The sequence below is a fragment of the Bacteroides sp. OM05-10AA genome, from assembly GCF_003439055.1.
In the GTDB taxonomy this organism is placed as follows: Bacteria; Bacteroidota; Bacteroidia; order Bacteroidales; family Bacteroidaceae; genus Bacteroides; species Bacteroides intestinigallinarum.
The window spans coordinates 1-57,671 of the sequence record NZ_QSUR01000002.1 but is presented as its reverse complement, the minus strand read 5'-3'; the positions used below and the strand labels follow the sequence as shown (position 1 = coordinate 57,671).

32 protein-coding genes and 2 pseudogenes (1 of these 34 running past the window's edge) are annotated in these 57,671 nt (G+C 43.1%); 19 read left to right on the top strand and 15 right to left on the bottom strand.

Going from position 1 to position 57,671, the window contains the following annotated elements; all coding sequences use genetic code 11:
• From DXB58_RS01660 to DXB58_RS01585, 16 genes are all read left to right on the top strand, one after another.
• On the top strand, positions 1–2,704 hold the 3' portion of the coding sequence (locus DXB58_RS01660; protein WP_122135726.1) for a TonB-dependent receptor. The gene continues 548 nt to the left of window position 1, outside the view; the window shows 2,704 of its 3,252 coding nt (coding positions 549–3,252); the start codon falls outside the window, past its left edge; the stop codon is at positions 2,702–2,704.
• Between the two features lie 12 nt (positions 2,705–2,716).
• Entirely contained in the window at positions 2,717–4,480 is a 1,764-nt protein-coding gene (locus DXB58_RS01655; RefSeq protein WP_009001133.1) for a RagB/SusD family nutrient uptake outer membrane protein, read from the top strand.
• A 29-nt stretch (positions 4,481–4,509) separates the two neighbouring features.
• Complete coding sequence (locus tag DXB58_RS01650) at positions 4,510–5,682, top strand: glycan-binding surface protein (RefSeq protein ID WP_122135823.1); 1,173 nt, start codon at positions 4,510–4,512, stop codon at positions 5,680–5,682.
• A 59-nt stretch (positions 5,683–5,741) separates the two neighbouring features.
• A complete protein-coding gene (locus tag DXB58_RS01645; RefSeq protein ID WP_122135725.1) occupies positions 5,742–6,827 on the top strand; it encodes a glycoside hydrolase family 5 protein in 1,086 nt (361 codons plus the stop codon).
• 19 nt (positions 6,828–6,846) lie between these two features.
• The gene (locus DXB58_RS01640; RefSeq protein ID WP_117932722.1) at positions 6,847–9,408 is read left to right on the top strand and encodes a glycoside hydrolase family 2 TIM barrel-domain containing protein; all 2,562 of its coding nucleotides are present in this window, start codon (positions 6,847–6,849) and stop codon (positions 9,406–9,408) included.
• A gap of 19 nt (positions 9,409–9,427) precedes the next feature.
• Positions 9,428–10,468, top strand: coding sequence for a glycoside hydrolase family 5 protein (locus tag DXB58_RS01635; RefSeq protein ID WP_122135724.1), 1,041 nt, complete (start codon positions 9,428–9,430; stop codon positions 10,466–10,468).
• Positions 10,469–10,472: 4 nt separating this feature from the next.
• Positions 10,473–11,834: a DUF4038 domain-containing protein gene (locus DXB58_RS01630; protein WP_009001138.1), complete on the top strand. Its 1,362-nt coding sequence runs from the start codon at positions 10,473–10,475 to the stop codon at positions 11,832–11,834.
• Positions 11,835–11,861: 27 nt separating this feature from the next.
• On the top strand, positions 11,862–13,031 hold the full coding sequence (locus tag DXB58_RS01625) for a glycosidase (RefSeq protein WP_009001139.1): 1,170 nt from the start codon (positions 11,862–11,864) through the stop codon (positions 13,029–13,031).
• A gap of 10 nt (positions 13,032–13,041) precedes the next feature.
• Positions 13,042–14,436 (top strand): MFS transporter, encoded by a 1,395-nt coding sequence (locus DXB58_RS01620; RefSeq protein ID WP_122135723.1) that lies wholly within the window; start codon positions 13,042–13,044, stop codon positions 14,434–14,436.
• Complete coding sequence (locus DXB58_RS01615; RefSeq protein ID WP_122135722.1) at positions 14,396–17,128, top strand: alpha-L-rhamnosidase; 2,733 nt, start codon at positions 14,396–14,398, stop codon at positions 17,126–17,128. The genes DXB58_RS01620 and DXB58_RS01615 overlap by 41 nt, the downstream gene beginning before the upstream one ends.
• A 2-nt stretch (positions 17,129–17,130) precedes the next feature.
• Positions 17,131–17,910 (top strand): DUF5040 domain-containing protein, encoded by a 780-nt coding sequence (locus DXB58_RS01610; RefSeq protein ID WP_122135721.1) that lies wholly within the window; start codon positions 17,131–17,133, stop codon positions 17,908–17,910.
• An 18-nt stretch (positions 17,911–17,928) separates the two neighbouring features.
• Positions 17,929–19,848: a sialate O-acetylesterase gene (locus DXB58_RS01605; RefSeq protein WP_122135822.1), complete on the top strand. Its 1,920-nt coding sequence runs from the start codon at positions 17,929–17,931 to the stop codon at positions 19,846–19,848.
• Between the two features lie 178 nt (positions 19,849–20,026).
• On the top strand, positions 20,027–21,163 hold the full coding sequence (locus DXB58_RS01600; protein WP_008646659.1) for a GNAT family N-acetyltransferase: 1,137 nt from the start codon (positions 20,027–20,029) through the stop codon (positions 21,161–21,163).
• 9 nt (positions 21,164–21,172) lie between these two features.
• Complete coding sequence (locus DXB58_RS01595; protein ID WP_009001144.1) at positions 21,173–23,050, top strand: DNA topoisomerase IV subunit B; 1,878 nt, start codon at positions 21,173–21,175, stop codon at positions 23,048–23,050.
• Entirely contained in the window at positions 23,047–23,505 is a 459-nt protein-coding gene (coaD, locus tag DXB58_RS01590; protein ID WP_122135720.1) for a pantetheine-phosphate adenylyltransferase, read from the top strand. The genes DXB58_RS01595 and coaD overlap by 4 nt, the downstream gene beginning before the upstream one ends.
• 37 nt (positions 23,506–23,542) lie before the next feature.
• Complete coding sequence (locus DXB58_RS01585) at positions 23,543–25,120, top strand: S41 family peptidase (protein ID WP_122135821.1); 1,578 nt, start codon at positions 23,543–23,545, stop codon at positions 25,118–25,120.
• Between the two features lie 155 nt (positions 25,121–25,275).
• On the opposite strand, the gene DXB58_RS01580 is transcribed toward DXB58_RS01585, so the two are convergent.
• From DXB58_RS01580 to DXB58_RS28050, 13 genes and pseudogenes are all read right to left on the bottom strand, one after another.
• Positions 25,276–27,504 (bottom strand): glycoside hydrolase family 3 C-terminal domain-containing protein, encoded by a 2,229-nt coding sequence (locus tag DXB58_RS01580; protein WP_122135820.1) that lies wholly within the window; start codon positions 27,502–27,504, stop codon positions 25,276–25,278.
• Positions 27,505–27,519: 15 nt separating this feature from the next.
• Positions 27,520–30,045: a glycoside hydrolase family 2 TIM barrel-domain containing protein gene (locus tag DXB58_RS01575; RefSeq protein WP_032854033.1), complete on the bottom strand. Its 2,526-nt coding sequence runs from the start codon at positions 30,043–30,045 to the stop codon at positions 27,520–27,522.
• 18 nt (positions 30,046–30,063) lie between these two features.
• Complete coding sequence (locus DXB58_RS01570) at positions 30,064–32,928, bottom strand: alpha-xylosidase BoGH31A (protein WP_198286899.1); 2,865 nt, start codon at positions 32,926–32,928, stop codon at positions 30,064–30,066.
• A 143-nt stretch (positions 32,929–33,071) separates the two neighbouring features.
• Positions 33,072–37,100 (bottom strand): two-component regulator propeller domain-containing protein, encoded by a 4,029-nt coding sequence (locus DXB58_RS01565; RefSeq protein WP_122135719.1) that lies wholly within the window; start codon positions 37,098–37,100, stop codon positions 33,072–33,074.
• A gap of 64 nt (positions 37,101–37,164) precedes the next feature.
• Positions 37,165–38,928 carry a glycoside hydrolase family 9 protein gene (locus tag DXB58_RS01560; RefSeq protein WP_032854036.1) on the bottom strand — a complete coding sequence of 588 codons (1,764 nt, stop codon included), beginning with the start codon at positions 38,926–38,928 and terminating at the stop codon, positions 37,165–37,167.
• Between the two features lie 53 nt (positions 38,929–38,981).
• Entirely contained in the window at positions 38,982–40,475 is a 1,494-nt protein-coding gene (locus tag DXB58_RS01555; protein WP_122135718.1) for a glycoside hydrolase family 43 protein, read from the bottom strand.
• A 65-nt stretch (positions 40,476–40,540) separates the two neighbouring features.
• Positions 40,541–42,007 carry a glycan-binding surface protein gene (locus DXB58_RS01550; RefSeq protein WP_009001153.1) on the bottom strand — a complete coding sequence of 489 codons (1,467 nt, stop codon included), beginning with the start codon at positions 42,005–42,007 and terminating at the stop codon, positions 40,541–40,543.
• A gap of 13 nt (positions 42,008–42,020) precedes the next feature.
• The gene (locus DXB58_RS01545; RefSeq protein ID WP_009001154.1) at positions 42,021–43,649 is read right to left on the bottom strand and encodes a RagB/SusD family nutrient uptake outer membrane protein; all 1,629 of its coding nucleotides are present in this window, start codon (positions 43,647–43,649) and stop codon (positions 42,021–42,023) included.
• Between the two features lie 23 nt (positions 43,650–43,672).
• On the bottom strand, positions 43,673–46,846 hold the full coding sequence (locus DXB58_RS01540) for a TonB-dependent receptor (protein WP_009001155.1): 3,174 nt from the start codon (positions 46,844–46,846) through the stop codon (positions 43,673–43,675).
• A gap of 25 nt (positions 46,847–46,871) precedes the next feature.
• Positions 46,872–48,380, bottom strand: a complete 1,509-nt coding sequence (locus DXB58_RS01535) for a cellulase family glycosylhydrolase (RefSeq protein ID WP_009001156.1) — start codon at positions 48,378–48,380, stop codon at positions 46,872–46,874.
• A gap of 187 nt (positions 48,381–48,567) precedes the next feature.
• Positions 48,568–50,133 carry a glycoside hydrolase family 43 protein gene (locus tag DXB58_RS01530; protein ID WP_122135717.1) on the bottom strand — a complete coding sequence of 522 codons (1,566 nt, stop codon included), beginning with the start codon at positions 50,131–50,133 and terminating at the stop codon, positions 48,568–48,570.
• 168 nt (positions 50,134–50,301) lie between these two features.
• On the bottom strand, positions 50,302–50,973 hold the full coding sequence (locus tag DXB58_RS28055; RefSeq protein WP_233527220.1) for a hypothetical protein: 672 nt from the start codon (positions 50,971–50,973) through the stop codon (positions 50,302–50,304).
• A 15-nt stretch (positions 50,974–50,988) separates the two neighbouring features.
• A pseudogene (locus DXB58_RS28050) lies at positions 50,989–51,846 on the bottom strand (glycoside hydrolase family 43 protein); the annotation flags it as partial.
• A gap of 247 nt (positions 51,847–52,093) precedes the next feature.
• Here DXB58_RS28050 and DXB58_RS01520 point away from each other — a divergent pair.
• On the top strand, positions 52,094–54,451 hold the full coding sequence (locus DXB58_RS01520) for a glycoside hydrolase family 3 N-terminal domain-containing protein (RefSeq protein ID WP_122135716.1): 2,358 nt from the start codon (positions 52,094–52,096) through the stop codon (positions 54,449–54,451).
• A gap of 185 nt (positions 54,452–54,636) precedes the next feature.
• On the opposite strand, the gene DXB58_RS01515 is transcribed toward DXB58_RS01520, so the two are convergent.
• A complete protein-coding gene (locus DXB58_RS01515; protein ID WP_122135715.1) occupies positions 54,637–54,981 on the bottom strand; it encodes a hypothetical protein in 345 nt (114 codons plus the stop codon).
• Between the two features lie 763 nt (positions 54,982–55,744).
• Here DXB58_RS01515 and DXB58_RS01510 point away from each other — a divergent pair.
• Together DXB58_RS01510 and dinD are read left to right on the top strand one after the other, a co-directional pair.
• Positions 55,745–56,383, top strand: a complete 639-nt coding sequence (locus tag DXB58_RS01510; protein ID WP_122135714.1) for an HU family DNA-binding protein — start codon at positions 55,745–55,747, stop codon at positions 56,381–56,383.
• Positions 56,384–56,410: 27 nt separating this feature from the next.
• On the top strand, positions 56,411–57,247 hold the full coding sequence (dinD, locus tag DXB58_RS01505) for a DNA damage-inducible protein D (protein WP_122135713.1): 837 nt from the start codon (positions 56,411–56,413) through the stop codon (positions 57,245–57,247).
• A gap of 128 nt (positions 57,248–57,375) precedes the next feature.
• On the opposite strand, the pseudogene DXB58_RS28045 reads toward dinD, so the two are convergent.
• A pseudogene (locus tag DXB58_RS28045) lies at positions 57,376–57,601 on the bottom strand (cytochrome C biogenesis protein CycH); the annotation flags it as partial.
• Positions 57,602–57,671 lie beyond the last annotated feature (70 nt).

Genomic DNA, 57,671 nt, shown 5'->3' with positions numbered 1-57,671 from the left:
CACTATCCGTGGCGCAAACTCGTTCTCTACAAATTCACAGCCACTTTACATCGTTGACGGCATTCCGTTCGAAGTGGGAGATACTCCGAGCAGTAAAGCAAATGAAGGCAATAATTCCACCACCAATCCGCTTTCATTAATCAACCCTAACGACATCGAATCAATCGATATATTGAAGGATGCTTCTGCAACAGCTATTTATGGTTCCCGCGGAGCCAATGGTGTTGTATTGATCACCACTAAAAGAGGTCGTGCCGGAGACGCTAAGGTTGAGTTCTCTGCCAACTTCGGCCTTTCTAAAATAGCCAAAATGGTAAAAATGCTGGATGCTTACACCTACGCTAATTATGTAAATGAAGGTGTAATCAACGGAGCTGCTTATGACAATCTTCCCTATTCATACCTTCCTTATCGTGGAAAATGGAACTACCGTCGCGATGAGAACGACAAAATCGTTCCTAACTCCGGTAAATACTATGCTTCACCGGAAGATTATCTCAACCCTGGCTATCGTGAAGATGAATATGGCAATAAAGAGTGGGTAGAGGGTACAAACTGGATGGATGAAATCTTACAGGATGCATTAACACAGGAATACAACCTTAGTGTATCGGGAGGAAATGAGAAAAGCAATTATGCATTCTCCGGTAATTACACAGATCAATCGGGTATCATCAAGAATTCCGGTTATGAACGTTTTGCTGTTCGTGCCAACATCGGGAGCCACATCAAACCTTGGCTGAACACAGGATTGAATATCAACTTCACCCGTTCGTTGACTAAGTTTGCCAAATCAAACTCTTATGATTATAGTATTATCCGTTCTGCCATGCTCTATTTACCAACACTATATGTAGGAGACAAGACGGAGGATGATTCTTACGCATGGTTATCTGCAAATCCTCGCACATACGTTAATACGGCTAAGGACGAACTGAAATCAATCAATGTATTTACTTCCGCTTTTGCTGAAATCTCCATTCTCGATTGTTTGAAGTTCCGTCAGAATTTAGGTATCAGCTATTCGGTAAACGACCGTGCAAGTTACTATAATCGCGAAACGGGAGAAGGCAAAGCATCCAATGGGCGAGCCGGTAAGAGCGATAACTTCTGGCAGAATCTAACTGCAGAATCATTGATCACCTTTGATAAGACATTCAATAAGCTACACCATCTTAATGTAGTAGCAGGTTTTACTTACGAAAAATCAGACTGGGGTGGCAAAACAATGAATGCATCTAATTTCCCGACTGATATCACACAAGACTTCGATATGAGCCAGGCATTAAATATTGAAACTCCGGCCAGTTACCGAGGACAGGCAGTTCTTGTCTCTTTATTAGGACGTGCCAACTACACATTCAAAGACCGTTATATCTTCACAGCGTCATTCCGTCGCGATGGTTCAAGCCGTTTCGCTCCCGGAAACAAATTTGCCAACTTCGCTTCAGGAGCAGTAGCATGGACTCTATCCGAAGAAGAATTCATCAAGAATCTGAATATATTCAGCAATTTAAAGTTGCGCCTCAGCTACGGTCAAACAGGTAACCAGGCCATCAGCAGTTATCAAACTATGGCATCACTTGCACCTTCCAATTATCCTCTGGACGGAACATTGAGCAGTGGATTTGCCGGACAAACTTATAAAGGTCCCCTGAATGACAAACTCAAATGGGAAACAACCGACCAATACAATGTCGGACTCGACATGGGATTCTGGAACAACAGAATCAGCTTATCCGCCAACTATTACTACAAGAAAACCAAAGACCTGTTACAAAATGTATCTATACCTAATAGTACAGGATATACTACCATGTGGACGAATTTCGGCCATGTCAAAAACAAAGGACTTGAGCTAACCGGTAAAATCGTTGCATTGGATAAAAAAGACTGGACTTTAGAATTCGACGGTAACATCTCCTTTAATAAAAACGAAATTGGAGGTTTAACAGCAGATCAATATGCCAACCAATTATGGTATAGCGCCAAAGAAGTATTTTTGCAAAGAAACGGATTGCCTATCGGAACAATTTTCGGCTATATAGAAGACGGCTTCTACGATAATATAGCAGAAGTCCGTGCAGATCCGATATATGCCAAAGCTTCTGATGACGAAGCCCGCAGAATGATCGGTGAGATCAAATATCTGGATAAAAACAATGACGGAAAGATAACATCAGAAGACCGTGCTATCATCGGTGATACCAATCCGGACTTTATTTACGGTTTGAATGCCAACCTACGATGGAAAAACTTGTCTCTCGGACTATTCTTCCAAGGAACTCACGGTAATGATATTTTCAACGGTAACCTGACAAATATCGGAATGAGCAGTATTGCCAATATCACCCAAGATGCTTATGACTCCCGCTGGACACCGGAAAACGCAGCTGGCGCCAAATGGCCCCGCGTCACTACTGCCATGACTCGTGACATGAAACTCTCTGACCGTTATGTAGAAGACGGCTCTTACTTCAGACTAAAAACGATCAACTTAAACTATAATTTCGGTTCAGTCATAAAAGGTATCAGCAACCTGTCTGTTTTCGGAACAGTAACAAACGTATTCACGATTACAGGTTATAGCTGGTTTGATCCGGATGTAAACGCCTTTGGTTCTGACGCTTCCAGAAGAGGAGTCGATATCTTCTCATACCCGAGCAGCAGAACATATTCAATAGGTTTTAAATTAACGTTATAATCTCAAGAAATGATGAAAAAGAAAAATATATTCATATATCTGATGGCATCCACTCTCCTATTATCCGGAGCAGTAATGACATCATGCGAAAGTATGATCGAAGAAAAGCCTTTCGACTTCATTGTACCTGAAGATGTTGAGGATTCCGATAATGGTGCCGACATGTGGGTAACCGGAGTCTATAATACATTGCACGAAGCCATGTTCAGATATGGTAGTTTTCCACGTCCGCTGGATTATGACTGTGACTATATCTCCGGCGCTGTATGGCAGTTCAGCCAGTTCGGAAGCGGAAACTTCCAGGGAGGTGACGGACAGGCCGATGTACTTTGGACCGGAATGTACTCTTTGATTAACCGGGCCAATATAGCGGTCTCTGAAATCAATAAGATGCAAAATGTATCAGAAGCATTTAAAAAGAATGCATTAGGAGAATGCTATTTTCTTAAAGCATGGGCATATTTCTATCTGGTACGCGCTTATGGAGCTATCCCTATTTATTCTGTCAGTGTAAACGAATCCGGACAATACACCAACAATCCGCGTATTCCGATTGCACAAGTATACACGGAAACAATCATACCTTTGCTTAAAGACGCTAAAGATATGATTTATAAAAACACAGATAATGGTTTTAAACCCGGAAGGGTCTGTGCTGCAACTGCAGCAGGTTTGTTAGCCAAAGTATATGCAACTATCGGCTCTGCTTCTATGGCTACCGGAGAACAAATAACAGTAAAAACCGGTGCACCGTTTGTCATGCAGAATGTAAATGGTACTATGACTAAAGTGTACACAGAACCTGTCCCAACCACATTCTCTAAAGATCAGGTTGCCGGATATGAAAGTTTCTCTTCCGGAGAATACTATAGACTGGCTTATGAAATTGCTGAAGATGTAATAGGAGGAGAATACGGAACGCACCAACTTGAAAACTATGATTTGATCTGGTCTCCTTCCGGTAAGACTTGCAGCGAGCATTTATTCAGCTTGCAAACTAAATCCGGAGACGAACTATATGGTACATTATTCAGCTCTCACTACTGTGGCAGACTCAATGCAGCAGGCAACATAGACAACAGCTTGACAGTAGGATGCAGAAAACACTGGTATCTATTATTTGAAGAAAAAGACTACCGTGTAGACAAAGGAGTGTTACATTGCTGGATACGCCAGAACTCCGATACCAGCTGGGGAGGCGGCTCATATTATCCGAATTTCGGAAAATGGCAACGTATGGTTGAAGCTAAAGAACCTCCATTCGATAATCCTAAAGTAACTTCCGGATGGAGATGTGACGAGGGAGGATCAGAACAGTTCTTTGCTTTCACGACTAAATACTCGCAACAGATAGCTGATCAGACACAGCCCCGTACGGATGCTAATTACCCATTCCTCCGTTATGCCGATGTTGTTTTAATCTTTGCAGAAGCAGCCAATGAATTAAACGGTCCGACAAAAGAATCAGTAGATGCTTTGAACGATGTCCGCACACGCAGTAACGCAACAGGCAAAGAATTAGCAAATTTCACCGACAAAGCCAGCCTGCGTTCCGCTATCCTTGAAGAACGTGCAATGGAATTAGCCTTAGAAGGTGATCGTCGTTGGGATTTAATACGCTGGGGAATTTATTTGCAAGCCATGAATGCTTTAGGCGGAATGGATGAGGCAAACAACGTAAAACAACGTTCCAGCAAGCATTTACTGTTCCCGATTCCGACTCTCGAAATCCTGACCAACCAAGGAATTAATGAAAATAATCCAGGATGGGATTAATCACTTATAACCATGTAAAAAAACAGATTATGAAGAAAATAAAATATTTTGCAATAATCGCAGCATCCATATTCGCTTTAACATCCTGTACGGATATTGTTGAAGTGGACGATCTGAAGGCCAAAGAAAACAAACCGTCAACAGGTGCTCCAACCGTAGACAAAGTCGTTTTGGCAACAGATGCCGAATTTCCTATTGACGGGGCAAATTTCGAACAAGTAGTACGAATTGAAGGAACAAATCTCGGAGACATCACTTCACTGAAATTCAATGACATTGAAGTGGATAACAAGGAGATCTATTCTACCTACGATATGCTTCTTGCACCTATTCCCCGTGCACTTCCTAAAGAAGTGTCAAACACGATTTATATCACAACCAAACATGGAGAACTTAGTATTCCTTTTGTTGTTTCCATCCCTGATTTAACCATCAACGGACTCAAGAATGAATTCACCCAACCGGGAGATACGACAGTTATTACAGGCGACAATTTCGACCTTTACGGCATTACCATCGAAGAAGCGATTGTCAATCTGGGTAACCTACCGGTTAATGTAATCGATGCAACCCGTACAGAACTGACAATAGAAATCCCGGCAAATGCCACTCCCAAATCAACCCTTACCATAAAAGGAGCAAACATGGATGAAGCATACAAACTCACATACATGGATCCGGGAGTATCTCAGCTTTTCGACTTCAACAATTGGCCGGGAGCCGGTGCTTTTACGCATTCCAGTCAATTCCCTGATGCCCCGAAAGATTTCCTATGCGACGGCACATTAGAAGGACAACCGGAACCATTAGTAGAAGGAGGAAAATATATCCGCTTCAATAATTCCGTGAAAGCTTGGGGATGGATGGTTATGTGGGCCGGATATATCACCGTACCGGCAGAAGTAGCCGCAGATCCTTCCTCTTACGATTTAAGATTTGAGATTTGTACTGGAGCTAAATTCCCGATTTCAACCCAAGCACGTATCATTTTAGGAGATTATGGATGGTATCCTTCCAAAGGCGGACTTCCAGTCAACACCTATGGCGGATGGCAAACAGTACGAATCAGTGCCGATACGGAAGCATTATTACCTAACCCTATCGATCCTAGTACCAATACTGCTTTCAAAATCATATTTTCACCCGAATCTGCTCAAGATTTCGACTTAAGTATGTGTAATTTCAGATTTGTTCATAAGTAAAAATAAAAAGGGAACGCCTTTGTTTCAGCGTTCCCTCACCAACAAAAATGATTCGATTTATGCTAAAAGATTTATTTTCATTAGTTACAATTGTAGCACTTCTATTTTCATCCTGTTCTAAATCAGAAGAAGAAGAAAATGGTGATGACCCCCAACCCACCAAACAGACGGCTTATTTCGGAGTGAATCTGTCAGGAGCTGAATTTGGAAATGTATATCCGGGGGTAGATGGTACACACTATGGTTATCCAACAGAAAAAGACCTGGACTATTTCAAAGCCAAAGGCCTCTATCTGGTACGTCTTCCATTCCGTTGGGAACGCATACAACCCACAATGAATGGAGAACTAAATGCAACAGAGTTGGCAAAAATGAAAAAATTCGTCAAAGCTGCTGAAGATAGAAACATGCAGATACTCTTGGATATGCATAACTTTGGAAGATATTGCGTATATTGCGACGGACAAAGTTCGCAAAACAATCAGTATGCAATCATTGGTAATGCACGGTGCACTGTTGATAATTTCTGCGACGTATGGAAAAAACTGGCAAAAGAGTTTAAGGATTACAAGAATATCTGGGGATATGATATAATGAATGAACCTTATGAGATGCTCGCATCAACTCCATGGGTGAACATAGCCCAAGCCTGCATTAACGCTATCCGTACAGTAGATACTAAAACAACCATCATTGTCAGTGGAGATGAATTCAGCTCCGCCAGACGATGGAAGGAATGTAGCGACAACCTGAAAACTCTGACAGACCCAAGTAACAACCTGATATTCCAGGCTCATATCTATTTCGATTCGGATTCTTCCGGAAACTATGATAAAGGATATGATGAAGATGGAGCAACCATTCAAACAGGAGTAGCACGTTTGAAACCTTTCGTTGACTGGTTGAAAGAAAACAACAAACGCGGATTTGTCGGAGAATATGGGGTACCTGATACCGATGGCCGATGGTTAGATATTCTTGACTCAGCCCTCAAATATCTACAAGAAAATGGAGTGAACGGAACTTATTGGTCCGCCGGTCCGCGATGGGGCGATTATCCCTTATCTGTCCAACCGACCAACAATTACACTCAGGATCGTCCGCAACTGAATACGCTCCTGAAATATAAAAGTACGCAACAATAACCAGATTTAAATACTGTCCATGAGAACCCGATTCATCACTATCATCACTTTACTTCTATCTACACCAATGGTTATCGCACAGAAATCCATGGATGAGATAGACAGGAAAAGCTTTGCAGCAAAGCCTTCTCCCATAGAGGTAAAAGGTACACAGATGACCGAAACAGGTAATATTCCTCCAATTGGAAATATACCTTCGGAGTTCTCTTTGGACGGAATCTGGCAACTGGCGGAAGGAGGAACAGAAAAAGAACGCCTGCATACCTCCTGGACAGATCAAATACCTGCCCGTGTACCGGGAAGTATTCATACCGCACTAGTAGAAAATAAAATCATACCCGATCCATACATCGGTCAAAATGATTCTATAGCGGAAAAACAATCTTATAAAACATGGTGGATGAAGCGGGAGTTCGAACTAAACTCCCCTTTATCTCACAGCATACTATCTTTTGGCGGAATTGCCAATAAATGTACTGTATGGCTCAACGGAAAGCTCCTAGGAACACACGAAGGAATGTTCGGAGGACCTGATTTCTCAATAGGTAAATATTTAAAGAACAAAAATACGCTCATAGTAAAACTTGAAGCCATTCCTCAAATGTTTTTAGGGAACTGGCCGCCCAACGCAAATGAAAGTTGGAAATATACAGTCGTGTTCAATTGCGTTTACGGATGGCATTATGCACAAATTCCGTCATTGGGAATCTGGCGAAGTGTCCAACTAAAAGAACAAGCCGCCGTAGATATAGACTCACCTTTCGTCGCCACTCGTTCACTCGATGGTCAAATGCGTCTGACGTTTGATTTACACGAACAATCATCTCCATTAAAAGGAGTATTATATGCTGAAGTATCTCCCAAAAACTTCAAAGGAATAAAACAATATTATCGTTTTGACATTAACAGCCGACGTAAACAAGAAACCTTGTCTTTGGACTTTCAAATCAAGGATCCACACCTTTGGTGGCCTAATGACAGAGGAGAACAAGCTCTATATGATCTTAATCTCCGTTTCATTCCACAAAAAGGAAAAACAGCTCATGTAAAAACATCATTCGGCATCCGGACGATTGAGATGAGGCCATTAACCGATGGTGCTAAAGAAGATTATTATAACTGGACATTTGTCATCAACGGGAAACCGATGTTTATAAAAGGAACAGGTTGGTGTACCATGGATGCATTAATGGACTTTTCAAGAAATAAATATGAGCATTTACTTCAGATAGCCAAAAGCCAGCACATACAAATGCTAAGAGCTTGGGGAGGAGGAATGCCCGAGACGGATGACTTCTACGAATTATGCGACAGATACGGAATACTGGTTATGCAAGAATGGCCAACAGCCTGGAATAGCCATAACACGCAGCCGTACTCTCTTTTAAAAGAGACGGTAGAAAGAAATACCAAACGACTCAGAAACCACCCTTCTCTTGTGATGTGGGGAGCAGGAAATGAATCGGACAAGCCATTCGGCCCTGCCATTGACATGATGGGACGACTAAGCATCGAACTCGACGGAACTCGTCCTTTCCATCGCGGGGAAGCTTGGGGAGGCAGCCAACACAATTATAACTGCTGGTGGGATAATGCCCACCTTAATCATAATTTGAATATGACCGCTCCTTTTTGGGGAGAATTTGGGATAGCATCATTGCCTCACATTGAGACAGTACACAAATATTTAGATGGGGAAAAAGAGGTGTGGCCTCCCCGAAGGAGCGGTAACTTCACGCACCACACTCCTATCTTCGGAACAATGGGAGAAATGGGAAAGCTGGTTCAATACTCCGGTTATTTTATGCCGAAAGATTCGCTGGCTTCTTTCATTCTCGGATCACAATTAGCACAAGTAGTGGGAGTGAGACATACACTAGAACGGGCACGTACATTATGGCCTCATACTACGGGAGCACTTTATTATAAGATGAACGACAATTATCCCGGCGTCTCGTGGTCGTGCGTAGATTATTACGGCATCATTAAACCCATTCATTATTTTGTGCAAAAATCTTTTGCTCCGCTAGCGGCAGTTATGTTATTTGACCGTAGCAATCTCTCCAGCCAGGAAGTCAGTCTTCCTGTTTATCTGCTCGATGATTGCCAAGAACTGGACAAAAAACCTTATCAAGTGAAGGTATCTATATACAATGATCAACTAGACACTGTCGCCAACCATACGTTTAATGGCACCGGAGATGAGAATGTTGTAAAAAAACTAGGAGAAATCTATTTAAACAGAGAGCAAACCAAATCTACCATGTTGTTCTTTGTATTGGATATAGTGAAAAATAACCGGAGTATCTACCGGAATTACTACTTCACCAATTATGAAGTGCGCCCGGGCTCCATCTTATCAATGCCCCAGACAACCATAAAGACGGAACGTAGGGGCAATGCAGTGATTCTGACAAATACAGGAAAATATCCTGCCATCGGAGTACACATAGAAGTACCGGAGAAAATGGATCAACTCATCGTTTCAGAGAACTATATATGGCTTAATCCACAGGAATCAAAAAAACTAAAAATAAACTTGGAATCTCCAGTGATTGTAAAAGGCTGGAACCTCCAATAACCCTATTAAACAGAACATTATGAAAAAAGTTTTTATTTCGGCTTTTCTACTACTAAGCTTACTTACTCTAAATGGATGTAAAAGCAATCAACCTCCAGTAAAAGAGACAGGTGAACCTTACGGTGTCAACCTCGCATGTGCCGACTTCGGTTCATCTTTTCCCGGAGAATATAATAAAGACTATACTTATCCGACAGATCAGGACCTCGAATATTGGCACAAAAAAGGTCTGAAACTTATCAGGTTGCCATTTAAATGGGAACGGTTGCAACTGGATCTGAAAGGCCCGCTGAACCAACATGACCTCAATAAAATGAAAGAACTGGTCAGAGCTGCAGAAAAGCGGGATATGGTCGTACTTCTTGATTTGCATAATTATTGTCGCCGTTACATGAATAACGAACACACCCTTATCGGAAGTAACGGATTAACAATAGAAGATCTGGCCTCTTTCTGGCAAGCTATCGCTAAAGAATTCTCGACTTTCAAAAATATATACGGCTACGGGCTGATGAATGAACCACACGATCTGGCTCCCGGAACTAATTGGTTCGACATGGCGCAAGCATCCATCAATGCCATTCGACAGGTCGATACCAACACCCTTATCATGGTAGGCGGCAATGACTGGTCATCGGCAGAACGCTGGATTGAGCAAAGCGATACACTCAAATTCTTAAAAGACCCTGCTAATAATCTCGCTTTTGAAGCGCATGTATATTTTGACAAAGATGCATCCGGTACTTATAAATATTCCTATGAAGAAGAGGGATGTTATCCGGAAAAAGGTATCGACCGGGTAAAACCTTTTGTCGAATGGATCAAACAAAATAATTTCCATGGCTTTATCGGAGAATATGGAATTCCCGACAATGATCCCCGTTGGAATGAAACTCTTGATTTGTTCCTGCACTATTTACAAGAGAGCGGAATCAACGGCACCTATTGGGCAGCAGGTCCGTGGTGGGATACCTATTTCATGGCAATCACCCCTAAAGAGGGAAAAGACAGGCCGCAAATGCCCATAGTTGAGAAATATACGCATACTTTAAAGAAATAGAATCATGCTCAAACGACTCTCCATCTGCTACGTTTTATTCATTCTTTGTACAACCTGTGTTTCTGCTCAAGAAGACCGGTGGACAGGAAGTGCCACGAATCTATCAAAAGGCAACTTACGGGTAAATTCGTCCGGTCGCTACCTGGAATACACGGATGGAACTCCTTTTCTTTATCTGGGAGATACAGCTTGGGAACTCATCAGCCGTTTAAACGACAAAGAGACAGAACGATATCTGGAGAATCGCAGAGAAAAGGGATTTACCGTCATACAAACTGTAATTCTGGATGAATTAGACGGCATTAACACCTCCTCCAACGGAGTCCCCCAATTAATCGACGGTAATATCGACCAACCTTCCCCCGAGTATTTCGCCCGTGTAGACAAAGTAATTTCTCTGGCTGCGGCCAAAGGTTTATATATAGCATTGCTACCAACCTGGGGCGATAAAGTAGACAAACAATGGGGAAAAGGACCGGAAATCTTCACCCCGGAGAATGCGTATAGATACGGCAAGTGGTTAGGAGAACGCTATATGAATATGCCCAACCTGATATGGGTAATAGGAGGTGACCGGAGTGGAGGCGGAAAAAACCTATCCATCTGGAACGCATTGGCAACCGGCATTAAAAGTATAGACCAAAATCATTTGATGACCTATCATCCGCAGGGTGAACACTCATCCTCATACTGGTTTCACGACGCTCCATGGTTGGACTTCAATATGTGTCAGTCCGGACATGCTCAACAGGATTTCGCCATCTATCAACGCATACTTCTACCCGACTTAAATAGGAAGCCACACAAACCATGTATGGATGGAGAACCCCGATATGAGAATATTCCGATCAATTTTAAAAAAGAGAACGGAAGATTCGGAGAGGATGACGTCCGCCATACACTCTACCAAAGCATGTTCAGTGGAGCCTGTGGCTATACATATGGTTGTAATGATATATGGCAAATGTTCGACACCGGACGCGAATCTAAATGTGATGCCGATACTCCATGGCATCAGGCTATGGACAAACAAGGAGCATGGGATTTAATTCACTTTCGCAGATTATGGGAGAAATTTGATTTTACTCAAGGGAAGAGCCAACAAAGCATTTTTGGCAATGCCTCTTTAGAAAAGACAAACTACCCCGTAGCCTTCGGCAACAAAGACTATATACTGGTATATCTTCCGCAAGGTGGGAAAAGAACCATCTATCTGCCTCCCATGAGTAGTCCCAAACAGACTTTAAAATGGATGAATCCCCGTAACGGACAAACCACATTCTACCAGTATACGACAACAGATACGATTTCCATATCCTCGCCTACAGAAGGAAAAGGAAATGACTGGGTTCTAATAATCGAATAACCAACTGATAAAAAATAACTATAGAATATGAAAAGTAACAGATTAGAAGAGCTGACACAGCACTATGAAGCTCTTATCACCCGGAAAAATGAGATATGCAATAACAATAACGGTATATACAGACGTTATCACTACCCTGTGTTAACAGCAGAACATGCACCATTAATCTGGAAGTATGATTTTGATGAGAAACAGAATCCATTCATGGAAGAGCGGATTGGCATCAACGCGGTAATGAATACAGGAGCAATCAAAATCAATCATAAATATTACCTTGTGGCACGTGTCGAGGGAGCAGACCGAAAGTCATTCTTCGCAGTAGCGGAAAGCGACAGCCCGGTAGACGGGTTCCGCTTTTGGGATTATCCGATAGAAATGCCGGAAACAGATGTTCCCGACACCAATATGTACGACATGCGCCTGACCGCACATGAAGACGGATGGATCTACGGCATTTTCTGTGCGGAACGTAAAGATACAAACGCTCCGGCAGGTGATTTATCGTCAGCAGTGGCCGTAGCAGGTATTGCACGAACAAAGGACCTGAAAACATGGCAACGTTTACCGGACCTGAAATCTCCAAGCCAGCAACGAAACGTTGTGCTTCATCCGGAATTCGTTAACGGGAAATACGCTTTATATACCCGCCCCCAAGATGGCTTTATCGACGCTGGTAATGGAGGAGGCATTGGCTGGGCACTCATAGACGACATCTGTCATGCCGAAATAAAAGAAGAAAAGATCATCAATAAACGGTTTTATCATACGATCAAGGAGGTAAAAAACGGAGAAGGGCCACACCCCATAAAAACCCCACAAGGATGGTTACATTTGGCACATGGAGTAAGAGGATGCGCAGCCGGACTACGCTATGTATTATACCTATATATGACTTCCTTAGAAGATCCGACACAGATTATAGCCGAACCTGCAGGTTATTTCATGGCTCCCATAGGAGAAGAAAGAATCGGTGATGTATCGAATGTATTATTCTCAAATGGATGGATTGAAGATGACAACGGAAAAGTTTATATCTATTATGCGTCTTCCGACACCCGTCTTCATGTAGCCGAATCAACAGTAAGTCAGCTTGTAGATTATTGTCTGCACACGCCGGCAGACGGTTTTCGTTCCATAGAATCCGTGAAACAGATCATTACTATGGTAAATCATAATAAGCAATACCTGAAACAATAAACGCACCACCATGGAAAACATAAAACTAAAAGAAAAAATCGGGTATGGATTAGGAGATGCAGCTTCTTCCATGTTCTGGAAGTTATTCACCATGTATCTATTATTCTTCTATACAGACGTGGTAGGTATCTCCTCGGCCGTTGTAGGAACAATGTTTCTCATCACGCGTATCTGGGATACTTTCCTTGACCCGTTTGTCGGAATATTAGGTGACCGGACCAGTTCCCGATGGGGAAAATTCCGTCCTTACCTATTATGGGTGGCAATACCATTCGGTATCTGTGGCATACTAACCTTCTCTTCTTTCGGAGATAACATGACCACCAAAATAATATTTGCCTACGCCACATACACTCTTATGATGATGGTATATTCCTTAATCAATGTGCCATACGCATCTCTATTAGGAGTAATGTCTGCCAATCCTCAAGTACGCACAGAGTTTTCCTCTTACCGTATGACATTTGCGTTTGGGGGAAGTATTCTGGTATTATTCCTCATTGAGCCGCTGGTCGATATATTCAGTAAGATGAAGATAACAGAGAGCCTACCCGACATTGCTTTCGGCTGGCAGATGGCCGCAGTCGTATTCGCCATTATGGCCAGCGGCATGTTCCTGTTAACGTTTCTATGGACCAAAGAAAGAGTGCAGCCTATAAAGGAAGAAAAAGGATCACTCAAAGAAGACCTGAAAGATTTAGGTAAAAACAAACCTTGGTGGATACTTTTATGCGCAGGAATCATGGCATTAGTTTTCAATTCTCTCCGTGACGGTTCCGCTGTATTCTATTTTAAATATTATGTAGATGGTTCCGACACATTCTCCTTCTCATTCATGAACAGTGCCATCACACTTATTACTATTTACCTAGTATTAGGACAAGCAGCCAATATTCTCGGAATCATGTTCGTACCATCCCTCACCAAGAGAATCGGTAAAAAGAAAACGTACTTCATGGCTATGGTTTGCGCCACCATTTTAAGTGTGTTATTCTACTTTCTTCCCAAAGATTTTATTTGGGGAATTTTATGCTTACAGATCTTAATAAGTATCTGTGCCGGTATTATCTCCCCCTTGTTATGGTCTATGTATGCAGATATATCGGACTACTCCGAATGGAAAACCGGAAGACGGGCAACCGGTCTGATATTTTCTTCTTCATCCATGTCTCAAAAGTTCGGATGGACTATCGGAGGTGCTTTGACCGGATGGTTACTGGCTTATTTCGGTTTCAAAGCAAACGTGATTCAATCTGATTTTGCCCAAACCGGCATTTGTATGATGATGAGTATTTTCCCGGCCATTGCTACCATGCTATCAGCATTCTTCATTTCACGTTATCCGCTAAATGAAAAAAGATTATATGAGATATCAACGGAACTCGAAGAAAGAAGAAAAAAATAAATTCATCACTAATCAACGAATCAATATGGCTCATATTCCAATTCGATCCTATTTGTATTTACTACTTGGTACAGCCCTATTCTCATGTACGCCTCAAGAGCTAAAAACGCCATTTGAATTAAAATGTGAGAATATACCCGTTCCTATAGGAGTGGATACTCAAACTCCCAGACTTTCCTGGAAACTTCCGCTGCTAGAGGAAGATAGTATTAACAAAGTTGAAATATGGCTATCAACAGACAGTGCCCAATTATCAGATTGTCAATCCGTTTATTGGAACAAATCCATCATAGGAGCTCCTATAAGAGCCTCCTATGATGGACAACCATTAGATTCATATACGACTTATTATTGGAAAATAGGCTATCAAACCTCCTCCAAACAGAAAACTACATTTTCCCCCATATCCTCCTTCACAACAGGCTGTTTATCAACCAATGACTGGAAAGGGAAATGGATTACTGACGAACATGACATCACATACCGCCCGGCACCCTATTATAGAAAGAGTTTCCAATTAAACAAAACAGTCGAACAGGCCTTACTTACTATTGCATCGGCAGGCCTGCATGAACTTTCTATCAACGGAAAACGGACAGGAAATCATTTCCTAGACCCTATGTATACACATTTCGACAAACGCATATTATCAGTCACTCATGATGTTACATCATCACTGTCTATGGGTGAGAACGTTATGGGAGTACAGCTAGGGAACGGATGGTATAATCATCAATCCACAGCAGTATGGTTTTTCGACAAGGCTTCATGGAGAAACCGTCCTAAATTCACTGCACAACTGCATCTGCGTTACACAGACGGCACAACAGAATATCTGGGTACTGACTCAACCTGGCAAACAACTGACAGCCCAATTATTTTCAACAGCATCTATACAGCCGAACATTATGATGCACAAAAAGAATTAACAGGTTGGGACTCACCCGGATTCAATGCTACCGAATGGCATCATGCACAAGAAACCGAATCACCTACGGAAACAATCAAATCACAAGTTATGCATCCGATTCGTGAAACAGCCCGCTATACAGCAACTCAATGTAAAAAAATAAATGACAGCTGCTACGTCTACCATTTCCCCAAAAACATTGCAGGTGTCACCGAACTAAATGTGAAAGGGAAAAAAGGAACAATATTGCGCCTGAAACATGGAGAACTTTTAGACAAAAACGGCAGGGTAAACATGGCAAATATAGATTATCACTACCGGCCGACAGACGACAGCGATCCTTTTCAGACAGACATCGTCATCCTTAGCGGAAAAGAAGACAGCTTCATGCCCAAGTTCAACTACAAAGGTTTTCAGTTTGTAGAAATCTCGTCATCCGCTCCCATCGAACTATCCGGTGAGAATCTCATTGCTGTCGAAATGCACAGTGATGTTCCGGCAATCGGCTACTGGTCTTCATCATCCGACCTGCTAAATAAAATATGGGAAGCTACCAACAGTTCCTACTTAGCCAACCTGTTCGGTTATCCGACCGACTGCCCTCAACGGGAAAAGAATGGTTGGACGGGAGATGCGCATATCACCATTGAAACAGGATTATACAATTTCGACGGCATCTCCGTATATGAAAAATGGATGAACGATTTCTGCGATGAGCAAAAAGACAACGGAGTGCTCCCGTGTATCATTCCAACTTCTGTATGGGGATATGACTGGGCCAACGGGGTTGACTGGACAAGTGCCGTCGCCATTATCCCTTGGGAGATTTATCGCTTCTACGGAGACACCACACTACTCCGCCGTATGTATGAACCAATCAAGAAATATGTTTCGTATATAGAATCCATATCACCAGAATATCTTACAGATTGGGGATTGGGAGATTGGGTGCCTGTACGCTCAAAAAGCAATATCACCCTGACCTCTTCGATCTATTACTATACGGATGTCCATATTTTGGCAAAAGCAGCACTACTTTTCGGATATCCAGAAGATGCATCCTATTATAACACATTAGCCCAGAACATAAAGAATGCCATCAACACTCGTTTTCTCAATCCGGAAACTGGAATATACGCAGAAGGAACACAAACCGAACTGGCCATGCCGCTATATTGGGGGATCGTTCCGGAAAAAGATAAAAAGAAGGTAGCTGCCAGACTTCATCAGCTAGTGGAAAAAGACAATTATCATCTGGATGTCGGTTTATTGGGCAGTAAGGCACTACTCTCCGCCCTGTCAGATAACGGATATGCAGAAACTGCTTACAAAGTCGCATCACAAGACACCTATCCTTCCTGGGGGTACTGGATCAAACAGGGTGCTACAACTCTACACGAAAACTGGCGGACAGATGTCGTTATCGACAACTCATATAACCATATTATGTTCGGAGAAATAGGAGCATGGCTATACAAAGGACTGGGAGGGATTCAAATCGATGAAAAGCATCCCGGATTCAGACATATCCTGCTAAAACCTTTCTTTCCGGCAGATATGAATGAACTTACCATACGCTATAATACTCCTTATGGGTGGTTAAATATCAACTGGATTCGTCAAACTAATGACTGTATCCGTTATACAATCGATATCCCAGCAGGAACTTCTGCAACATTTGTTCCTTTTACAATGCAGGAATCCCAAAAATCGATAACTTTACAGGCCGGAAAACATTCACTTGAACTTGATTTCACACAACTATTAATCAATCAGCAATAATTATGTACAAAAGAATCATCTTATTTACATTCATTTGCCTGCTTGCTTTAGCAGGAGTAGCTCAAAATAAAGATACTTATACCATTTTATTATCCGGAGCATCTTTTGCCGAACCTAACAATAAGTGGTTTGAAATGGGATGTCGTGCCCTTCACGCCATTCCTATCAATCGTGCCATAAGTGCAGAATCCATAGCCCACACAGCCAATAAAATGCTGGACGGCACCCTCTATACTCCGGAAGAGTTTGACGACATTGATGTCTTCGTCCTAATGCAAGTACATGAAAAAGACGTATATAACGAAGCAAACTTAAAAGAGAACTACAAAGATTATAAAACTCCTTTTGACGCTTCCGACTATGCCGTTTGCTACGATTATGTCATCAAGCGTTACATATCAGACTGCTATAACCAGAAATACAATCCCAAATCCAAATACTACAATACTCCTTACGGAAAACCGGCCTCCATTGTCTTATGTACTCATTGGCATGACAGCCGTCCGATATTCAACACTTCGGTCCGGAAACTGGCAGAGAAATGGGGATTTCCGGTAGTGGAGTTCGACAAATACATCGGATTTTCCAAAAACCGGAAACATCCGGTTACAGGCAAACAATATAGCCTAATCTACACAGGAGACTCACAAACAACTCACGGAGAAGTATTCGGATGGCATCCACCTCACGGAGAGCACTCATTCATCCAGCAACGCATGGCTGCCATTTTTGCAGATACACTCCGCAAAATACTGCTCCCAAAAGAATACATTAATGAATAATCATTAAATACCCGTATGATGAAAAGATTTTTATTATTTACATATTGTTTGCTATTTGCTGTATCACAGATGATTGCACAGCTTTCCATGCCTTCTTTCTTTTCAGATCACATGGTACTGCAACGTGAGAAACCAATTCGTATATGGGGAACGGCCAATTCCGGCGAGAAAATCAGTGTAACATTAGGAGATATCAAGAAGAGTATCCGGGCAGATAAAAACGGAAAATGGTTGGTCAGCCTACCTCCCATGCAAGCAGGCGGACCATATACGCTGACTGTAAAGAGCCCAGAACAATCCTTATCCTTTTCTGATATCCTAATCGGTGAAGTATGGATTTGCAGCGGACAGTCGAATATGGAGTTTCGCTTACGTAGCGCTAACCATGCCGTCGAAGAAATTGCAGCAGCCAATTATCCTCAAATCCGTTCTTTCAATGTCATACAAGAAATGAGACATACTCCCAAAAACAACTTGAAAGGCAAATGGGAAGTATGTTCCCCCACATCCGCTTCTGACTTTTCGGCTGTCGGTTATTTCTTTGCACGTGAATTATACCAGAAACTCAATATTCCTATCGGATTCATTAACTCGTCGTGGGGTGGCACGGATATTGAGACTTGGATTAGCATGGAAGTTATGGATCATTTCCCAAAATATGAGAAGTCATTGTCCCGTATGCGTTCTCCAGAATTTGAAGAATATATCAAACGCAGTGACAAAGTTAAAACAGAGTTTGAACAAGCCATCCTTAATGAGCCGGGAGAAACTGAAAAATGGTATTCAGAAGATACTTCTACAGAAAACTGGAAGAAGCATGCCGTCCCATCTTTATGGTCTAATGAAGAATTATCTGCCATAGACGGTGTTGTATGGTTTACTTATCAGTTCTCCATACCGGCCAACTGCCTGAACCAGGATGCGGAATTAAGTCTTGGCACCATTGACGATGATGACATTACATGGGTTAACGGACATGAAGTTGGACGTACAGTAGGTTATGATTTGAAACGTCTATACAAAATACCTGCAAAGATATTAAAAGAGCAAAATACCATCACTATCAAAATATCCGACTATCGCGGAGGAGGCGGGCTGTATGGTACTAAAGATGAAGTATACTTGAAAATCAACAACCGGATTTTCCCTTTATGTGATGACTGGAAATACAAAGTAGCCGTATCAAACGCCCAATATGATTACGTAGAATATGGTCCCAACTCTTTTCCCTCTTTACTCTTCAACGCAATGATCAATCCGCTGATCGGCTTGGGTATGAGAGGAGTGATCTGGTATCAGGGAGAAAACAATGCCGGTCGTGCCAATGAATATATCGATCTATTCCCTGCTTTAATCAAAGACTGGAGAAACAGATGGGATTGCGAATTCCCATTCTATTGGGTTCAGCTGGCAAACTTTATGGCTCCTGCCAGACAGCCTTCCGAAAGCCATTGGGCAAATCTAAGAGATGCACAGTCAAAGACACTGGCCTTGCCATATACAGGACAAGCTGTCATTATAGATATCGGTGAGGAAAAGGATATACATCCCCGCAATAAGCAGGATGTAGGTAAACGGCTTGCTTTACATGCACTTCGCAATGACTATGGATATGACTCCATCGTCTGTACAGGTCCGGTATTCAAGTCAGTAAAAAGAATCGGGAATACGCTGGAAGTTACTTTTGACTCTTGTGCCGGAGAACTAATAGCCCGTAATAAATACGGTTACTTATCAGGATTCGCCATTGCCGGCACAGATGGTAAATACCAATGGGCACAAGCTAAAATAGAAAATAATAAAGTAATAGTATGGAATACGGAAATACAACAACCGGTTTCCGTACGATATGCCTGGGGGGATAACCCGGATGATGCAAACTTATACAATTCAGTGAATCTGCCGGCTTCCCCGTTCGAAGGACACATCAGCCAATAAACAATATACCAAAAAACAAAAAGAAAATACCGGTAATGAATGTATGACCATCATTTCCGGTATTTTCCTATTTACAACCCACTGCTTAATCCTCCTGACACGATATTTTCTCTTTCAGGCGCGTTGTAATTTAAAGATTATCACGTATCTTTGCCTCCTCAAATCATAAATACGAGATATGGCTATTACAATCAAGAAAGTCTCCACAAAGAGAGAGCTTAAGAAATTTATCCGTTTCAATTACAGAATGTACAAGGGCAACCCTTACTCTGTGCCCGACCTCTATGACGACATGCTCAACACCTTCAACAAGAAGAAAAACGCAGCATTCGAATTCTGTGAAGCAGATTATTTCCTCGCATACCGGGACGATAAAATAGTAGGACGTGTAGCTGCAATTATCAATAATCAAGCGAACGAAAAGTGGGAAAGTAAGAACGTTCGTTTCGGATGGATAGACTTTATCGACGATCCCGAAGTGTCGTCCGCACTCATCAAAGCAGTGGAAGACTGGGGAAAAGAACGGGGCATGACTCATATTGCCGGCCCTCTCGGATTTACCGATTTCGATGCGGAAGGAATGCTGATCGAAGGATTCGATCAACTTAGCACCATGGCCACTATCTACAACTACCCGTACTATCCGGTACACATGGAAAAGTTGGGCTTCGAGAAAGACGCCGACTGGGTGGAATACAAAATCTACATACCGGATGCCATTCCCGACAAACATAAGCGTATCTCCGAACTAATCCAACGAAAATACAACCTCAAGATAAAAAAATACTCCTCCGGAAGAAAAATAGCCAAAGACTACGGACAGAAGATTTTCGAACTGATGAATGAAGCATACAGCCCACTCTACGGCTATTCTCCATTGACACAGCGACAGATCGACCAGTACGTAAAAATGTATCTGCCGATCCTCGACTTACGGATGGTTACCCTTATCACTGACGCCAACGATGAACTGGTCTGCGTAGGCATCTCCATGCCCTCACTGGCCGAGGCTTTACAGAAATCAAACGGACGTTTGTTGCCGCTCGGGTGGTTCTATCTATTAAAGGCACTATTCATGAAACGCCGTGCCAAAATGCTTGATCTACTACTCGTTGCAGTGAAGCCGGAATATCAGAATAAAGGTGTTAACGCTTTGTTATTTTCCGATTTAATTCCAGTTTATCAAAAATTAGGTTTTATATTTGCAGAAAGCAATCCCGAACTGGAATTGAACGGTAAAGTTCAGGCACAATGGGATTACTTTGAGACTCAACAACATAAGCGCCGCCGTGCGTTCATCAAAGAGATAAAATAAAAAACAGCTATGGAAGAGAACGAATTGATACCTGTAGACAACAACAATGCAGTAGAGTACACTGACGACAACATCCGCCACTTGAGTGACATGGAACATGTACGCACACGCCCCGGTATGTATATCGGAAGGCTGGGCGACGGTGCACATGCCGAAGATGGAATCTATGTCCTCCTGAAAGAAGTAATTGACAACAGTATTGACGAGTTCAAAATGCAAGCCGGTAAGAAAATCGAGATTACCGTTGAAGAAAACCTTCGTGTCAGTGTACGCGACTACGGACGAGGCATCCCGCAAGGAAAACTCATCGAGGCCGTCAGCATGCTGAATACCGGTGGTAAATACGACAGCAAGGCATTTAAGAAAAGTGTCGGACTGAATGGTGTCGGTGTGAAAGCCGTCAACGCTTTAAGCTCCCGTTTCGAGGTACGCAGTTACCGCGACGGCAAAGTGCGTATCGCCACTTTCTCAAAAGGTAACCTGCTGACCGATGAGACTCAAAGCACCGAAGAAGAAAACGGAACTTACATCTTCTTCGAACCGGATAATACACTATTCCTGAATTACTGTTTCAAGCCCGAATTTATTGAGACAATGCTACGCAACTACACGTATCTCAATACGGGGCTTGCTATCATCTATAACGGACACCGTATCTTATCGCGCAACGGTCTGGTAGACCTTTTGAACGACAACATGACGGCAACCGGACTTTACCCGATCATCCATCTGAAAGGGGAAGATATCGAAATCGCTTTCACACATACAGGGCAGTACGGAGAAGAATATTATTCTTTCGTCAACGGTCAGCATACTACCCAGGGTGGTACGCATCAAAGTGCTTTCAAAGAACATATTGCCCGCACCATCAAAGAGTTCTTCAACAAGAACATGGACTACACCGATATCCGTAACGGATTGGTTGCTGCCATTGCCGTCAATGTGGAAGAACCGATCTTCGAAAGTCAGACGAAGACCAAACTAGGTTCTACCAATATGGTTCCCGGTGGCGTAACGGTCAACAAGTATGTAGGCGACTTTATCAAACAGGAAGTGGACAACTTCCTGCACAAGAATGCGGACGTAGCCGAAGCAATACAACAAAAGATACAAGAATCCGAGAAGGAGCGTAAAGCCATTGCAGGGGTAACGAAACTTGCCCGTGAACGTGCCAAGAAAGCCAACCTGCACAACCGCAAACTGCGTGACTGCCGCGTCCACCTCAACGACCCGAAAGGCAAAGGACTGGAAGAAGACTCCTGTATCTTTATCACCGAGGGAGACTCTGCAAGCGGTTCCATCACCAAAAGTCGTGATGTCAACACCCAAGCAGTATTCAGTCTCCGTGGTAAACCGTTGAACTCTTTCGGACTGACCAAAAAGGTGGTTTACGAGAACGAGGAATTCAACCTGCTTCAAGCAGCCCTGAATATAGAAGATGGCATTGAAGGATTACGCTACAACAAAGTAATCGTAGCAACCGATGCCGATGTGGACGGTATGCACATCCGCCTGTTGCTGATTACTTTCTTCCTGCAATTCTTCCCTGATCTCATCAAGAAAGGGCACGTATATATCCTGCAAACGCCTTTGTTCCGTGTACGCAACAAGAAAAAGACAAATTACTGCTACAGCGAGGAAGAACGTATCAATGCCATTAATGAACTAGGACCGAATCCGGAGATCACCCGATTTAAAGGTTTGGGAGAAATCTCACCGGATGAGTTCAAACATTTCATCGGTAAAGATATGCGTCTGGAGCAGGTGACACTGCGCAAAACGGACGCGGTAAAAGAACTACTCGAATTCTACATGGGCAAAAATACCATGGAACGACAGAACTTTATTATAGACAATCTGGTTATAGAAGAAGACTTGGCATCATGAGAAAAGCAATATTCCCGGGTACTTTCGACCCTTTCACCATCGGACATTACTCGGTAGTGGAACGTGCACTTACCTTTATGGACGAAATCGTGATAGGAATCGGTATCAATGAGAACAAGAATACCTACTTCCCCATTGAGAAAAGAGAAGAAATGATTCGGGAACTTTATAAAGACGAACCTCGTATCCAAGTGATGTCCTACGATTGTCTGACAATTGATTTTGCACAAGAAGTAGGAGCCAGATTCATTGTTCGCGGTATTCGTACGGTGAAGGATTTCGAGTATGAAGAGACCATTGCAGACATTAACCGCAAACTAGCAGGGATTGAAACCATCCTACTCTTCACAGAACCGGAACTGACTTGCGTCAGTTCGACAATTGTACGCGAGTTATTAACTTATAATAAAGATATCAGCCAGTTTATTCCCAAAGGAATGAAAATGAGTGAATAAAACTCGTTAGGGAATAGGCGGTGAGTCAGAAAAGATGATGAAGAAACTAACGATTATACTATCCGTTTGCTTGTGGGCAGTTGCCGCACAAGCCCAGAACTTCGGTTCCGAAGCCATGCGAAAGCTACAAATGGCAGAGTTTGCAATCTCCAATTTCTATGTGGACAAAGTAGATGAAGACAAGTTAGTAGAAGAAGCCATCATCAAGATGCTGGCACAACTCGACCCACATTCTACTTATTCGGACGCAGAAGAAGTGAAGAAGATGAACGAACCACTTCAAGGTAACTTCGAGGGTATCGGAGTGCAATTCCAGATGATAGAAGACACCCTGTTGGTGGTGCAACCTGTCAGCAACGGTCCTTCCGAGAAAGTCGGTATCCTTGCCGGTGACCGTATCATTGCGGTGAACGACAGCGCTATTGCCGGAGTGAAAATGAGTACGGAAGATATCATGAAGCGTCTTCGTGGCCCGAAAGGTTCGAAAGTCAACTTGACAATTGTTCGTCGTGGCGTAAAGGACCCTCTATTGTTTACAGTGAAAAGAGATAAGATACCTATCCTTAGTCTTGATGCTTCTTATATGATTCAACCTAAAACGGGTTATATCCGCATCAACCGCTTTGGAGCAACAACTGCTGAAGAGTTCAAGAAAGCAATGATAGACCTTCAGAAGCAAGGTATGAAAGATATGATTCTTGACCTGCAAGGAAACGGAGGTGGTTATCTCAATGCAGCCATTGACCTTGCTAACGAATTCCTGGGACAAAAGGAACTGATTGTATATACCGAAGGTCGGACTGCCAAACGTAGTGATTTCTATGCAAAAGGTAATGGAGACTTCCGTAATGGTCGCCTCATTATATTAGTAGACGAGTATACAGCTTCCGCCAGCGAAATTGTCAGCGGTGCAGTACAGGACTGGGACAGAGGAATTATTGTAGGCCGCCGTTCTTTCGGTAAAGGACTGGTGCAACGTCCTATTGACTTGCCGGACGGTTCCATGATTCGTTTGACTATCGCCCGTTATTATACCCCGTCAGGGCGCTCGATCCAGAAACCATACGACAGCACTGTCGATTACAATAAAGACCTGATAGAGCGTTTCAACCACGGTGAACTGATGAATGCCGACAGCATCCATTTCCCGGATTCACTGAAAGTACAAACCAAGAAACTCGGACGTACCGTTTATGGTGGAGGTGGTATCATGCCTGATTATTTCGTGCCTATCGACACGACTCTTTATACGGATTATCACCGTAATCTGGTAGCTAAAGGAGCCGTGATTAAATTCACCATGCAGTTTATTGAAGGACACCGGAAAGAGTTGGCAAACAAATACAAGAAGTTCGAATCATTTGATGAGAAGTTCGTAGTCGATGATGATATGCTCGCCACTTTAAAGGAAATCGGAGAGAAAGAAGGGGTGAAGTTCAATGAAGAACAATATCAGAAATCACTTCCTCTTATCAAAACCCAGCTCAAAGCACTGATAGCCCGTGACCTTTGGGATATGAACGAATATTTCCGGGTAATGAATACCACGAATGAAAGTATACAAAAAGCTTTGGAAATACTGAATTCGGACGAGTATCAGAAGAAACTAAAATAGGGTATTCAATAAACAATCATAAGACATCGTCCTTCAGTTCGGTGGACACATATACTTATCGTAGTGGACATATAGATACACAATGGTGAGTATATATATCCACCGCGCTGTATCTATATGTCCACTAAACACTGTATATTAACCTGTTAATTTCATCATTGGGTATACTCGAATGTCACCGTACCGCGAATATCAGAAGAAGAAGCGGCAATGTATGCCTTAAATTTACCAGGTTCTGCCACCCAAGTATGCTGTTTATCATCAAAGAATTGCAATGCTTCCGGTTTAATCGTAAACTTCACTTCTTTTTCTTCATTCGGAAGAAGCTGTACTTTCCGAAAGTCCTTCAACTCTTTTACCGGGCGAAGAACACTACACTCTTCGTCACCAATATATAACTGAACGATCTCTTTCCCTACCATTTCTCCTGTATTCTTAATTTTTACAGTAAGATCAATACTGCCATCAGCATTCATTGTTTTAGCCGATACTGCAGGCTTACTATATTCGAAAGCGGTATAACTCATACCATAGCCAAAAGGAAAGAGCGGTCGAATCTTCTTCGTATCATACCAACGATAACCAACCAAAATATCTTCTTTATATTCCTGACGGATACTATCACCCGGGTAACTAATCTCACCGAAGAAGTGTGCCGGACAATCTTCCAGTTTCACCGGATAAGAAAAAGGTAACTTACCGCTGGGATTCACATCTCCGCTCAACACATCAGCCAGTGCCTCTCCGCCGACAGAGCCTAAATACCACGACTGAATAATAGAGGGTACCTCCCTCACCCAAGGCATTTCCACTGCATTTCCACTAACAATCACTGCTACCAGATTCTTATTTACTTTCAACAGAGCTTCTATCAATTCATTCTGTCCAAAAGGAAGTCCATACGACAGACGGTCACCACCCTCACAATCCTGAAAATGATTCTTATTCAGTCCTCCGACAAAGATCACCAAGTCCGCATTCATTGCTTTTTTCACCGCGTCATTACGTAAAGAATCTACAGTTGTCTGTGGAATAACATCCGCCCGGCCATACATCGGGCGACCGCTTGTATAGCCTTGTGCATAAACCACATTCTCACCAAACTTCGCTTTTATACCCTCCAATGGTGAAACCACCCTCTGAACCTTCAACTCCGAAGAGCCGCCGCCTAACATCAAATTACGGGTAGCATTATCTCCCACAACCAAAATACGTCTATATTTTCCCTGGGGAATAGGTAATAATGCAGGCTGTTTCTTACCTGTCCCATTTTTCAACAAGACAATGCCCTCTGTTGCAACCTCATAAGCTGTACGATAGTGCTCTTCGCTGGTCAGTGCACCGAACGGTTTCCGGCGATTCATCGCTGTACGGAAAATCAGACGTAACACACGTGCGGCCTTATCATTCACTACCTCCATCGGAATCTTACCTTCGCGAACCATTTTCAGATAAGACTTACCCAAATAATAATCATCAAAACCAAATTCCGATTCCGAAGTCAAACCATTTGTGTAAGATCCCATTTCAATGTCCAATCCGTACATGGCAGCTTCATAAGTATCATGTGCAGCTCCCCAGTCCGTGATGACGCATCCGTCGAAGTTCCATTCCCCCTTCAAGATATCATTATTCAACAATTTGTGATGGGTAGCATGGGTTCCACGCACTTTATTATAAGCTCCCATAACAGACCACGTTTTACCTCTTTCTACAGCAGCCTTGAAAGCAGGCAGATATATTTCATACAATGCACGGTCGCTTAGTTGCACATCGATATGTCCCCGCCATAATTCCTGATTGTTCAGTGCGTAATGTTTCACACAGGCGGCTACTCCATTCTTCTGCACTCCCTGAATATAAGGCACACAAAGCTCCGAGGCTAAATAAGGGTCTTCCCCCATATATTCAAAGTTACGTCCGTTGAGCGGGGTACGATAGATATTCACACCCGGTCCCAACAAAACATCCTTTTCACGATAACGGGCTTCTTCACCGATGGCATATCCATATTTCTCTGCCAATAGCGGATTCCAGCTAGCTGCCAGACAGGTCAGTGCAGGAAAAGCAGTGCAACTATCGTTCGTCCATCCGGCATATCCCCAATCATTCCAGTTAATTTCGGCACGCACGCCGTGGGGTCCGTCACTCACCCAAAGTTCAGGGATACCCAAATGGGGACAGCCAGGGGAGCTAAACTTCCCTTGTGCATAACTAAGACGAGTTTTCTCCTCCACAGTCATACGGTTCAGCGCATCCTGTACCCTAACCTCTATCGGTTGTGCATCATCCAGATACACCAGTGTTTGTTTCTTGTCTTGAGCAATCGCCACCATGCCTGTCTGAACAGACAGGAAACATATAGTCAATAAAAATATCTTCATTATTCCAATAATCATTTACAGTTTACAATCTTTTGCCGAGACCTTTACCACGGCTTGCCGAAGCCCTTCCGAAGTAGCTGTCAGCTCCGTTTTTCCCGGTTTCCCGTCATTCTGAATTACAACAAGGCATTTTCCATAAAATGCTTTCCTCTTTTTATCCTTAAAGCGTTCCAACGATACCGGGTTTCCATTGTCCACTCCTGCGATGAAACCATTACCTTTCACTGTGAAATTCACCAAATTATCTGCATTCGGACAAAGATTCCCTTCTTCATCCAGCACCTCTACAGTGACGAAACACAAATCTTTTCCATCAGCAGCCAGAACTGAACGATCAGGAGTCAGGCGAATTTCTGCAGGCTTTCCGGCTGTACGAATTTCCTTTTCTGCTATCACTTCATCCTTTCTGCGTGCAACGACCTTCACCGTTCCCGGTTCAAACTTTACACGCCAAACAACATGCAGGTTATCAGCATCTTTACATTTCACTCCCTGCGACTTTCCATTCACAAACAATTCCACTTCATCAGCCTGATTATAATAGCACCACATATCGATCTCCTGCCCCGGAGTCCAGTTCCAATGCGGGAAAAGATGCAACACTTGTTTATCTGTCCATTCCGACTGATATAGATAGTAGACATCTTTGGGGAAACCTGCCAGATCGATAATACCAAAGAATGAACTACGTGCAGGCCATCCGTAAGGAGTCGGTTCTCCGATATAATCAAATCCTGTCCACACATATTGCCCGCTGATAAAGTCGTTGTCTCTGACTAACTTCAGACTTTCTTCATGAGTGTTTCCCCAAGGCACATGACAGTTCTCATAAGATGAACAGGCAAAAGTAGAATCAGCAAAGGGTTTATCCCAACGCTCGGGCCAGATAAACATCCGGTCACTGGGCATACGGTAGTATCCACGTGTCATCAATGCCGAATTACTTTCAGTAATGATAAAAGGCTTGTCCGGAAAATTAGCCGGAACATGAGGAATATCTTTATTATGATAATTATAGCCAATCACATCCAGTGCACCGGAACGGAATAAATGATTGCCGGAATTCGGTTCATTGCATCCGGCAGTGACAGGACGGGTAGAATCAAGCCCTTTCACAAAGCTTACCAATTTCTTCGTCAGCAAAGAGTTGACACTCTCCTCTCCTTCTTTTGCCAACATTTCAGAAGAATGCCCAAAATTCAGGATCAAATTGGCCTCTTCCAGACTCAATGTATCCGCTTTAGCATCACTCCACTGTTCGAGGACTTCATTACCGATACTCCACATAAAGACAGAAGGGTGATTGCGGTCACGCAAAATAAAGTCATTCAAATCGCGCTCGTGCCATTCATTGAAGTAACGGGCATAATCATGTGCTGTTTTTTTCTTCCGCCACATATCAAAAGCCTCATCCATCACGATAAATCCCATACGATCACAGAGATCAAGCAGTTCGGGTGCGGGAGGATTATGGGAACAACGTATGCCGTTGCATCCCATTTCTTTCAGAATCTGCAATTGCCGTTCAATGGCACGTGTGTTGACAGCTGCCCCCAGACAACCCAGATCATGGTGCATACATACCCCGTTAATCTTGGTTTGCCTACCGTTCAATGTAAATCCTTTCCGGGCATCAAAACTAAATGTACGGATACCGACAGGAGTCGTATACCTATCCATACATTCCTCGTTTCGCATCACCTCGGTAACCAATGTATACAAATAAGGAGTATCAATATCCCACAACTCCGGTTGTTTTACAGTCAATTGCTGGGCGAAAACAGCTTCTCTGCCAGTTTCCGTTTTTCCTGCCGACCGTGTTCCGGCAACTTCTCTGCCTTCAGCATCCTGCAAGGATGAGCAGACCGTGATATTTTCATTTGTATCACTTTCATTCACAATGGTAGTAACAAGATTCAGTACAGCCTCTCCCTTGTCAACCGATGATGTCGTGACATACGTTCCCCAATCGGCTACGTGTATCGGACCAGTCTTGCTTAGCCATACATTCCGGTAAATGCCACAACCCGAATACCAACGTGAATTGGGTTGTTCGGCATTATCCACACGCACAGCCAGCACATTCGGTTCATCCCATTTCAGATAAGGGGTCAGATTATAGCTGAAACTAATATACCCATAAGGACGCACTCCTAACGAAGCACCGTTGATGAATACTTCCGAATTCATATATACTCCGTCAAACTCAATGCGGAAGATCTTTCCTATATCAGCTTTGTCTACACTAAAAGTTTTGCGATACCATCCAACTCCACCCGGAAGCGCCCCTCCCCCTGTGCCGGAAGGATTTTCACGGCTAAAGTCTCCCTCAATCGCCCAATCATGAGGCAGATTCAATACCCGCCAGTCATTGTCGGCAAAACCGGGTTGTGCAGCTTGTAGTCCGTCTCCCAAGTGGAAACGCCAATCCGCATTAAAGTCAGACCGCTCGCGTGGAGAAATGGGAGAAGAACTGTTACATGCTCCCAACAGCATCAGACAGCTCCCCAGTATCAAATATTTCAGTTTCCCAATCATCATCGAATCCTATCATTCAGCTTACAGTTTCAATGTCTGCTCGCTGCCATTATACTTCACAGTCACTCCTTTCGCATTCAAATCAAACGGTTGTGCTTTCTCCTTATTAACCGTAACTACAGTGAAAGTACGTTCCTTCAACATACCCGGAAATTCTCCCTGGCGTTCACCGATTACTAAAGTCTTAGTAGCCTCATCATACTTCATCGGTATCATGGCGTACATACCCTGTTCATAGTTATAATTCACCCCCTCATCTTCGTATAGCGTAAACTCTCCATCAGCCCCCTGATAAATATATAAACGGATATGATCCGCCGGTTTTTCATCCGTATACTGAATATCATCTCCGAACGGTACGATAGCGCCTGCACGCACATACAGCGGGATACGCTCATAAGGAGCCTCTATTACTTTTCTCTCTCCTCCGGGCTGGAATTTACCGGAATAAAAATCATACCAGCCTTCTGCCTGGGGGAAATAAATCTCACGACTACGGTCACCATATCGATAAACCGGAGATACCATAAATGAAGGACCGAACATATACTGGTCACCAATATTATTCACTTGGGTATCCGCTGTAAAATCCATGACTAATGGACGCATGATTGTATAATCATTAAACCAGGTCATGCCTGCCAACGAATAAATATACGGCATCATATTGTAGCGTAGCTTGGTATAATAAACAACCGATTGATAGGCCGGATGCCCTTCCGGAGCAATCTCCCATATTTCACGGAACGGGTATTGTCCATGTGCACGATACAGAGGAACGAATGCACCGAATTGATACCAACGGGCATTTAATTCACGCCATTCTTTATAATCGGCATTTTCTGTCTTTGTCGCATTCCATTGCTTCTGTCCCGCTACATAACGGTTCTCTACACAAAAGCCGCCAATATCCATTGTCCAGTAAGGTATTCCACTCATGGCAAAATTCAGTCCGGCAGAAATCTGTGCCTTCATATCCTCCCAACGTGTACCGATATCTCCACTCCATGTAGCTGTAGAATAACGCTGTAACCCGGCAAATCCCGAACGGGTCAATAAGAACACACGCTTATTATTATCCACTCCGCGCTGACCGTCATAAATGGCTTCTGCATTCATCAGTGCATAAGCATTGAAAAATTCCGTAGAGGAACCCAACGCCGTAGGTCCGCACAAAGCCTTCCGATATTCCAAGTCGGTACAGTCACGTACATTCGGTTCGCTGGCATCCATCCACCAGGCATCGATACCCAACGGATAATAGTGCTCATACATCTGCTTCCAAAACAGTTTACGTGCATCCGGATCATAAGCGTCATAAAAACCATAATGGTAACCGGGACCTACCCAATCTTTCAAGCTATCCCTGACAGACTGCTGATACATCCACCCATTCTTGTCGAACTCCTTGAAATGTTCGGTAGTAACATAGAACTTAGGCCACACCGAAATCATCATACGCCCATGCATAGCATGAATGGAATCGACCATTGCTTTGGGATCCGGAAAGCGTGCCTTATCAAACTCATGACTCCCCCAGGCATTTTCCGGCCAGTGATTCCAATCCAGTACGATATTATCCACCGGGATTTTACGATCACGGAAACCTTTCAGAGCGCCCAACATTTCATCTTGTGTATTATACTTCTCCCGACTTTGCCAGAAACCCATTGCCCATTTCGGCATAACAGGTGACTTTCCGGTCAGAGTCCGATAGCCACTGATTACCTCATCCATATCCTCACCAACCACAAAATAATAATCAAGCTGCTTTGCCATCTCGCTCCACCATGACTGTTTTCCCTGTTCTGCCGGATCTACAGGAGTCAATGCCCGCAGCCCGCAATAAGACTGCCCACCATCAGGCTGCCATTCGATTTTCAACGGCACACGTTTCCCTGCTTCCAGATGAACAGCAAACTTATAGCTATTAGGATTCCATGCAGTCCGCCAACGTTCCGGCACCACCGGTTCATTATTCAAATAGACCTTGACATATCCGGCGTAATAAAGAATAAACTTAAATTCTCCTGTTTGAGCAGGTTCTATTTCGCCTTCATAAGTGACCTTAGCCCCCATTAACGGCAATTTCTCCGGAAGATTCTGAATCGTTTTCAGATTCTCAAAATAAATGGAGTCTTCCCGGCGAACCAACGTCTCTCCTTTTTTCGGCACATAAGTACCGGTAAGCGCACCTTCCCGACCTGTCTTATCATAAAGCTTAAAGACCCGGTTCAATTGGGAGTAGTCATTCGGATTACCGAAACGACACAATGAATAGCTATCCAGCAGTATACCATAATTCTTATTTGAAACAACGAATGGAACAGAGACTTTCGTATTGTATTGGAACAGTTCTTCGTTCTTACCCTTATAATTAAATTCATCCGCCTGATGCTGCCCCAATCCGTAGAACGCTTCATCTTCAGGAGATTCAAAAACCTGACAGATCGTATATCCCTTTGTCCCTTCTACTTCGATTGGAGTAAACTTCTTTCCTCCTCCCTTGTTTTCCTGCAGGATTAACTTTCCGTCTTTATCCACAAACCACACCTCTCCGGTACTGGCCAGTACGGACGCTTTCACTTCTTCTGTAGACACTGTAATCGTATCGCCATTCTGCATGACGGCAAATGGGATTTGTTTTTCCTGCGGAACAACAATCAAACTTTGCGGATCGGCAAACTTGCTGTCGGCAGTAGCAGAAACACGGATTAATTTATCTCCCATCACTTGCAGACGAACCAGTCGGGGACCTCCCGTTACTTCCTGTTGTACTTTAACTATCACGCTGTCGCCTGCTTCCTCATAGACCTTATTGGCACATGCTCCGAAAAGAAGTCCCGGCAACAGGCAACAGAAAATGTTTTTCATATTCATAATCATACCTACCTTTAGGGTTCAACAATATATTTTCTCATATCGCAAAAGTAAGTACTATAAATGAAAAGTTCCCCTTCTAATGTTTTATAGAAGGGGAACTTTTAAACAGTGACCGGACGATATGTTTTTTTCAGAGGTATCATTTGTTATTTCCCTTCTTTTTCCTGGTAAACAGAGGGCAAAACACCAAATTCATCCTTGAAATAACGACTGAAATATTTAGGGTTATTAAAGCCTACTTCGAAGGCTACCTCAGATACATGAAGCTGGCTTTCACGCAATAATTGCGCTGCCCGTTTCAAGCGGATCACACGGATAAACTCAATCGGCGTCTTTCCTGTGATCTGGAGTAATTTCTTATACAGATGCACACGGCTCATACCCAGTTCCCGGCTAAGCTCCTCTACCGAGAGTTCGGTACGCGACATATTATCTTCCACATACTTGATTGCTTTCTCTATCAACTTCTCATCCAATGAAGTAATCACAATCTCACTGGGGGCAGGGTCAATCATTCCCTGGGTGACACGATGATAGCGGCTTAATTCTATCAGTTTACGGATACGCAATACAAGAATAGTCATATTGAACGGCTTCGTTACATAATCGTCCGCTCCCGTCTGCAATCCTTCCAGCTTCGCTTCGGTATTCTGCCGTGCTGTCAGCAAAATCACAGGGATATGCGCTGTGCGCTTATCCTGCTTAATCAGACGGCACAACTCATTACCATCCATTTGAGGCATCATCACATCACTGATAACCAGATCGGGTAATTCTTCCTGCATCATCTCCCATGCTTCGTTACCATTCACAGCCAGTTTGACACGATACTGCAATTCCAGACTATAACGCATAAAGATACGGAAGTCTTCATTATCATCTACTATCAGCAACAATGGGAAATCCTTGCGTTCCGTTTCCTCTTTTATCTCCTTATCTTCTTCCTCCCCGATCGATATACCTGTCTCTGGCGGCAATTGCACCTGTGTCTCCACATGCTTTACCGGAAACTGAATAACGAAAACGGAGCCTGTTCCTATATTATCAAAGACCTTCACTTCTCCTTCATGCAGAGTTACAAAGTCACGTACCAAACTCAAGCCGATACCATTTCCGGTAGTTTCCTCTACCCCCTTATGATCTGCCTGGTAGAAACGCTCGAAGATATGTTCCTTATCCACATCACTTATTCCTATTCCGGTATCGGCAATCTTGATCTCCAGCATATCAGGAGTTCCAGCCACATGCTCTATCATCACCGTCACCCGTCCTCCTTCGGGAGTAAACTTAAAGGCATTGGAAAGCAGATTCATGACAATCTTTCCCACCTTGTCAGCATCAAAAGCCATTGAGAATGTATCTATCCCCGAGAAGAAAGAGAACTGAATGTGTTTCTTATCCGCCATCAACAGGAAAGAGTTGCAAACACTATGCACATACGAGATAATATCTCCTTCCGACAGAGACAACTGATGAGTACTCATCTCCCCTTTACGGAAATCGAGCAGTTGATTGACCAAGTGCAACAACCGCTGCGCATTGCGATACATCAACTGCAAACGTGTACTTTGCAATTCATCGGTTGTTTCTTTCAGCATACCCTCCAAAGGAGAAATAATCAATGTAAGCGGTGTACGCAATTCATGGCTGACGTTCGTGAAGAAACGGAATTTCATATTATTGATTTCTTCGTTCTTCGCCACCTCGTTTTCTATCTGCTGAAGATGAAACTTCTCACGTTCACGTTTCAGCATCCGGTAGCGTGCCACGAAAAGCACGACCACCAAACCGATGGCATACAACAAATAGGCCCACCATGACATCCAGAAAGGAGGATTGACTACAATACCCAGCGTCGCTTCCTTCATGCCGACATAACCGTCACTATTTATCGCTTTCACTCTCAAAACATACTTTCCCGGAGCAAGATTCGTAAAAGTGACATTGTGTACTCCTAACGGTAAGGTTAGCCAGTCATTATTAAACCCTTCCAACTTATACATGTATTGAGTTTTCTCCGGCAGATTATAGTTATCCGAAGCAAAAGATACACTGAAAATGTTCTGCTTATAATCAAACTCGACATTTTCTACATCGTTCAACTCCTTTTCTATCAATACTCTTCCACCATACGACTGTCCCACCTTTACTGCCTCATCAAACAACGAAAGACCTGTAAACATCACATTAGGCAGCATTTTATTATAGCGTATATGATCGGGAGCAAAAACATTGACCCCATATAAACCTCCAATGGCAATGATTCCATTGTGCAAGGTTTTGATAGAACGCTGGTTAAAATCACAATTCTGCAATCCGTCCTCACTATTATAAGCCCTGGAATCAAAAAGGTAACTCCCTTTTCCGTCAGAAGCTACTGTCACCCGGATTACCTTCCTACTGGTCGATACCCACATATTACGCTCCTGATCTTCCGTAATCGCAGCAATAAAACTTCCTTTGGCCTCTGCAACAGGAGATAAATCAAGAAACAGATGGCGTCTTACATCATATACGTTCAATCCCTCACGTGTAGCAATCCATATCAGTCCCCGACTATCCTTGTACACATGATTTACCGCATCGTTCGACATTTTCGTGCTACCGCTCTGACCTTGAACTTTTTTTATTTCACGAGTACGCATATCCATCATGCCTACTCCCTGACTGGCAGTTCCAAAAAACAATGTATTATCATCTCCCCAACACAAAGAGGTAACATTATTTTCCAGCAGAGCCGAGTTATTACCCGTATAAGTCTCAAAAGTACCGGACGACGGTTCCAAACATTGTAAACCACCTCCTAAGGAAGCAATCCAGATTCTCCCCTTATCATCTTCCACCAATGCCCAGACATTATTACTTGCCAGAGCATTTCCGGCACCCTCCTTATAAGAACGCACCTGAGAACCATTCATACAATACAGCCCTCCATTAAATGTTCCGACCCATAATTTGCCGTCTTTTGACTTTAGCATAGACACAACCGGATTCGGCAACTGTCCTTCGGCATCTCTCCAGAAAGGTTCCGCCTTTCCTGTAGAACGGTTCCACAAAAGAATCCCATGGTCATTCGTTCCCAACCACAATCTATTTTCATCTGCCTGCTCTATGCAGGTTATATCTCCCCATTCATACATATTGAACTTAAAGATACTTTCACTATAATAAGATACTCCTTTCTTATAAGTTCCCACCCACATGATACCATCTCTATCAGCGTATAAATCATAAATTGTATTATGAGGCAAACTCCGTCCATTGTCATCATGGGCAACAAGAGAAGTCACTTTTCCAGTTTCTTTCTCAAGCACATCTATACCGTCATAATCCTTTCCAACCCAGATTCTGCCTTCTATATCCTGTGCCACCGCATGAATGATTACGTCCGGACGTGACGACCAAATACCGGTTAAGTCTGTCCGCCAACTTTTTGTTCCGCTGTCATACGCCCAGATTCCCATAAGACTATATGCCCAGATGCAATTGTCTCTGTCTACAAAGAGCGAAAGCTCTATCTTCTTTCCTTCCGGAATATATTTTTTGATTTCATCAGACTGCCATTTTACTGCTAATGTGGAACGATCCAGGCAAACAAGTAGTCCTGTATTATAAATCAACAAGATCCCGTCACTGCATTCTGCCATTTGTGTCACTCCATATTCCGGTAACGAATGTTCCATGTACGAGAAGAAAAGTCTTTTTCCGCCTTCCTTGTAACGGTAACATCCCTCACCTGCCACACTAAGCCAGGTATTCCCTTCCCGGTCTACAAAAACCTGTTCCGGAACTCCCCATGATTCGAGAGTCTTCATAAATCCGGTAACATCGGTGATAAAACAATCCCGTTCCTTGTCAAACAATACATATCCCCGGGCAGTATTTATCCAAAACCGTCCATCAGGCATTTCTACAATATCAGTGATATAATTATCCGGCAAAGATCCCGGCTCGTCCTCGGCATGCTGATAAACCTTAAAAGTATATCCATCATAACGATTCAATCCGGTAGTCGTGCCAAACCACATGAATCCGTCACGATCCTTATAAATAGTATTTACAGAATTATTAGACAATCCGTCCGACACTTCCAGATGCTTGAATAAATAGGATTGTGCTTGCACAATCCATGAAGTAAAAAGTAAAGCTAACAATAAAAGGCTCTTTCTTATCATGTTTTTCAGATTTGTACAAAGGAAATAAAATATTATCAAACAGCCAAGAAAAAGAGCCTGCGGATTATTTGACAGAATCAACAGCAAGCGCATCTAATGAAGAGGATAATGCCACCAAAGCGGCATTCCAATTAATTGCCACTTCATTGGAAGCATAAGAATCTTCCGTATCCACATACGATTCATCCGGACTGGCCGTAGGATAAAATGCCTTGTCTTGTTGCCCCGGATTAGGTCCTCCGACAAGAAATCCCGGAATAGGAGCCTTTATATCATCTGATGCAGAAAGGCGATGATGCGGATGCTCCGGACTTTTTGTTCCAAGTCCCGTTACATAGCAGAAACCTGTCGCGTTTCGCCCCAATATATAATCCATATTTCTGTAGGCATTAGTCAAATACGTTTCTTTGTCAGTCAGAATATAAGCATACATCAATGATACACCCTGATTAAGACATTTCTCTGCAAGACATCCCCAAAAGAAGTCTTTGGCATCATTACCATAAGGGGCATGAAATGGAGTCTGTTCGGCTCCTTGTATTACTTTATCAGCATATTTCAAAAGTTCAGTTTTCAATGAACCGGCAAAACGACGATCGGCTTCATTCAATTTTCTGTCCGGCTGAAGCCATGCAAATATGCCTAGTGCAAACGTGTTACCCCATCCCGGAGCTGTGTATACTTTGGGAGCCTTTTTTATTACTTCTTCCCGGTATATCTCTTTTCCGGTTGAAAAATAGAGTTCGGTTGCCGCCCAGAAAAATTCATCGTCTGCATGTGTATCACCGTATTCTCCCGTAGCTATCTCCGGTTGAAACTTCTGATTGAGCAGATTCTGGTTATAATAGTCCTCCGGATGTTTTTCCGCCCAAGCATAAGCCTTCTCCGCAGCCAGCAGAGCACGTTTGGAAAATCCCGGATAATCTTTCTCATAAGAGGCAAACAGACGGGAAGCCTGTGCCATGACAGCAGCAAAGTCTAAGGCAGCAGTGATCGATTTCTGTACGATATAACGCTGTTGTTTACAATCGACAGGCTTCACAAAGCCTTCAAAAAAGGGAGTGGTCAGTTTGTGATACACTCCTCCATCTGCGGGATCTTGCATTGTTAACATCCAATCCAAGTTATAATGCATTTCGTCCAGTAAGTCGGGAGTGTGATTATCGCTCTCCGGAATATTTATCTTTTGCCGTGAGAAGTAATCCGGAAACAGCTGATAAATAGACTGCATCAGACCTATCGAATAGCCCGAATTCACAATATACTTATTATAATCGCCAGCATCATACCAGCCTTTGGAAGAAGAGACAATCGTTCCCGAGGGACGGCCGGGAGAAGCAGCACTAGCATGTATTAATACGTGATTATCCGGATGTCCGGCCGGTCTGTTCCACTGCCCTGCATACTGTTCCTCGATTGGTATTGCGGTACGTTGATAATAAAAAGACTTCAAAGCCGCATCAGCCAAAGGAGATAATACACTGTCCTTTACAGGAAAAGCAACCGATGCTCCGTTCACCTTCAGAATATATTCTCCCGGAGTTGTTATTGCACTAAAATCCAGTGTTGTTCTTGTTTTATCCGACCATGCAGATTTTGCTGTATATAAAGATTTTCCGGCAAACACTTGTTCGCCGGAAACAGCATCTAATATTACAAACTCTTCAACCTTTCCGCTGTCTATCACAGCTATTTTCTCCTGATTGGGGTAATAGCCCAGCTGATTCAATCGAACAACGTCGTTTGATATCACACTTGTTGAAGGGGTACATGCAACCGCCAATCCACTCAACATCCCAAACAGAGCAATATATTTTATTATTTTCATACACATTCAGTTCATGAAAAGTCCCACTATTAACAAACTCTTGGTAAACAGTTTCATTTAAACTGCCATTGGTCAAAAACAATATCTTCCCCTTTCAATACAAAGCAGAGATCTGTTGTACCTTCAAATTGTGTCTGAATCTTAGTTTTCAGGAGTTTCATATTGGGGGTATTTATCTGAATGGCAGCCATCATTTCTCCATCCGGAGTATTACGGTGTACTTCAATAATACCATCTCCTGCGGCTTGCAGCTCCAGACGTGAGGGAGTCTTACAGAATTCCACACCTCTGACAGATAAAATACCTTCCATGCCCGGTACAGTCACTGCATACATATCGCCTACATCTTTTCCATTCAAGAACTTAACACCTTGTGTAGCAGCCGTTGTTTCAGCTTGTTGGAGCATAAATAGATTTAGTACTTTTATCTGCGAGACACCTTTCAGGGTTTGTTTTCCCATGTGTATGTTCACATTTCCCTCGTCTATTTCAATCTCGTCTACACATATATTTCGGAAGCCTCCTGTTGTATTGAAACTGCGCTGCAGGCTCATCGTGTGATAGAACACATACCATTTCCCGCCATATTTGTGTAGGTGCGTGTGATTGTTTCCAAACTCGAACCCATATTCACCGGGATTTTTCATATAATTATGCTGATATTGCCAACTATCACTCTCAAGCGGAGTTTTACTTGTCATATAACTCATACAGCAGATGGTCGGTTTCTCTGTTGGTAGTGGCCAATCATCAAAGTTTTGCCAGTCGATATTATAAGTATATACATAAGTTCCATTAATAAAGTTGAGTTCATTGGCTTCGAAATGATGCGGTGCATTAATCGGCACTATCGGACTGTCTATACTGATCATATCCTTTCCTAAACGTATGATACGTGCGCATCCACCTCCCACAGCAAGCCACCCCGTCCCTTCTTCGTCGATAACGGCTCCAGGATCGAAGGCGGCTTTACAGTCTCCGATGCCCGGTGACTGTGTATCTATCACACTGCGGTTCAAAGGGCTTTCCCACGGACCTACGGGCGAGGTAGCTGTCAATACAGCACTGCCATCTCCACTATTAGAGAAATAAAGATAGAAATGCGTTTTACCATCGCCTTCTTTACGACTCACGACAGAAGGCGCCCATGATGCTTTAATCCATGGTGCGATACTATCTGTCCGAATCAGTCCATGATACGTCCAGTTTACCATATCATTGGTAGACATCATCACCAACGATTTAATGTATTCGTAAGAATTTTTGCCGTTCCCTCCTACTGCTTCATATTGTTGATGATCATTTGTGCCATACACATAAAGTCTTCCTTCGTACTCTACTGCTGTAGGATCTGCAGTAAATATAAAATCAAGCAGTGGATTGGCATCTCCCGACAACAATTTTGGGGAGACTTCCGGCATGATTATCACGGGGGTAGAACTACCATTCGCTATTCTATCCTGCATCTGAAGTTCCTGTGCATGACATGCCATACTTGCCACTATTGCCATTGAAAAAACGACGAAATAAATAATATTCTTTCTCATTGTTTACTAAAAATACAGGAGAGGGTAGAACGAATCGTTTACCTTCTCCTGCTTCATTTAAATCATTACTTCTTCACGATACGGAAGTTATCGAAATAAACTTCTATAGTAGCTTCACTACCACCAGGATTTGTTGCATATACACCTATGTGAGCAGAATTCCTGTTCAAGAACTCTTGATATGTAGCATCCGCGACAACAGAAGATAAAGATACAGAACATTGCATCCATTTTCCAGTCTCCGTTTCTCCTGTAAAAGAGCTCACCGGAACATAGCCATTTAATGCAGCATCGAAGTTTTCGCACATTGCAATCTGGAAAACAGGCCCGGTAAAGACTTCTTTCACAAAACATTCAAACTGTAATTTCAAGTCACTGATCGGTGTATTTCCCGGAATGATGCTTGTACCTACCCATTGAGCGTTGGAATAACTTTGTTTCCACCAATAGTTGTATGCACTCACTGTTCCAGTAATACCTAGACAAGTTCCATTAGAAACATAAGGAGCCGATGAGCCGTCTGCTACTACAAAACTGCAATCGCCCCAAACATGACTACCGATTCCATCGTAGTTCAGTATCACATTTTCTAAAGGATAGAATATTTCTGCAGATTCTACCGTTCCTCCAATCGCAGTCACAGAAATGTGACCGGACTGGGTAGGAGCCTGTGGCAATACAAAACTAATCTCATCAAAAGTGTTTGAGGTTGTGATATCCTCCACTGGAATGTCGAACTCACCGTTAATATTCACACGTGATACCTTAATAAAGTTCTGTCCGGTGATAGTAACCGTACTTCCTACAACCGGCATTGTCGAACTGACAGCAGTAACAACCGGTCTCGGACCATTCTTCTTGAACTCTGTAACCGCACTACTCGTATAGCACTCTACCACAAGATATCCCTCTTCAAGCAGATTTGCCGGAGCTGTCAGAGTAATTTGATTATATTTATTATTTACTTCATAGTTTGTTATCTCCTGAACGTCAACAGGGCGTGTTCCATCCTTTGCCGGTTGTTCTGTAGAAAGATAAACAGCCTGTACCTCGTAAAAGTTACCGCCTATCACAGTCATCTGATCTCCCGGCTTAATAGGATAGGTCGCGGAAATACGGGTGATGTAAGGTGCAGGCGAAAGCACGTGCATATTGTAGGTCGCTATTCCATGATCAGTCTCCAAGCGAATTTCACCTTTCAATTCAGGATTTTGCCCTGTCAATTCCAGCTCATTGGGAACCGTCAGTATGATATTAGTAGAAGTCACATAGTTTCGGTTGAAACTTACCTCCTGATCATTGATAAATATTTTCTGCGTACCGCCCAGATGCTCTCCCACCACAACAATCATCGTACCGGGACTCACATCGGTGAAAGTACTGTCTGCACGGGTAGGGTCGGTCACCCGGATATAATGAATCACAGGAATACTGTCATCGTCGTTCTGACAAGAAATAAGCGCGAGTAATGGCAGAAACAGCCAAAACAACAAGAGTAGCCGCGCATCTGTATACTTATATATTGATTTCATAAGTTCGTCTGATTTATTCGTTAAACGTATAAGGAACCGGTGGTTCATTCAGCAATGGATTCTGGATTACATCAGACTCCGGATAAGGTAAGAAGATATCCTCTGCTTCAATGTTGATAGTAAACTCCGGAGCCGTATAATTTTCAGGACCTTCAAGGAAGGTAGTTCCGTCCGTATCATATTTCCCGAAATGCAACTTTCCATCCTCATCCTTGATAATAGCATCTGCCCGGTATCCCCGCCACTGATTATTAAAGTAGTTGAGCATCTTGTCCGGCAAATAGCGGAACCAAGTCACCATATCATACCAGTTTGAATACTCCATGCCAAACTCAACACGCCGTTCGCGGATAATATCGTCCAGTGTAATGGAAGATTTCTTGTTAACCTTTGCACGCTCGCGTACCAGATTGAAAAAGTAGAGTCCGCGTCCGTCACTCAACACAGAGTTGTTACCCAAACAAGCCTCCGCATATGTCAGGTAGACATCTGCCAAACGCAAGATATAGGTATTAAGCGGTGAGTTCATTTGTTTTACTTTGCCATCATTATCATCATCCGGTCCTCCCGGAACACCTTTTTTGATAGGAGAAGCAGTGCCCTTATAAGTATAGCCTCCGTCCTTCATGGCAATGTAAGAATAATAAGAACCTTTAGTAAAGAAGGTAGCGTTCCGGCGCAACGTATCTGCCAGCTCGTACTGCTGCAACATATCAATACTTCCATTATAGCTGCTCCAGCAATTGACACCACCCGTCACTTCGGTAGAGAATGCCAAATCGGACAGCAGTGTATTACATTCGTACCACTCACCCAATGGCACCCACTGCATGGCGAGTAGGGATTCCTGATTGTTATTATTCTTATACTTGAATAGATCTTCGTAGTTTGTCATCAGACCCAGCCCGCTATTCTCGCAAACATCACCGGCGTATTGGCGGGCAAGTTCCAAATCATCTTCATTGCGTGTACCACCGTTGTTCCATCCCGAACGTGCCAGATAAACCTTTGCCAATATTCCTTTTGCTGCCCACGACGTAGCTCGTCCTTTATCGCTCTGTTCCGGCAGATGAGTAACGGCATAGTTCAGGTCGTTGATAATAAACTGGAACACATCCTCTTCCCGATTGAGTGGACGAACGGGATTGTCAACCAATTTCTGATTGTCTTCTATGAGAATCACCGGCCCCCAAATACGCAACATATAGAAATATGCACATGCACGCATCAGCCGGGCTTCAGCAATTGCTTTTGTCTTGGCCGCTTCGCTCACACTACCCTGTGTCTGTGTCTCTACCGCATTGATTACAGAGTTAGCCATCGTTACTACCGAGTAAAATCCGCTCCATGCACCCGATAGATTTTCGTCTAATGCTGTCACTTGGAAAGTAACAAACTGCGGATAGTTCCACGGGCTGTACATATCATTGGCACGCCCGCTACCGATAGGAACTATGGAACGTTGATTGTAATCAAACCATGCCCGATTGTAAAGTGGAGCAGTGGCTGCTTCCAACGCTTCATCGGAAGTATAGAACGTAGCGTCTACATAGCTTCCCTCTGGTGCTCTGTCCAGAAAACTGTCACTACATGCTACAAGCAGCAGTGCGGTAGTTGCTATTGCTAATAATTTCCTTTTCATAAATGTTCTCGTTATTTGTCTGGTTAGAAACTAAGGTTAAGTCCGAAAGTATAAATCCGTTGTGAAGGATAACGGGCATTATCGATACCACGCGTCAACACGTCATAATTGTAAGCACCCACTTCCGGATCATATCCTTTGTACTTTGTAAAGGTGAATGCATTCTGGATATTCATATACACCCGCAGATTATCAATATTGAGCTTACTTATCCACTTTTTAGGGAAAGTATAACCTAACGAAATATTCTTGATACGAAGATATGAACCGTCTTCCACAAAGCGGCTGCTCATACGGTTGTTATCATTGGCATTGGCAGCAGTGATGCGCTGCACTTGTGCAGAACCGGCATTCGAAACATAGACATTGGAAAGTGTCGCCGGCTGTGACGGATCAATCAGTTCCACACGGGCAATATTAACAGCCTCTTTCAGCATGCCACTGTTATTCATCGGATTGGTAAATTCTTTACGCAACATATTCACCACTTTATTACCGTATACACCATTGATGAAAACATTCAGATCAAAGCCTTTATAAGAAAAAGAGTTATTAAAACCGTAAGAGAACTTTGGTTCGGGATTACCTAAATAGGTACGGTCTTTCTCATCAATAACACCATTGTCGTCAATATCCTCATAAATATAATCCCCTACCCATATCTCACTTTCAGAGATGTTTTTTCCTTTTGGAATGGCCACTTTCGCACGCTCGCCATTTTTATCGAGGATATAATTGCCATAAGAATCCCGTTTGTAAAAGTCATCTTCTTTTGCAAACATACCTATCACGTTATATCCGTAGAACTGTCCTATCGGCTGTCCTACTTCCGAGTAAGTGTAAGTTTCACTATTGATAGTACCGGAAAGTCCTGCTGTTTCCGTATAAAGTTTTGTAATCTCATTCCTGTTGAATGAAATAGTCAGTCCTGATCTCCACATGAAATCTTTTTTATTGATATTAACCGTATTCAACGTGAATTCCAAACCTTTATTGGTCATGGCACCCGCATTTACCCACGGTGAAGAAATAACACCGTTAACGTAAGAGGGAAGCGATGCTTTCATCAACAGATTATCAGTATTCTTGTAATATCCATCGATAATCAGCTCAACCCGGTTACCAAAAAGATTAATGTCTAGTCCGGCATTCCATGCTTCAGTCTCTTCCCATTTCAAGTTTTCGTTTCCATAGTTCTCCGCATAATATCCGCTTCCCCAAATAGTTGCCACCGTTCTCATCTTTACGCCATAAGCATAGTTGTCTGCCGCTTGATTACCAACCAATCCCCAGCCAAGACGCAGCTTCAAATTATCCAACCAAGAGACGTTCTTCAAGAATTTCTCATTTTTCAACTTCCAAGCAAGAGCTGCCGATGGAAATATACCCCAACGGTTTTTCGGAGCAAACGTGGAAGAGCCGTCACCACGTACGGTAAGTGTTAACAAATAACGGTCATCAAATCCGTAATTAACACGACCGAAGTAAGATTCGATAGCAGAAGAACCTTTGGAACTACTGTTCTTTGCTGTGAGTGAACTACCTGCATCCAGTTCGTGAACAGAGTTGAGGAAATAGTCGCTCCGAGTACCGGAAAGTGACTCCCAATTATTCTCCTGCGCTTCATGTCCCGCCATGGCAGTAATTTGGTGTCGACCAAAAGTATTAGTATAAGTCAGATAAGTCTTTAACGTCCAGTTACTACCGTTACTGGCACTACGGCTACCCAATGACTCTTGGGTATAAAGACCATAGTCATAAGACGGTGTATACTTGTAACTGTTGTTATAATAGTAATTACCTGCATATTCTGCCCGAAAGACCAAGCCTTTGTAGAGCGTAATATCAGCAAAGAAGTCTACATAGAGTTGCAGCCCCTTGTCATAATTCTCACGCATCAATGCTTCCGCTACCGGATTCGTAAAATAAGTACCGTACATGTTTTCCGACTGCATTCCCCACGAGCCGTCAGGATTTTTCGCCGGCACTTCGGGTAACTGTTGTATTGCTGTGCGGATAATATTACCATTGTCAATCGTATTGTTCTGTTGTGTCTTGGCAATAGAGGCACGCAATCCGGTAGAGAGCCAGTTCGTTATCTTATTATCCATATTGACACGGGCAGAAAAACGTTCAAAACTAGAACCGATCCCAATACCATCCTGGCTTAAATAACCACCCGAAAGCGAATAAGTAGTCCCTTCATTTCCTCCGGAGATATTAATCTGATGATTGTGCATGGAGGCATTGCGGAAAATTTCATCCTGCCAGTTCGTTCCCTCTCCCAATAAATTGGGATCTTTAAACTCCTCACGATCTCCAAAGCCCAGCACTTGAGCGCGCAGATTCTGATATTCCGCATATTCGCGTAGATTTAAAACATCCAACTTCTTAGGCAACTGTTGTAGACCATAATATCCTTCGTAGGAAACTTTCGTTTTACCAGCTTTCCCCTGATTAGTGGTAATAAGTACCACACCATTAGAGGCTCTCGAACCATAAATAGCTGTGGCCGAAGCATCTTTCAAAATTTCCATGGAAACGATATCCGATGGATTAATAGAAGACAATACACTGGAGTTACCGTCTGTATTACCAGAAATCGCTACACCATCAATCACATATAGAGGTTCGTTACCATTCAGAGAGTTGATACCACGAATACTCACAGAGATACCTCCACCCGGAGCTCCCGAATTTTGTGTAACGGAAACACCCGCTGCACGTCCCTGCAAAGCTTGGTCTAACGAAGTAACAACAGACTTTTTCAGTTCGTCTCCAGTCACGGAAACAACCGAACCCGTAAGGTCGCTTCGTTTCATGGTTCCATAGCCGACAACTACCACCTCATCCAACGTTTTAGTGTCTTCTTTCAAGACTACGTTAATGACAGGTTTTGTTGCCACCACTTGCTGTTCCATGAAACCGATGTAAGAGAATACCAGCGTCTGTCCGGTAGATACATTCAGCGTATACTTACCGTTCAGGTCTGTAATTGTCCCTGTCGTCGTTCCTTTCACTTGTACGCTTACCCCAATCAACGGTTCTCCGTCAGTTGCAGAAGTTACTATTCCGGACACCTTTAAGTCCTGTGAAGGGGCAGCCTTCAATATCGTTATCGGCAACCAAAGTAATATTGCCAATGCAAGACAGTACCAATGTACAAATGTACATTTTCCAAGAAAGTGTTTATTCATTGTACCTTATTTAAATGGTTAATATTCAATTTAATCCTTCCATAATAGCTGCTATAGACGCTGCATTATGCGGTTGTCCGGTAGTGCGGTCGAACAGCTTTTCGGTATAGCCGGCATCCCAGTACAAGGGAACGAGTTTATTTTTCACGCAGGTCTTTACTACATATTCGATATAGTCATTACGTGATTTCAAATGGTTTTCCAATGCCTCTCCGGTCAACTGATCTCTTAACGTCGGTCCATATTCACCGATGATTACAGGCACATTATCATTAATAAATACATTCAGCGAACCTAATGTAGCTTCTATATCCGCTTCCTGTCCGGTAGAAGACACATCTCCACCTGCAAACGCAGCTCCCCATTGACTCTTGAAATCTTCATCATTAGGCATGATCGTGAAATCATAAGGATCGTAGTAATGACATTCCAGGAAAATACGGTTTTGAACAATATCGAGCGGCATTGTGAAATGCGCCACTGCTTTCGCTACATCCGTATTGTATGCCTGCACAATCAGATGACGGTAGTGGTTACGTCCTCCGGTAGCTCTAACCGTATTGACGAATACCTGATTGAAACCATTCTGCACTCTGTAATTCTCCTCTGTAGGTTGTGCACCGTCAGCATCATCATTATTGACCTCATTGGTTCCGGCAAAAAGCAAACGGTCGTCATAATCCCTGAATTTTAAGGCAATCTGTTTCCACATCGCTTCCAGTCTTTCATCCAAAGCCTCTTTATTGGCATCCACCGGATGATTCAGCCAACCACCTTCCCAATGAATATTGATAATAACATAAAGACCAGCATCAAGCGCAGCTTTCACCGCAGTCTCTACTTTATCCATCCATGCACTCTTAATCTTATACGTTGATGCATCTTCAAACTGATGAGAATAAGCAACAGGCATACGTACAACATCAAAGCCTGCTGCCTTGATTCCCTCGAAAAGAGCCTTATTCGGTGTAGGATTTCCCCAACACGTCTCATCACCGGAAAGACTTCCGTCTTCCCCCACAATCACCGCTTCGAATGTATTACCTATATTTACTCCGGCTTTCATCAATGCCGACAGTTGCATAGAAGTCAAATCACGCATTCCTGTATTATCAGGATCAATATATTCATCGTATGGAGGCACGCTATACATAGACTGTTTGACATTGATAATAATATCAGGAGCACCACTAGCCGAAACAGTGACGGTAGCCGTCCTGTCTTTCTGCGTATCATTCGCCTCTACTGTGATATTTACATATTGTTTCCCTTCCCCGATTGCGTGGGAACTTTTACACCAACTTTCCGAAGTGCTGATATGCCATTCGGACGGACCGTTGATCTGAATAGTCTGCCTGCTTCCACGAGCATCAAATTCCAGATTGCGATATTCCTGTGCCACTTCCAGACTTCCTCCTTTTTCATCACTGTTGCTACATGATATAAAAGAGGTGGTCAGCAACACCAGCATAAATATGACTCGTTTAATACCCAATGGACCAAATAATCCATCACTAAATGACTGTTTTTCCATATTCTTCTATACTATTAGATTAAATTTAAAACCGTTAACTTCGTCTTATCAAAACATATTTGTTTTCCACACCACAAAATTAAGTATTCGACACGTAACTTCGCTTCTGTAATGTTATTCATATAGGGAGCGTTTTGGAAACGATGGGGTGGATTTGTTTTATAAAGGGGATTCATTTGTTTTCTTCCTATTCCCCTTTATACTTAAAGCACTCAAAATCAGCGCACATCTTTGATTCTTTAGAAGCTGATACAGCATAAAGTCCCAAGACGACTCCGGTAAATCCACCTGCTGTTTCAGTGCTTAGATAACGAGTATTCATCTTACCCAAATCATGATATATTCCATTCACTTTATAACCGAAATAATAGTAATTGATATCCGACTTCACCACCAGTTCCACTTCACCACTAGTTGGCAAGGAAACCTCTTTGGCATAATGAGTAATCTCTCCCAGTTTATACCGCAAACCAACAGAACGTTTCTGATCCTTATCCTGACGGACAAATAAATCATAGTGAGAATGAAACTCCATAAAAACGGAAAGTCCCGCTTCATCATTTACTCCCGCTTTCTGCAAGACTACCGGAGCGGATGCTTCCATATCAAAGTGTTCCTGTCGCAAGGCGACAAAGGTAGGACTTTTCCAGTCACTTAGCGTAACAGGAGTTGCTGTCAAACGAAGTTTGCCATCTTTGGTAAAAGTATAATTCTTTGCTTCCGGATTTTGCAAATGAATCCATTCGGGAGAAAGTTTTCCTTCTTTAAAGTCTATCCGTTCCGGTCTGCCTTTCATTTCCTGTTGAGGCAGAGTGGTTACATCCATCTCCAAAGAAATAGTTCCGTTGGCATTGACCACAGGCCAGGCATCCTTATCCCAACGCACCGGAGCCAGATACGTTTCACGTCCCAATGTATGATGAGTTCCCGGCATAATTCTGTATGCCAAGCACACCATCCACCAAGAACCATCGGTGCCTTCCACCAGATCAGCATGCCCTGTTCCCTGAATCGGACTGGATTGTCCCGACTCATTGGCATGGGTCAGAATAGGATTTGCCGGATTTCCCTGATAAGGACCGTCTATGTAACGACTGCGGGCAATGGTTACTTTATGTCCCAATTCCGTACCACCCTCTGAAATCAGCAGATAGTACCAGCCGTCTTTCTTATAAATGTGTGGACCTTCGGCATATCTGCCTCCGGTACCGTTCCATATTCGTTTGGAAGAAAAAAGCTGTTTGCCTGTCATGGGGTCAATCTCACACAGGTTGATGTATCCATCCGGATTACTGACCATAAAACATTTGCCATCTTCAAAATAAAGCGAAGGATCGATGCCTCCTTGTTCGAGCCAGACAGGTTCCGACCATTCACTACGGGGATCAGTAGTATGTACCAGGAAATTCCCCTTACCGGAAACGTTAGTCGTAATCATGTAAAACACTCCATCATTGTAACGAATGGTAGGAGCAAAAATACCGCTTCCCGAATTGGCATTAGTCAGATCAAGCTGGGACGGACGAGTCAGACAGTTTCCTATCTGCTCCCAATGCACAAGGTCTTTGCTATGAAACAAAGGCACTCCGGGGAAATATTGAAAGCTGCTGTTGACTAAATAATAATCATCCCCTGCCTTGCAAACACTCGGATCGGGATGGAAACCGGGAATTACAGGATTACTGTAACCTTGAGCCGATGATTTGCATACAGAACAAAGCGAGATGAAAATAAGGAATAAAGCGTTTCGCATATCATATAATTTAAGAGTTAAACATCTTTTGCCAGCCGACGATACAAAAGTAGATGTTTTTCCCCAAGGAGACATGGTATTTCGTTCACACCCGGTCTGCTAAATGTTTTACCCATACGCACAGAATGTTTCCCTTTTGCGTATGATTTGTTTTCACCCCTCTTCAGCTTAGTCCAAGCAGCGAAAATCGAACCAGTCAAAGTCGGCCGGATTTGTATTTGCCTGCCCATTACCGGAAGCATACATACCTATAAATACACCGGTAAATCCACCTACCACTTCATTAGAGACATCACGCGTGGAAGCCATCCCTAACACTTCAACAGCGTGACCGGCTTTCACCTCAAACGTATATGCCGTCTTGGTAGCAGTGATGGATAAAATTACATCTCCGGTGGCAGGAAGTTCTTTATAGATTGTATCAACAACCTTATCTTTCAAAGTCTTACGAAGCATGGCGGTCCGCTGACCATTCCTCTTTGTTATCAGCAAATCATAATGATTCTTATCATCCGCTCTTACTACCAGTCCCGCCTCTTCATTTTCCACTTTCGGAATAAAGTTGACTTTTGCAGATGCAGTCAGATTGAAAGCAGCCTGCCGGCGGCCGATAAAAGAAGGAGAATCATTCGTTGTGAAGTTGATTGCTGTTCCTTTCAGACGCAGCGAGCCCGGCTTCTCCGTCAATGACCAGAACGAATGAGCAGGATTACGGATAAAAGTCCAGTCCAACCCCAGCGTTTCCGCATCGAAATCATCACGAACCGGTTGTTTCGCCCAAACATGTGACGGCAGGTTAGGGAAGGGATATGTTTCCTGTACGACGCCATCTTTACCCACTTTAGGCCAACCGTCGGCATCCCACGTCACAGGTGCCAGGAAAGTTTCACGTCCCAAATGCTGGAACTTGCCATCCACAGGTCTTATTCCCAGACAAACTGCCCACCAGCTTCCGTCTTTCAGTTGGACAAGATCCGCATGCCCTATTGCCTGGAAAGGATGTCCGGGGCAATTCATATTCGAAAGAACCGGATTCACAGGACTGGGTTCATAAGGTCCCCAAGGGGATTTGCTCCGTTATATGACTTCCCGGTGCTCATAACCCGTTCCTCCTTCGGCAGACATGATATAATAGAATTCACCCATTTTATAGAAGTGAGGTCCCTCCGGTGAAGAACCTCCCAGACCGGCAGCCACTTTCCGCAAGGGTTCGACAAACTTCCCGGTTTCCGGGTCCATTACTCCCAAAAGGAAGCTGCCTTGATTATCCGGACTCAAAAAGTACATCTTTCCGTCAATAAACTCAATAGACGGGTCTACATACCAGTTCCCCACCCATACCGGATCAGACCAGGGACCCGCAGGATTCTTGGCCGTCACATAGAATACTCCTTGCGAACCTTTCCCGCCATAATTCGTGCCAATCACATAGAATGTACCCTCATGATAGCGCAACGTCGGAGCATACTGTCCGCCGGTGGAGGCACTGCATCCCATCAACGGATTATTTTCCGGACGGGACAGGGCATGCCCGATCAGTTTCCAATGAACAAGGTCTTTACTATGATAAACCGGTAGACCGGGAAAATACTCAAAGGTAGACGTAACCAAATAAAAATCATCTCCCACCCTGCAAATACTCGGATCGGGATTCATTCCTGTAATAATAGGATTCCTGAATGTCTCCTGTGCGATAGAGACATTATTAGCCATCCATAATCCGATTAAGATTAATAAAAGTCTGCAACTGTTCTTCATCATTCTTATTTTTAAAGTTTGTACTGATGGCAAAGTTCACCATAATCCGGCAAAAACAAGGTGTGTTATGTTTCGAGCAAGAGAATAGAATGTATCTTATTGGGGCATCATATGTATTCAATTGCATTTCGCCCTTTCGAGTGACTGCAAATCTTTCTACATTTGTGGTAGAATTTAAGTCTCACTCTAAAAATATCAACTCATGAAAAGCATTAAGAAAATGGTATTAGTATCAGCCTTTGCCGGTACCTGCCTTACAACTCACGCGCAGGCTACCCCTCCCGCCATCCCAGCCGATCCGGCTATTGAAGCTAACATCCGGCAATGGCTTCAGAGAATGACCCTCGAACAGAAGATCGGTCAGATGTGTGAAATCACCATTGATGTGGTGTCTGACCTTGAAACCAGCCGTGAGAAAGGATTCTGTCTAAGCGAGGCGATGCTCGACACGGTTATCGGTAAATATAAGGTAGGCTCACTACTGAATGTCCCTCTGGGAGTAGCACAGAAGAAGGAGAAGTGGGCGGAAGCCATCAAGCAAATACAGGAGAAATCAATGAAAGAAATCGGCATCCCGTGCATCTATGGAGTAGACCAGATTCATGGAACGACCTACACGCTGGACGGAACGATGTTTCCGCAAGGCATCAACATGGGAGCCACTTTCAACCGGGAACTGACAAGGAAAAGTGCCGAAATATCTGCCTATGAAACCAAAGCAGGATGCATCCCCTGGACGTTTGCCCCCGTTGTCGATTTAGGTCGTGACCCGCGCTGGGCACGTATGTGGGAGAACTATGGAGAAGATTGTTATGTAAATGCAGAAATGGGCGTGTCGGCCGTAAAGGGATTTCAGGGAGAAGATCCGAACCGCATCGGAGCATACCATGTAGCTGCCTGTATGAAGCACTATATGGGTTATGGTGTACCCGTTTCCGGGAAAGACCGTACTCCTTCTTCCATCTCACGCAGCGATATGCGTGAAAAACACTTCGCTCCTTTCCTGGCTGCCGTGCGTCATGGTGCATTGAGCGTGATGGTGAATTCTGGCGTTGACAACGGCCTGCCTTTTCATGCCAACCGTGAATTACTGACCGAATGGCTGAAAGAAGACTTGAACTGGGACGGTCTGATTGTAACAGACTGGGCGGACATAAACAATCTCTGCACACGGGATCATATTGCTGCCACCAAGAAAGAAGCCATCAAGATTGCCATCAATGCCGGAATCGACATGTCAATGGTTCCTTATGAAGTGAGTTTCTGCGATTATCTGAAAGAGTTGGTTGAAGAAGGAGAGGTATCTATGGAACGCATCGACGATGCAGTAGCCCGTGTGTTGCGTTTGAAATATCGTCTGGGATTATTCGACCATCCGTATTGGGACATTAAGAAGTATGACAAGTTCGGTTCTAAGGAATTTGCGGCCGTTGCCCTCCAGGCTGCCGAAGAATCGGAAGTGTTATTGAAGAATGACGCACATACCCTGCCGATAGCGAAAGGCAAAAAGATTCTGCTGACCGGGCCGAACGCAAACTCCATGCGTTGCCTGAATGGCGGATGGTCGTATAGCTGGCAGGGACACGTTGCCGATGATTACACGCAGGCATATCATACAATCTACGAGGCTTTGTGTGAGAAATACGGAAAAGAGAATATTATCTACGAACCGGGAGTCACCTATGCTCCTTACAAAAACGATAACTGGTGGGAAGAAAACAAACCGGAAATTGAAAAACCGGTAGCAGCGGCAGCACAGGCAGATATTATCATCGCCTGCATTGGCGAAAACTCTTATTGCGAAACTCCCGGTAACCTGACGGATCTTACCTTATCGGAAAATCAGCGCAATCTGGTAAAGGCTCTGGCCGCTACGGGTAAACCTATCGTTTTGGTTCTGAACCAGGGACGTCCGCGTATTATCAATGACATAGAGCCTTTGGCAAAAGCTGTCGTCAACATCATGCTGCCAAGCAATTATGGTGGCGATGCACTTGCTAACTTATTGGCCGGTGATGCCAACTTCAGTGGAAAAATGCCGTTTACTTATCCCCGCCTAATCAACGCTTTGGCAACTTATGACTACAAACCTTGTGAAAATATGGGGCAAATGGGAGGTAACTACAATTATGATTCGGTGATGGATATTCAATGGCCGTTCGGCTTCGGATTAAGCTATACCAATTATAAATATAATAACCTAAAAGTAGACAAACCGACTTTCAATGCCGATGATGAGCTGATATTCACGATTGATGTAACCAATACGGGCAAAGTTGCCGGAAAAGAAAGTGTGTTGTTATTCTCTAAAGACTTGGTGGCAAGCAGTACACCGGACAATATCCGTCTGCGGAACTTTGAAAAGATCTCTCTGAAACCGGGAGAAACAAAGACTGTTACGTTGAAGCTAAAAGGAAGCGATTTGGCATTTGTCGGGTATGACGGTAAGTGGAGACTGGAAAAAGGAGATTTCAAGATCAAATGCGGTGACCAATGGATTGATATTGTATGCGATCAGACGAAAGTGTGGAATACTCCGAATAAAAATACTCTTCATTAACAAGCTTCTTCTCATATATAAAAAATCACTTTTCTCTATCACCTATCACCGACGGCAATCAAATACCTTATTCATCGAGGTTTCCGGCGGTGATAGGTTGTTTTTCAACCTATCACCACATCTGTCACCTATCACCGCAAAAAAACACTACTTTCATCACATTTTTGCAAAGACAACCTGAATAGCTATGACTTAGAGAGCCATTTCTTTCTTTTCTTCACAGGAGCCATCACCAATTTAGTATGCAGTTCTCTGATCTCATATAAATCGAACCTTTCCTGTATATACACATACATGATGACCAAATGGATGAGTTCTTTATTCGAACATGAGAGTTCATCTTTTGACAGCCCGTCTATCACTATATTCAATAAACAGAGAGAACACTGCAATTCAGCTTTTGACAATTGGTCTACGCTTTCAATATTTGCAAAGCTAGGCCAGTTTTCTTTCATAAAACTAAGCTTGTCGACGGAGCGTTCTAAATCGTGCTTCATCAGGCAGGAACAGGAACAAGTAAGGTCACTCATAACTATCATTTTTTAATTATGTGTTCCCGTTTGCCAATAAAAAAGGCGCGGAAACTATTACTGTACTATCCTCCGACGGCTCTGGTAAGCCTACACCTGAATAATAAGCAATAGCTCCACGCCCGTTGAGATATATAACAAATATATATACAACATGGACGTGGAGACCGGTCACTTATTATCTGCAGGTGTTAAATTTACCAGATTTACGGAGCAGATAATAAAAACACTTTCTCCAATTCAAAAGTAAACGTATCTTCTCTCTGAAGACACGCTACAAATATAACTATATTTTTCAGACAATGCCACTGTTATCACAGTAAAATAGTTTAATTCTCCCTTGCCCTATATCTATCAAATAGAACAAGGCATATAAATACCTACAACAAGTAGGAATACTTTGCTTTTCTCCCTGATATAGTTTATCTTTGCTACCGATATAGTTCATTCTTCATGGCCGTGGCGAATTCCTACCACGGCCGTGAAAAGATACTACCACAGCCATGACGAGATCTCTCCACGGCCGTGGGAAACTAATGATAAAGGCACCGGAAGATAACTATCCCTATGCCTTAGTCCAAGAATAAAGGCAGGATAACTTATAAAAGCCGCTTGATAGCAAACAAACAACAGCTATATAACACCCTCCCCCTAAGTCCGAAGATGATCGATTAGCTTCGCAACAAAAAAAACAATGTCCTTATAGGCTTACAACGATAAATTTAAAATACGTAGTAATGTATAAGGCGAAAACAAATTAATAATGGCAATACAATTTGAATTGTACAAGACTCCCCGTCCCAAGGATGAGGAAGACAAAGAAACGTACCACGCACGTGTAGTCAACTTCCAACACATTGACACAGACTATCTGGCAAAAGAAATCCAGATAGCCACTTCTCTAACTGAAGGGGATGTAAAGTCTGTTCTCGAATCTCTAAGTCATTTTATGGGGGATCGTCTTCGGGAAGGACAAAGCGTCCATCTGGATGGCATCGGTTATTTCCAGATAAAGCTGAATAGTCAAGAACCTATCACCTCGCCCAAACTAAAAGCGAATCAGATAAAACTCAAAGCCAACATCAGCTTTAAAGCGGATGCCAAACTGAAAAGGTCAGTCAGTGTTGTTCATGTGGAGCGAAGTAAACTGAAACCCCATTCGGCTGTCCTTTCAAATGACGAGATAGACAAATTGCTGACAAACTACTTCAAGAGCAACCCTGTATTAACCCGTCGCGACTTTCAAAGACTGTGTGGCTTTACCCCTACCACTGCCGCACGGCAAATCAAACGGCTGAAAGAGGAGGAGAAGAAGTTGAAGAATATCAATACTTATTATCATCCGATTTACATGCCGATGCCGGGATATTATGGCAAGGCGGAGATAAAGACAGATGAATAAAAGGAACAAACATTATACAGAAATAAAATGAAATCAGAAGAAATAAAAGGACTATTTAAGCAGTTTGAGAGCATTGTTTGCGAATACAACAAAGTGGAATGTTGGAGTGCGAGAGAACTTTATCCACTGTTGGGATATTCTCAATGGCGTAACTTCCTGTCTATCATAGAAAAAGCAAAAGCTGCATGTAAAAATGCCGGAGAAAATATTACTTATCATTTTGCTGACGTCAGCAAAATGATAATATTAGCCAAAAGTGCTGAAAGAGAGATAGATGATATTCTACTTACCCGCTATGCTTGTTATCTGGTAGCACAAAATGGAGATTCCCGAAAGCAAGAAATTGCCTTTGCTCAAAACTATTTTGCAATACAAACCCGCCGTGCAGAATTAGTAGAGCAACGTTTAATAGAATATGAACGTGTCCAAGCACGCACCAAACTAGCCGAGACAGAGAAACTTCTCTCGGGTGTTTTATATGAAAGAGGAGTTGACAATCAAGGATTCGCCATTATACGTTCCAAAGGAGATAAAGCACTGTTTCACATGGACACCAAAATGTTAAAGCGTAAACTTGGCGTACCTGATAGCCGACCATTAGCTGATTTTCTTCCGACCATCAGCATAAAAGCTAAAGACTTTGCCGCAGAAATGACCTCTGTGAATGTTCAGCAAAAAGACCTATACGGACAAACTGCCATTGAAAATGAACATGTTGACAATAATGTCGCAGTCAGAGATATGCTTGTTGGCAGAGGCATATTTCCTGAACAAATCTCTGCAAATGAAGATATTAAAAAAGTAGAAAGACGTTTAAAAGGAGAAGAAAAGAAACTAAATGGCTCCTCAAAAACAAAAAGATAATCATTATCAATACCCCATAAGTGCAAATTTTGCACTTATGATAATATACTTGTCACTTTTCTTTATCCCACTATCCAAGCTATTATAAACAAGGATACAATATAAAGAAAGAAAAATTAAAAAGGGAAATCCAGTTGTTGATAATCGTATTTATCAAGTGTGTCCAGACCGTAAGTGTAATCGGTAATCACACGCAAGAGCCCATTGGCCTCATCCAGCGTCAATTGTTTGTGTTCGATAACGTTAGAAAGAAGGCGCACGGTGCTCTTCAGGTCTTCCAGTTGAGCAGCTTTGACCTGCTGATTAATCGTAACCCTTAATCAGGTAGTCCTTCAGGATTTTGTTCGCCCAAATTTATGTGCAGCAGCACATAAATCTGGTTATGAAGAGTTGGAGATTATGTAATGTTAGATTTATAAATAGT

Coding starts and splice junctions, on each gene's coding strand:
- DXB58_RS01655 (WP_009001133.1), top strand. CDS start 2,717: ATGAAAAAGAAAAATATATTCATATATCTGATGGCATCCACTCTCCTA.
- DXB58_RS01650 (WP_122135823.1), top strand. CDS start 4,510: ATGAAGAAAATAAAATATTTTGCAATAATCGCAGCATCCATATTCGCT.
- DXB58_RS01645 (WP_122135725.1), top strand. CDS start 5,742: ATGCTAAAAGATTTATTTTCATTAGTTACAATTGTAGCACTTCTATTT.
- DXB58_RS01640 (WP_117932722.1), top strand. CDS start 6,847: ATGAGAACCCGATTCATCACTATCATCACTTTACTTCTATCTACACCA.
- DXB58_RS01635 (WP_122135724.1), top strand. CDS start 9,428: ATGAAAAAAGTTTTTATTTCGGCTTTTCTACTACTAAGCTTACTTACT.
- DXB58_RS01630 (WP_009001138.1), top strand. CDS start 10,473: ATGCTCAAACGACTCTCCATCTGCTACGTTTTATTCATTCTTTGTACA.
- DXB58_RS01625 (WP_009001139.1), top strand. CDS start 11,862: ATGAAAAGTAACAGATTAGAAGAGCTGACACAGCACTATGAAGCTCTT.
- DXB58_RS01620 (WP_122135723.1), top strand. CDS start 13,042: ATGGAAAACATAAAACTAAAAGAAAAAATCGGGTATGGATTAGGAGAT.
- DXB58_RS01615 (WP_122135722.1), top strand. CDS start 14,396: ATGAGATATCAACGGAACTCGAAGAAAGAAGAAAAAAATAAATTCATC.
- DXB58_RS01610 (WP_122135721.1), top strand. CDS start 17,131: ATGTACAAAAGAATCATCTTATTTACATTCATTTGCCTGCTTGCTTTA.
- DXB58_RS01605 (WP_122135822.1), top strand. CDS start 17,929: ATGAAAAGATTTTTATTATTTACATATTGTTTGCTATTTGCTGTATCA.
- DXB58_RS01600 (WP_008646659.1), top strand. CDS start 20,027: ATGGCTATTACAATCAAGAAAGTCTCCACAAAGAGAGAGCTTAAGAAA.
- DXB58_RS01595 (WP_009001144.1), top strand. CDS start 21,173: ATGGAAGAGAACGAATTGATACCTGTAGACAACAACAATGCAGTAGAG.
- coaD (WP_122135720.1), top strand. CDS start 23,047: ATGAGAAAAGCAATATTCCCGGGTACTTTCGACCCTTTCACCATCGGA.
- DXB58_RS01585 (WP_122135821.1), top strand. CDS start 23,543: ATGAAGAAACTAACGATTATACTATCCGTTTGCTTGTGGGCAGTTGCC.
- DXB58_RS01580 (WP_122135820.1), bottom strand. CDS start 27,504: ATGAAGATATTTTTATTGACTATATGTTTCCTGTCTGTTCAGACAGGC.
- DXB58_RS01575 (WP_032854033.1), bottom strand. CDS start 30,045: ATGATGATTGGGAAACTGAAATATTTGATACTGGGGAGCTGTCTGATG.
- DXB58_RS01570 (WP_198286899.1), bottom strand. CDS start 32,928: ATGATTATGAATATGAAAAACATTTTCTGTTGCCTGTTGCCGGGACTT.
- DXB58_RS01565 (WP_122135719.1), bottom strand. CDS start 37,100: ATGATAAGAAAGAGCCTTTTATTGTTAGCTTTACTTTTTACTTCATGG.
- DXB58_RS01560 (WP_032854036.1), bottom strand. CDS start 38,928: ATGAAAATAATAAAATATATTGCTCTGTTTGGGATGTTGAGTGGATTG.
- DXB58_RS01555 (WP_122135718.1), bottom strand. CDS start 40,475: ATGAGAAAGAATATTATTTATTTCGTCGTTTTTTCAATGGCAATAGTG.
- DXB58_RS01550 (WP_009001153.1), bottom strand. CDS start 42,007: ATGAAATCAATATATAAGTATACAGATGCGCGGCTACTCTTGTTGTTT.
- DXB58_RS01545 (WP_009001154.1), bottom strand. CDS start 43,649: ATGAAAAGGAAATTATTAGCAATAGCAACTACCGCACTGCTGCTTGTA.
- DXB58_RS01540 (WP_009001155.1), bottom strand. CDS start 46,846: ATGAATAAACACTTTCTTGGAAAATGTACATTTGTACATTGGTACTGT.
- DXB58_RS01535 (WP_009001156.1), bottom strand. CDS start 48,380: ATGGAAAAACAGTCATTTAGTGATGGATTATTTGGTCCATTGGGTATT.
- DXB58_RS01530 (WP_122135717.1), bottom strand. CDS start 50,133: ATGCGAAACGCTTTATTCCTTATTTTCATCTCGCTTTGTTCTGTATGC.
- DXB58_RS01520 (WP_122135716.1), top strand. CDS start 52,094: ATGAAAAGCATTAAGAAAATGGTATTAGTATCAGCCTTTGCCGGTACC.
- DXB58_RS01515 (WP_122135715.1), bottom strand. CDS start 54,981: ATGAGTGACCTTACTTGTTCCTGTTCCTGCCTGATGAAGCACGATTTA.
- DXB58_RS01510 (WP_122135714.1), top strand. CDS start 55,745: ATGGCAATACAATTTGAATTGTACAAGACTCCCCGTCCCAAGGATGAG.
- dinD (WP_122135713.1), top strand. CDS start 56,411: ATGAAATCAGAAGAAATAAAAGGACTATTTAAGCAGTTTGAGAGCATT.